The organism is Microvirga sesbaniae, assembly GCF_025460805.1.
Classification (GTDB): domain Bacteria; phylum Pseudomonadota; class Alphaproteobacteria; order Rhizobiales; family Beijerinckiaceae; genus Microvirga; species Microvirga sesbaniae.
In genome coordinates this window covers 166,958-223,677 of sequence record NZ_JAMXFJ010000007.1, presented here as the reverse complement: position 1 = coordinate 223,677, position 56,720 = coordinate 166,958, and the positions used below count along the sequence as shown (strand labels likewise).

Sequence of the window (56,720 nt, the reverse complement as noted above, 5' to 3'; positions counted from 1 at the left end):
CATGAAATGACCGCGGGCGCGCTCGACCTCCTCCAGGAGATCGGCATCACGGATCGTGGCGAGATGGTCTTCAGCGGTCATATTGCCTCTTGGACTCGTCGGGCGTGGAGATGGCTCGCGGACTCGCAACGCGCCGAAACCGGCCTCGGGTTCCTCGCGGTGACCGGAGATCGGGAGTTATCCAGAGCTTTCATCGCCCCAGGCGCGGGCAGGGTCGGCCGATACCAAGGGAGACAGACCGGCTCTCGCCGATGTCCGGCGCGGTCGCGCATCCCGGTCAGTCACACGCAGAGTTCAATACGCCCCGCAGGGCAGCGGAAGAATGTGGGATTCCGGCCGTTCGTCCGGAGCTGCGCAGAATTCGATACGCTTCGATCAAAACGCCGTCCGAGACGGGATGAGAACGCCCTCCGGGCGGAGAGGCTTCGAGCCTGCGCAGAGTTCGATGCAGGCGCCATGAAATTTTCGGCTTGAGCGACAAGCCTTTAGCCCAATGGCTTCGCCGAGTCCGATGCGCGGCTGCGCAGACTCCTATGTTGAGGCCCGCTTTTTCAACGCCGAGTCCAATGCGATCGAGCGCAGAGTTCGATACGGGACCACGCAGACTTCTATGCGGATTCCGCGACTAAGGGACTGACGCGATTGAGCTTTCGCCGCCTGCATATACCTGACTCATAATCTTCCTGAACCTGAATCGATTCAAATACTTACCTATGGTGCCGAAAGTCCCGCTTTTCGTGGGATTCTTCATCCGATCGAATTCGGTCCGCAAGGTGGCTCCACGGGCCCGGCTCCGCCCGATGGAGGGCGAATCGAACTCTTCGTAGACCCGAAAAGCAGGGCGACCCAGCGCCTCGCGCGGCCCTGTCCCGAACGATGCGCCGCTTCAAGATGGGAGCATCGGACAATCGGGATGGCCGGGACAGGCCCGGCCATGACGGGGGAGTGATCGTGGGAGGGTGCTCGCACCGGCCCATCCCACCCACCACGTCATCACCGGGTTCAAGCATCGGACCCAAAAGTGGACTTGCACTTTTGGGATCCATCCGATGCTTTCTTCTTGAATGAGGGCATCGGTCAGAACGGAAAACCGGATCCACTTTTCCGTCCGATGCTCTCGTCCCGGTGATCCCGCTTGTCTGTGGCGCGGCGTTTCACCGGATCGGGATGGCCGGCACAAGGCCGGCCATGACGTGGGTGGGGCGTGGGAAGGGGGGCGCCAAGGCGATGGTCACCCTCGCACGTCATGGCCGGGCTTGTCCCGGTGAGCGCGATCGGCAGACCGCCGAGCGCCTCGCGCGGTCCTGCGGGTCCGCCCCGAACGATGCGCCGCTTCAGGATGTGAGCATCGGATCCCGAAGGCGAGTCCACCTTTCACGTGCGATGCTCAAGGCCTCCGATCGCTCAGTCCCGGTATTCGTGCACCAGCCGCGCAAGCCTTTCGAGGTGGTGGTCGTGGATTTGAAACCCCTCGAGGCCACGGATCGTGTCGAAGAGGTAATCCCGGCATGAGCCGAGGGCCCCGTGAGCGGTGGCGATCACCCGGGCCGTGTCGGCCTCCGAGACCGGACGCACATAGTTCGGCGCTGCCCGGTTGATGGTGAAGGCGATGCCGGCAGCGCCGTGGGGCAGATCCGGGCTGGTCAGCGTGACCCAGCGCGGCACATACGCTCCTGTCACCATCTCGCGCCGCCAGACCAGTTCGAGTTCCGTCTCCGCCTCGGAGCGCGGGATGCGAAAAGCCACACCTCTGCAGGAGCCTCCTCGATCCAGTCCCAGAACCAGGCCGGGGCGCTCCGGCGTCCCGCGCCCGATGGGCGTGGCCAGGCAGAACTGGCGGTGCCACCCCCGGATCAGCACGGGTTGACGCTCGGCATAATGGAAGGCCGGGTTCCAGATCAGGGAACCATAGCCGAACAGCCAGACATCCTCGCCAGGATTGGGTTGGGCAGCGAGCGTCTCCTCCAGGGATCGGCGCCGCTCCTCGTCGCCGAGCACCCGAAGGTTGGTTCCCGAACGTGCGATCATCTCGCCGACGAAGCCGTTCCGCAGAGCCTCCCGGGTCAGGGGATGCTTGTTCTTCCCGATCGATCCTTCCATCCCGGTCTCCGCCTCCGCGGCCGGACGGGCCGCGAGCCATTCGCACCCGGACGAGGATCCACTTGCCCTCGATCCGAGACAATCGGTTTTATGGAGGTTTGAGGCTACCGTATGTTCATGCCCCAACCAGGGCCCCAAAACTTTAAAACAATTTTTGGCCCCTATGCTCCACTCCGGGCTGGCGCATCGTTCGACGCGAAAAACCGGGTCCACTTTTTCGCACGATGCTTCACTCGTGGCTGGCGCATCGTCGACGCGGCCCTCTGGGTCCGCAGGATGCGCTCGATGCATGGCGGCGCCGTACTGAGGGCCGGACATTTTCATCAGACCGGCGCCAATCGGGCTCTCATCGGCCATCTGACGGAGTGCTCTCCGAGGGCTGCGATCGGAAGCTCTGCGCTAGGTCGTCGGCGCCCTTGACCAGAAGCCCCAGATCGGACCCGACGGCAACGAACCGATAGCCCCATTCAATGTAGCGCCGGGCATCCGCCTCGCGCGGGGCAAGAATGCCGGCCGGCTTCCCGACGACCCGAAGCCGCCGAACGGCATCGCGAATGGCGGCCTGTACCTCGGGGTGCTGAGGGTTTCCGATATGGCCCAGGGATGCGGACAGATCCGCCGGTCCGATGAATACGCCGTCCACACCCTCGACTCCGGCGATGGCCTCCAGCTCTCCAAGAGCCTGCGAGGTCTCGATCTGCACCAGGACGCACGTCTCCTGGTCGGCCTGCTTGAGGTAGGCCGGCAGGCGTCCGTAGCCGCTCGGACGGCTCACCGACGTGATGCCGCGGATGCCCGCCGGAGGATAGCGACAGGCCGCGACGGCCTGCTCCGCCTCCTGGGCGTTCTGAACAAACGGGATCAGAACCGCCGGTGCCCCGATATCGAGGAGACGTTTGATGAGGACGGGATCGTTCCAGGCCGGACGCACGATGGGTGTCGCGGTTCCGCCGGCGAGGGCCTGAAGCTGGCTCAGGATCCCCGGAACTTCGTTCGGGGAATGCTCCATGTCGAGAAGAATCCAGTCGAAGCCGCTCTGGGCGATGATCTCCGCCACGATGTTGCTGCAGAGGCTGCTCCAGAGGCCGATCTGCAGCTTCTCCGCCTTGAGGGCGGCTTTGAAGGCGTTGCGCTGAAGGTCCATCGTTGATCACCCTTGTGTTGGATCATTGTTTCGGTCATTTTCGTCGCGAGACGGGACATGGGCCCAGGACGGGACATGGGCCCAGGACGGGACATGGGCCCAGGACGGCCGCTTCTCGGGGCAAAGCCGGGATTCCTGACCGAATGCGGCGCATCGCCCGGCGTGCAGAAGCGACTGCACCTGACGCCTGATGCGCTCGCGCTCTGACGAGCCTCATCATCACGGTGTGGTCTCATCGATCGTGAGCATCATCCAGTCCTGCCGAAGCGTTGCTCGAGGGCGGCAAGGTACGCTTCCCGGGACGGCCTGAGGTGGTCCTGGCAAAGCTCGACCAGCCTTTCCCGATCGGACGCTTCGAGAGCCTCGATCATCGCTCGATGGTCGTCCCTGGCCCTGGCGAGGAGCATGGGATTCGCCGCCGTGTAGGAGCGCACTCCGTGAGCCTTCTGCGCGAGGGTCCGGATCGCTTCGATCAGGTGCGGATTGCCACAGGCTCCGAAGAGCGCAGTGTGGAAGGCCATGTTCGCCCTGAAGGCAGCCCGGGCATCGCCGCGCTCGACAGCGGCCGAATGCTGCTGGTGGATTTCGACCAGGGTCGCGATCGTCTCCGGCCGGGGTGGCAGCGGGATCTCCCGTGCCGCCAGGGTCTCCAAGGCCTCCCGGACGAAATAGATCTGGCGGACATCGGTCGGGCTCAGCATGCGCACTGTCGCGCCCTTGTTCTGAACGCGCTCGACCAACCCCATGCGTTCGAGTTCGGCGATCGCCTCGCGCACCACATGCCGCTTGACGTCGAAACGAGTCGCGATGTCCTCCTCGATCAGTCTCTCCCGCGGTTGCAGCCACCCGAGGACGATTTCCTCCTCGAGGGCATTGGCGACCAGTCTCACGCGATCGGTCGATGCCCGACGTTCCCCACCATCCATACGGCCCTCGCTTTCGCCTCAACATTATTGTTGACAATCTTGTTAGCACGTCAATGATCTCTCGTCATGAGCAATGATCCCAAGCCTTCCGCCTTCGGCCTGCGGCGCAGTCTCACCAGCTATGGCGATCCCGGCTTCTCCTTGTTCCTGCGCAAGGCCTTCATCAAAGCGGCTGGCTTCTCCGACGATGCGCTGGAACGTCCCATCGTCGGAATCACGAATACCTTCAGTGACTTCAATCCCTGCCACGGGAACGTGCCTCGCCTGATCGAGGCGGTGAAACGGGGCGTCATGCTGGCCGGCGGACTGCCGATGGAGTTCCCGACGATCTCCATCCACGAATCCTTCGCCAGCCCGACCAGCATGTTCCTGCGCAACCTCATGGCCATGGACACGGAGGAGATGATCCGAGCCCAGCCGATGGATGCGGTCGTGCTGATCGGAGGCTGCGACAAGACCGTGCCGGCGCAGCTCATGGCGGCCGCGAGCGCCGACGTCCCGGCGATCCAACTGATCACGGGTCCGATGCTGGTCGGCTATCACAAGGGCGAGATGCTGGGGGCCTGCACCGATTGCCGCCGCCTCTGGGGGCAGCACCGGGCCGGACTCATGGACCAGGACGAGGTGGAGGTCGTCAGCGGCCGTCTGGCCCCGACCCAGGGGACGTGCATGGTCATGGGCACCGCAAGCACCATGGGCTGCCTCGTCGAGGCGCTCGGCATCGCCCTGCCGGGGACCGGCTCGATTCCGGCCACCCATGCCGACCGGATCCGTGCCGCCGAGGCGAGCGGCCGCCAGGCGGTCGCGTTGGCGCAGGGCGGGATACGACCCAGCGAGCTCCTGACCGAGGCGGCGTTCCGCAACGCCATGGTGGTGCTGCAGGCCATCGGCGGTTCGACCAACGGGTTGGTGCATCTGGCGGCGATCGCCCGCCGGCGCGGCATCAAGATCGACCTGGACGAGTTCGATCAGATCGGGCGCGAGGTTCCCGTGCTCGTCGACCTGAAACCCTCGGGTGCCAAGTACATGGAGCATTTCCACTGGGCCGGCGGTGTTCCCCGCCTGTTGCAGGAACTGCGCGATCACCTCGATCTGGAGGCCGTCACGGTCACCGGCGCGACCATCGGGGCCATCGCCGACCGCGCCGAGGACGTGCCCGGTCAGACGATCATCCGGAGCCTGGACAATCCTCTCAAACGGGCCGGTGCCATGGCTGTCCTACGCGGAAATCTCGCGCCTCTCGGGGCGGTGATCAAGCACTCGGCGGCATCGCCCGAGCTTCTGCGGCATACCGGCCGCGCGGTCGTGTTCGAGTCGGTGGAGGATCTCGTCGCCCGTATCGACGATCCGGAGCTCGACGTGTCGGCGGACGACGTTCTCGTCCTGCGCAATGCAGGCCCGAAAGGAGCCCCCGGGATGCCCGAGGCCGGCTATCTGCCGATCCCGAAGAAGCTCGCCCAGGCGGGCGTGACGGACATGGTCCGGATCTCAGACGCGCGCATGAGCGGCACCGCCTTCGGGACGATCGTGCTCCACGTCGCGCCCGAATCCGCGACCGGCGGCCCGCTAGGCCTCGTGCGCAGCGGAGACCTGATCCGACTGGATGTGCCCGAGCGGCGCCTCGAGCTTCTCGTGGATGAAGACGAGCTCGCGCGCCGCGCTCAGGAATGGCAGCCGCCGCGTCACCTGTCCGAAGAGAAGCGAGGATATTGGGGCCTCTATCTCAGGACCGTGTTGCAGGCGGACGAGGGCTGCGACTTCGACTTCTGCTGACACCATTCTCGAACGCGTACGAGCTCACTCCCGTGCCGGCCTTGCGACCGGGATCACCGGGACAGACCCGGTGATGACGTGAGAGGGTGGTGTGAGCGGGTGATGATACCCTCCCCACGTCATGGCCGGCCTTGTGCCGGCCATCCCGATGCGGAAAAGCGCCGCGCCTCAAACAATCGAGATCACCGGGACAAGCCCGGTGATGACGTGGTGGTGGATTGGACGGCCCGGTGATGACGAAGAGGTGGCCATCCGTCCGAGCGATCAAGACAGGGGCCCGGACGATGAGCCTCACTGCTCCTAGAGCCTCGGACGGACGAAAGCGGGCCACGCTGGTGACCCGCACGATGCGCTGCTCAAGAAAATCGGCATCGGCCCGGAAAGTGGGTTCACTTTCGAGGCCGATGCTGTAGGCCTTCTCGTTTCCATCAGCCAGGATATCACCCTCATGAAGAAGCGCTCATTTGGCAGGACGGGTCAGCGGGTTGGAGAGATCGGCTTCGGCGCCTGGGCCATTGGCGGCAGCTGGGGCAACGTCTCCGAGCAGGATGCCGAAGCGGCCCTCCAGGCGGCCCTCGATGCCGGCGTCACCTTCATCGATACGGCCGACGTCTATGGCGGCGGCCGGTCCGAACGGTTGATCGCGCGCGTTCTGAAGCAAAGACGCCAGGATGACGTGATCGTCGCGACGAAGGCCGGTCGTCAGCTGAACCCTCATGTCGCGGATGCCTATACGGCCGACGCGCTCACGCGCTTTGTCGAAGGTTCGTTGGAACGGCTGGAGACCGAGGCGCTCGACCTGGTGCAGCTGCATTGCCCGCCCACGGAAGTCTACTACCGGCCGGAGGTGTTCGAGGCCCTCGACCGGTTGGTCCAGGCAGGCAAGATCAGGCATTACGGCGTGAGCGTCGAAAAGGTCGAGGAGGCCATCAAGGCGCTCGAATATCCGATCGCAAGCGTGCAGATCATCTACAACCTGTTCCGCCAGCGCCCGGCCGAGCTGTTCTTCCGGCTGGCTCGGGAGCGCCAAGTGGCGGTGATCGCCCGGGTGCCGCTCGCCAGCGGCCTGCTGACGGGAAAGTTGAGCGCCAGCAGTCAGTTCGCGGCGGATGATCATCGAGCCTTCAACCGGCACGGAGAGGCGTTCGATGTCGGCGAGACGTTCTCGGGCGTCCCCTTCGAGGTCGGCCTGAAGGCCGTCGAGGAGTTGCGGACAGTGGCCGGTACCGTGCCGATGGCGCAGTTCGCGCTACGGTGGATCCTGATGAACGAAGCGGTGTCGGTGGTGATTCCAGGGGCGCGCAATCCCGATCAGGCGGTCTCGAATGCGCGAGCGGCTGAATGGCCTGAATTGACGGCGGGCCAGATGGAGGCCGCCAGGAGCATCTACGACCGTCTGATCCGTCCTCATGTGCATCAGCGCTGGTGAGCGCCTTCATCGGAATGGGCGTCGGGACTGAGCCTGTCCACAGGGCCCGCGGAGGCTCAAAGCCGCGGCGACATCCGCAACCCGCGCGTGGTCACGCGCCGGTCGAGGCTCGCTCAAGCTCGGCGGCGATGCCGCGCAGGGCCTGCTCGAAGGCACCGGCCGGCTGGCCGCCGGAGATCAGCCAAGTTCCGTTGATCACGATGGCCGGCACCGAGCGGATGCCGCGGGAGATCCACTCCCGCTCGGCGCCGCGGACCTGCTCCCCATAGCGTCCCGACGCCAGAATCTCGCGCGCCTCGTCGCCGTCGAGGCCGGCCGTGACGGCGGCATCCACGAGAACTCCATGGTCCGACACGTTCGCGCCATCGGTGAAGTTCGCCTTGAACAGGGTGTGCTTCAGCGCCCGCTGGCGTCCGACGATCCCCGCCCAGTGGAGCAGGCGGTGGGCATCGAACGTGTTGTAGATCCGGCTCTCCTCCGTCATGTTGAACGGGAAGCCGACCTCGGCGCCCCGCGCTCGGATCATCGCGCGACTGGCGGCCGACTGCTCGGCCGTGGAGCCGTACTTCTCCATGATATGCTCGACCAGGTTCTGCCCTGGAGGCAGCATTCCCGGATTGAGTTCGAATGGCTGGAAGGTGATGTCGGCCGCCACCGCGTCCGCGGCATTGGCGAGCGCCTGCTCGAGCCCCCGCAGGCCGATCACGCACCACGGGCAGGCCACGTCGGAGACGAAGTCGATCTTCAGGTGCTGGGTCATGGCGCTGCTCGCGATCGTTCGTGGACAGGGTGAGGTCACGGGATTGCCGGGATATCACAGTGTCGGGACCTCCAGGGGGAGAACCCTCGAGATCTCCGTTCACGTTCAGGCGATCCGAGCCGCGACTGTCGCCTATTGGCAGATGCGGTAACGGTCGCTCGATCCGTGCTGCTCGATGTCCACGTGCAGGTGGTCATGGTGCGCCTCGTCCGAGCCGGGGCCGAGGATCGTCGTGAACCAGCCGCAGGCTGCTGTCCGTAGGGCTGCGAGCGCCGGATCAGGCGCGGCGTCGGGTTCGGGCCTGATCCGCAGGGTCATCCCGTTGGCGAGCTCGAAGCCGGCGATGTCGATCGCGAGCCCCTGCGCATGGGCCGAGAGCTTGCCCGTGGTGGCCCGGTTCCGGTTGCGACACTCGAAGCCGGGGCCGGTCTGGACGGCCTTCAGGTCGCTCCCCTTGATGCCGGCGACGAGCGGGGCGACGAGATCGCCGATCCAATGCCCGAACGGTCCGGCGAATCGGCAGGCCAGGACCGGCTGATTGGCGAGCCGGACGGTTGTCTCCGCCTTCGTCGGAACCGGCACGGCCTTGAGCCGCACCGGGGTGTCGATCCGGCAGAGCTCGTTCGAGACCTGGGGCGGCTCCGCAGGCTCGATCTCGAACCCGGCCGCCTGGAGGCCGGCCAGGCAATCGTCAGGTGCCGGCACGGCTGGCGGCCCGCCCGCAGTCGGCGCCGGAGGTGCCTCTGGCCGTGGTGCAGGAGGGGGCGCCGGAGCGGGCGCGGGAGAAGGCGTCTCGATCGGCCTCGGGGGCGGCAGAGGCGGCACGGGCTGCGCCGCGGCGACTTGCGCCATCAGCACGGAAACGACGGCCGCGGCAGATCTGATCGACATCGGCTCCTCCAGCCCCGCAGATCAACGCCAAGCTGAGTCGAAGGGTTGCGGGCTGTTCGAAGCGGCCGGGAATCCCCAATTAGAGGGCATGAGCCAGGACCTTCGACCCCAGACACCGCCGCCCTCGACCGCATACCACGCCGCGCCGCCGGAGATCGCCCTCTCGGACGAGGACCGCGAGGCGCTGCGGCAGGCCGTGCTCGCCCTCGAGGGGCCGAGCTACGTGGCTCGGCTTTCGGCCCTGGCCGGTCGGCCGGTCGAACTGCTCGGGCAGGCGCTTCCGGTGCCGGTCTCGGACGTGATCTCGAAGGCCACCCAGACGGCGCTCACCCGTGCCCTGCGTTATGCGCTCAGGACGATTCCCAAAGAGGGCAGGGATCCCGAGACCCGCGTCCACAAGGCGCTGGCGGTCCTGTCCGGGGCCATGGGCGGGGCGCTCGGCATCTCGGCGGTGCTGGTGGAGCTTCCGGTGTCGACCACGATCATGCTGCGGTCGATCGCCCGCATCGCCCAGAGCGAGGGCGAGGACCTCGCGGATCCCGAGACGGCTTTGGCCTGCGTCCAGGTCTTCGCCCTGGGCGGACATTCCGGCTCGGACAACCTGCACGAAGCCGGCTACTTCGCCGTACGGGCCGCCATGGCGAAGTCCGTCACCCGCGCCCTGCAGCAGATGGCCGGGCGCGGCGTCGTCGACGAGAGCACCTCGGCCATCCTGCGCCTGCTGACCCAGATCGGAGCCCGGTTCGGAGTGGCCGTGTCGCAGAAGGTCGCCGCCCAGGCGGTGCCGGTCATCGGGGCGATCGGCGGCGCGGCCGTCAACGCCGCCTTCATCGATCATTTCCAGACCCTGGCCCGCGGGCATTTCACCGTGCGCCGGCTGGAGCGGAGCTACGGCCGGGGGACGGTCCGGGCGGCCTATGACCGGATCCGGGCTCAGGAAGGCCTGTGAACCGGTGCCCGTCCCGAAGACACTGCGGAAGGACGCGATCCTGTCGCCCGCGTTCTTCGCCCGCGATGCCGTCGCGGTCGCCCAGGATCTCGTCGGGGCGACTCTGCTCGTCGACGGAATCGGCGGGGTGATCGTCGAAACCGAGGCCTATACGGGCGACGATCCGGCCTCGCACAGCTTCTGCGGCCCGACCGTGCGCAACGCAGCCATGTTCGGGCCGGCCGGGCATGCCTACGTGTACCGGTCTTACGGGATCCACTGGTGCCTGAACGTCGTCTGCCTGCCGGGGAGCGCCGTCCTGATCCGGGCCTTGGAGCCCGCCGACGGCCTCGAGACGATGATGGCGCGGCGAGGGCTCGACGATCCTCGCCTTCTCTGCTCGGGTCCTGGCCGTCTCTGTCAGGCCCTGGGCGTGACGATCGCCCATAACGGGCTGCCGTTGGACCGGGCGCCCTTCCGGGTCTTCGGCCGGAAGGTCCCGGCTCTGGTGACCGCGGGGTCGAGGATCGGGATCACGCGCGCCACCGACAGGCCGTGGCGCTTTGCGCTTGCGGGGTCGCGCTTCCTCAGTCGGAAGATCTGATCGGGATTCTGTTCCGGCCCGGTCACCACCGGGGCCGTGGTTCGTCCCGGCGCGGGTCGTCGGCGAAGCCGGACCGGGGCCCATAGGGCTCGCCCCGCCGGGTGTGTTCCGGCTCGTCCGGCCAGCGCGGCTCCTGCCCCCGCTCGGATTCGGAGATGCCATTCAGCAGGGCGAGGCTGCCCCGGAGCACGGAGCGGACCGCGTCGACCGCCATGTCGGCGATGTCGCGCAGGCGCAGGTCTCCGATGTCGGCGGCAGAGCGATGCTGGGCCTCTCCGTAGGGCGCATAGGGGTCAGCGGCGGAGTGCCCCGGCATCAGGCTCGAGAACACGCCGGCTCCCCCCAGAAGCACGATCAGGACCAGGGGAACCACGAGGCGGAACGCCAGGCCGACGATCCTCGACACGATGACGTAGCCGATGATCAGGACGATTGCAGTCGCGACGATGCCGGTGCTCAAGGACCTCGTACCCCCATGATGGTCGATGCGGAGCGGGGTCCTTCCGAAACATCGACGGCTTTTTTGTGAGCCTGGCGAATGCAGGAGCGCGAACCCCGACCGCGCCGCTCTTCCTAAGCGGTCGCTAGGCATCGTGCGAACGAAAGCGGGCCCCCCTCGTGAGCCTCTAGGTCCTCCACGAACGATGCGCCGCTCCAAGTTGGGAGCATCGCCCAATCGGGATGGCCGGCGAGACGCGGGTGATGAACGGCCGGCCATGACGAGGAGGGTGGTGCGAGCCGGGTATCTCATCCTCCACGTCATCACCGGGCTCGTCCCGGTGATCCCGGTACGAGAGGCGCCGCGCCCTTCCGATCGGGATGGCCGGGACAAGCCCGGCCATGACGTGGAAAGGTCGCGCTACTCCGATGGTCACCCTCCCACGTCATCACCGGGCTTGTCCCGATGACCTCGGTCGGAAGACTGCCGAGCGCATCGTGCGGTCGAAAGCGGGTCGCTGACGCGGCCCTTCGGGGCCGCACTCAACGATGCGCCTGCCAAGAGTGGAGCATCGGACCCGAAAGTGGGCCCCCTTTTCATGTCCGATGCGCTAGACGACCCGGGCCGCGCGAGCCAGGGCGGTCTCGAGGAGGGTCTGCACCCGGCGCCGCCGGGCCGCCTGGCGGAATGTCGCCGCCACGCAGGGGCACCCGTGTCCCTCCAGCGCCGAGGCCAGGAGGGCGAGTTCCTCCGCCAGGCCGTCCCGCGCGAAGGCCGCGTCGTCCAGAGCGTCGTCGTCGCGAGGAGTCGCATGCGATCCGCACGGGTCGTTCATCGGCAGCCTCTCGTCGTGATGGGTGGGGTTCTGTCGCAGATGTGATCGGCACCCCCGGAGCGCAAGGCCGGGGCTTGCGGTCGGCGCCCCGATCCGCTAGCCGATGGGAGCGCGGCCGTGGCGGAATTGGTAGACGCACTACCTTGAGGTGGTAGCGGGGAGACCCGTGGAGGTTCGAGTCCTCTCGGCCGCACCATGGCTCCTCTTGGTGAAGAGGGCCTCGTTGGAGCGGCCCTCTGGCGCCGCACGATGCGCTAGGGCTGTCGTCCGACCGCGCTTCGCCGGATTGGACCGCCGCCTGACATGATCCCGTCCGTGAGAGGATCGAAGCTGGTGAGCCGGCTGGAGTCGAGCCGGGTCCCGTTCCTGCCGCCGACGATCGTCCCGATCGGGTCGAATCCGGTGATCTCGATCCTCGTGTTGGCCGGGCCTTCGGCCTCGACGAGGGCGAAAAGGAGACGGGCATTGGTCGGCGACAGCCGGATGCAGCCATGCGATGCGGGGGAGCCCAGAAGGCCGGTGGCGCGGCTGCCATGAATGGCGTGACCGGAATCCGTGAAGAAGATCGAGTGCGGCATCGGCGCGTCGTCCCATTCCCGCGAATAGTGCTCCCTCGCCAGGCGCGAGGGCGTGAAGGCGCCGGTGGGAGTCGAGTAGTCGATCGTTCCCGTCGAGACGGGCCACGCGTAGCGTTCGACGCCGTCCACCGACACGGTCATGCGCTGGGTCGTCTTGTTCACCGCGATGGAGACCTCCGCGCCCGCGGCGGGAGCGGCGATGCCGGTCGCTCCCAGGAGCAGGCAGGCGAATGTGATCCATTCTCGCATCGGTCGGTCTCCCCGGGTCGGCCGTGTCGTCGATGAAGGCCTCCCAGGAATGACGGCCACAAAAGGCTAAGGTTCCCGCTCCGGCGAATTTTGTCCCCGTGCGGCGGGTCGACGGCGGCCCAGGACCTCCGTCCTGATATCGCCAGGCTCGTGCGGGAAAACCCCTTGTTCGAGGTGGGATGCCTTTCCGATCGGGATGGCCGGGACAGGCCCGGCCAGGACGCGGCGGGCCCGGTGACGGAAGCGGGGTGGCCGGGATAGGTCCGGTCATGACCGGGAGAGGTGCCCATGATCCCCATCCTGCCGACCCGACGATTGAACTCCGCGCCTCGACCGGCCATCATCGGGCGGATGACCATTCCGAACATCATCACCATCGGCCGGCTGATCATCGTGCCCATCGTGATCGTCATGATCATGCAGCACCGGTGGAGCACGGCTTTCGTGCTCTTCGTCGTGGCCGGGGTCTCGGACGGGATCGACGGGTTCATCGCCCGCCATTTCAACCAGAAGAGCGAGTTCGGCGCCTATATCGATCCGATCGCCGACAAGGCGCTGCTGGTCTCGATCTACGTGACGCTGGCCATCGTGGGGGCGATCCCGAGCTGGCTCGCCATCGTGGTCGTGTCGCGGGACGTGATGATCGTGGCGGCGATCCTCCTGTCCTGGATCATGAGCCGTCCGGTGGAGATCAAGCCGCTCCTCGTGAGCAAGCTGAACACCGGGGCGCAGATCGCCTTTGCCGCCTATGCCCTTGCGGCGAATGCCTTCGGGGTGGATCTCGCGGGGTTCGACGAGGTCGCCATGGTGTTGGTCGCCACCTTGACCATAGCGTCCGCCGGTGCCTATCTCGGGGGCTGGCTGCGGCACATGACCACCTGAAGGCCAGAATTGGCAGCTATGGAGTACCGATGACGGTCCAACGGCAGATCGGGTTCTGGATTGCGGCGCTGGTCGTGGCGGTTCTGCTGCTGTTCGTCCTGAGGGGCATCCTGCTGCCCTTCGTGGCGGGCTTCGCGCTGGCCTATCTGCTCGATCCCCTGGCCGACCGGCTGCAGAAGGTCGGCATCGGGCGCCTGGGCGCGAGCCTGCTGATCCTGGTCCTGTTCGTCCTGGTCTTCATCGTGGCCCTCATGATCCTGGTGCCCTTCGCGGCCCAGCAGGTGGGGGCCTTCGTGGAGCGGCTGCCGGGCTATGTGGCGCGGCTTCAGGAGCTCGGGGCCGAGCAGCTCGGTCCGCTGATCCGCAAGCTCGGGATCGAGGATGCCCTGCCGGCGACCCCGCCCTCCGTGGGCAACCTCATCAGCCAGGGCATCGCCTGGGTGACGGCCTTCCTGCAGGGATTGTGGTCCGGCGGGCAGGCCCTGATCGGCATCTTCTCCCTGCTGGTGGTGACCCCGGTCGTCGCCTTCTACATGCTCGTCGACTGGGACCGCATGGTCCGGACGGTCGATTCGTGGATGCCGATGAAGCACCGGGAGACGATCCGGGCCATCGCCCGCGACATCGACCGGGCGATCGCGGGCTTCGTCCGCGGCCAGGCCCTGGTCTGCCTCATCCTGGGAACCTTCTATGCGGTGAGCCTGGCGCTGATCGGGCTCAATTTCGGCGCCTTGATCGGCATGACGGCGGGCATCCTGAGCTTCATCCCCTATGTGGGCTCGCTCACCGGCCTCATCCTGTCGGTCGGCGTCGCCATCGTGCAGTTCTGGCCGGACTGGACCATGATCGCCGCGACGCTCGGCATCTTCATCTTCGGCCAGTTCGTGGAGGGCAACATTCTGTCCCCGAAGCTGGTGGGCGATTCCGTCGGTCTGCATCCGGTTTGGCTCATGTTCGCCCTCGTGGCCTTCGGCGCGCTCTTCGGCTTCGTCGGCCTGCTGCTCGCGGTCCCGCTCGCGGCCGCCGTGGGAGTCGTGGCGCGCTTTGCCCTGCGGCAGTACCTGGCGAGCCCCCTCTATCGCGGGACCGAGCCGGTGATCCTGAAACCGAAGGTCGAGCCCGAGAAGGTCGACCTCGATGCGTGAGACGCCCAAGCAGCTCGCCTTCGATCTTCCGCTCGATCCCCGGTTCGGCGCCGAGGACTTCCTCGTCAGCCCGTCGAACGAGCAGGCCTACGGCCTCATCGAGAGCTGGCCCGACTGGCCGGACACGATCCTGCTCCTCGTCGGACCCCGCGGCAGCGGCAAGAGCCATCTCGCGTCGATCTGGGCGACGAACGCCCGCGCCTGGACCATCGACGCTTCCGGCATCACCCAGGACAAGGTCCCGCATCTGGTCTCGAACGGCGCGCTCGCCATCGAGGACATGGACCGGGGCGAACGGGACGAGGCGGCCCTGTTCCATCTCCTGAACCTGGCGCGCGAGAAGAAGGCTTCCCTGCTGATCACCTGCGAGACACCGCCCGACCGCTGGTCCCTGCGGACGCCGGATCTCCTGTCGCGCCTGCGCCTCGCGCCGAGCGTCTCGCTGGAGGCGCCGGACGATGCGCTGCTCAAAGCCGTCCTGGTGAAGCTCTTCGTCGACAGGCAACTCGTGGTCGACACCTCCGTTGTCGATTATATTGCCCTGCGGATCGAACGGTCTTTGGCAAAGGCATCCGAGCTCGTGGCGCTCCTCGACCGGGAGGCCCTGAGCCGGGGCCGGCGCGTGTCACGAACGATCGCCGCGGAGATCCTTGGCGCCGCACAGGAAATGGATGAGAGCGAGTGAAGCCTGACATCAACGCCGCGTTGTCGAACCGTCGTGAAACCGTCACGAAGCCCAGAGCAAAACGGTCGCCGAAGAAGGAAGCGGCGGAGGTCGAAGTGCGCAGCGCGATTGCCCTGAAGGAGGTGGAGACCGTCAGCGAGGCCCCGTTGCCCAAGGCGCCGCCGGACATCGAGCTCGACGGGGCGGTGCTCCGGAAGTTTCCGCAGCGCTTCATCAACCGCGAGCTGTCCTGGCTGCAGTTCAACCGGCGGGTGTTCGAGGAGGCCTCGAACCGCAACCATCCGCTCCTGGAGCAACTGCGCTTCCTGTCGATCTCAGCCGACAACCTCGACGAGTTCTTCATGGTCCGCGTCGCCGGCCTGATCGGGCAGGTGCGCTCGGGCGTCGCCACGACATCGCAGGACGGGCTCACTCCGCAGGAGCAGCTCGCCAAGATCGCGGTCGCCGTGTCGAACCTCGCATCCGACCAGCAGCGGCGCTGGCGCGAGTTGCGCGACGCCCTGCTGGAGGAGGGCATCGTTCTGACGGAAGGCTCCGGCCTGACCAAGGCGGAGGCCTCCTGGCTCGAGGATTACTTCCTCAACCACGTCTTCCCGGTCCTGACGCCGCTCGCCATCGATCCGGCGCATCCTTTTCCGTTCATCCCGAATCTGGGTTCCTCCATCGCCCTGAAGCTGGTGCGCCAGAGCGACGGCAAGGTGCTGAACGCCCTGATCCGCCTGCCGTCGCGCGCCGAGCGCTTCATCCGCCTGCCGGATTTCGCCGAGACCGGCGCCACCCGGTTCATCGCCCTCGAGCAGATGATCGTGCTCTACACGAGCCGCCTGTTCCCAGGATACGAGGTCCAGGGGCAGGGCGCCTTCCGGGTGATCCGTGACTCCGACATCGAGGTGGAGGAGGAGGCCGAGGATCTGGTGCGCCTGTTCGAGACGGCCCTCAAGCAGCGCCGCCGGGGCAGCGTGATCCGCCTGGAGGTCGAGGCGGCCATGCCCGAGGATCTGCGCCTCTTCGTGGCCGAGGAGCTGGAAGTGTCGAGCGACGAGGTCTTCGTGGTCGAGGGCATGATGGGCCTGCGCGACCTGTCGCAGCTCGTCGCGCTCGAACGCCCCGACCTGAAGTTCAAGCCCTACAATCCGCGCTTCCCCGAACGCATCCGCGAGCACAGCGGCGACTGCTTCGCGGCGATCCGCGAGAAGGACATCATCGTTCACCACCCCTACGAATCCTTCGACGCGGTGGTGCAGTTCCTGCGCCAGGCCGCGCGGGACCCAAACGTGGTGGCGATCAAGCAGACCCTCTACCGGACCTCGTCGGATTCCCCGATCGTGGCGGCGCTGGCGGAAGCCGCGGAAGCCGGCAAGTCCGTGACCGCCCTCGTGGAGCTCAAGGCCCGGTTCGACGAGGAGGCCAATATCCGCTGGGCCCGCGACCTGGAGCGCGCCGGTGCCCAGGTGGTGTTCGGCTTCATCGAGCTGAAGACCCACGCGAAGCTGTCGATGGTCGTGCGTCGCGAGGGCAGCCAGCTCATCACCTACTGCCATGTGGGGACGGGCAACTACCACCCGATCACCGCGCGCATCTACACCGACCTGTCCTATTTCACCGCCGACCCGGTGATCGGCCGGGACGTGTCGCGCATCTTCAACTTCGTGACCGGATATGCGGAGCCGGCCGAGCTTGAGCGCATGGCGGTCTCGCCGCTGAACCTCAAGAAGCGCCTGCTCGAGCACATCGCCGAGGAGGTGGAGCACGCCAGGGCGGGGCGGCCCGGCGCGATCTGGGGCAAGTGCAATTCCATGACCGATCCCGAGATCATCGACGCCCTCTACGACGCCAGCGCGGCGGGCGTTCAGGTCGATCTCATCGTGCGCGGCATCTGCTGCCTCCGGCCCGGCATCAGGGGCCTGTCGGAGAACATCCGGGTCAAGTCCATCGTCGGGCGCTTCCTGGAGCACACCCGCATCTATGCCTTCGGCAACGGGCAGGCGCTGCCGAACACCAAGGCGCACGTCTACATCTCGTCCGCCGATCTCATGTCGCGCAACCTCGACCGCCGCGTCGAGGCCTTGATGCCGATCCTCAACCCGACCGTGCACCAGCAGGTACTCGACCAGATCATGCTCGCCAACCTCCTCGACAACGAGCAGAGCTGGACGGTGCTTCCCGACGGCTCGAGCCAGCGGGTGGTGCCCGCCAAGGGCGAGGAACCATTCAACGCTCACAAGTATTTCATGACAAATCCGAGTTTGTCGGGCCGTGGCAAATCCCTCAAGACCTCCAGCCCCAAAGCGCTCGCCAAGCGCGGGCAGCGCTGACATGCAGGCCGTAAGCCAGGAGGCTCAGGGACGGCTCAAGATCGGCCGTCCCGTGGCCATCATCGACATCGGGTCGAACTCGGTGCGCCTCGTGGCCTACGAGGGCCTCTCCCGCGCCGTCACGCCGATCTACAACGAAAAGGTCCTCTGCGGCCTCGGACGCCATGTGGCGACCACCGGCCGTCTGGACGACGAGGCGGTCGACCGGGCCCTGCGGGCGCTCGACCGGTTCCGGGTCCTCTGCGACACGATGCAGGTGTCCGAGGTCTTCGTCCTGGCGACCGCCGCCGCGCGCGACGCCTCCAACGGTCCGGCCTTCCTGGAGGCGGCCGCCCGGGCCTGCGGCCGGCCGATCAGCCTGCTCTCCGGCGCGGAGGAGGCGAGGGCCTCGGCCCTCGGCGTCGTCGCGGGCTTCCATGAGCCGGACGGCATCGTCGGCGACATGGGCGGCGGCAGCCTGGAACTCGTGGAGGTCCAGGGCTCGCAGGTCGGGCAGGGGGTCACCATGCCCCTGGGCGGTCTCGCCCTGCAGGATCTCAGCGGCGGCTCGCTGAAGCGGGCCCAGAGGATCGTGCGCGAGACCCTGGAACGCGCTCCCGAATACCTCGAGAACCTCCATGGCCGCACGTTCTACGCGGTCGGCGGCACTTGGCGCGCCCTGGCGCGGCTGCACCAGGCGGCGCGGGACTACCCGCTGCACGTGATGCACGGCTATCTCATCGACCCCGACGACGGGCTCGACTTCCTGCGTCTCGTCGAGGAGGCCGATGCCAAGACCCTCAAGGACATCGAGAGCGTCTCGGAGGCCCGCCGACCGCTGCTCGCCTACGGGGCCATCCTGCTGGAGGAGATCATCCGGCTCGGCCAGCCGGTCGAGGTGGCCATCTCGGCCTTCGGCGTGCGCGAGGGCGTGCTGTTCGACCGGCTCGATCCCGAAACGCGCGAGCGCGATCCTCTGCTCGCCGCCGCCAGCGACCTCAATCTCCTGCGCTCCCGCTCGCCCCGCCACGGGGTGGAGCTGTGCCAATGGACCGAGGCCTTCATTCGGAGCCTGGGCCTGCCGGAAACGGAATACGACACCCGGCTCCGGCGCGCCGCCTGCCTCCTGGCCGACATCGGCTGGCGTGCCCACCCGGACTACCGGGGCGAGCAGAGCCTCAACCTGATCGCCTACGGGGCCTTCGCCGGGCTCGACCATCCGGGCCGCGCCTATCTCGCCCTGTCGATCTTCTTCCGGCACGAGGGCCTGTCTCCCGACAAGGTCAGCTCGCGCATCAAGACGCTCGCCGGTCCGCGCCTCCTGGAACGCGCCCGGCTGCTCGCCGCCCTGATGCGGGTCGCCTATCCGGTCTCGGTCGCCATGGAGGGCGTGCTGCCCGAGGCGCCCCTCACGGCCCGGGGCAGCCAGATCGTGCTGCGTCTGCCGGCCCATCTGGAGCCGCTCGCCAACGAGCGCCTGTCGGGCCGCCTGCGGGGGCTGGGCAAGCTTCTCAACATGGATCCGGTCATCGAAATCATGTGAAACGGGCGGGCGGGCGCGTGCGTCGCTGTATCCCATCGCCAAGATGGGTTTACAGTGCCATTCGCTGCGCTACTGTCCAACCCGCAAGAGAACACGCACCAAGGGGAAATGACCATGGAACTGGTCGACCTGACAGCTGTCCGCAACGCCGACCGCTCGAACGAGCCTTACGATTATCTTCTCGCATCCGGCGTCCTGAAGCAGGACAAGATCGACGAGCTGCGGCGGGACTTTCCCGCCATCGACAAGCCCGGCTACCTCACCGTGGACGAGGTCAAGCTCCAGGGGCGCTTCAAGCAGCTCATCGACGAGCTCGAGGGTCCGGAGCTGACCGAGGAGCTGTCGAAGAAGTTCGGCATCGATCTGCACCCCTATCCGCGCCTGACCACCATCATGAAGAAGTCGCAGCCGAAATACGGCGCCATCCACACGGACGGCCCGTCCAAGGTCATGACCATGCTGATCTACATGAACGACGAGTGGCAGCAGGACGAGGGCGGGCGCCTGCGCGTGCTCTACGACGAGAAAAACTACGACCGCTACAAGCTGGAAGTGCCGCCCGTCATGGGCACCATGTTCGCCTTCCTGCGCGCCGACAATTCCTGGCACGGCCATCTGCCCTTCGCCGGCGAGCGCCGCGTGGTCCAGATCGCCTGGGTGAAGAGCCAGGCCGACGTCGACCGCAAGAAGAAGCACAACAAGCTGGCCCAGGTCTTCAAGGGCATTTTCGGGCGCTGAGTGCCGCCATGACGTCATCACCGGCCTCGTGCCGGTGATCCCACGCTGAAAGGCGCCGGGCCTCACCTTGTCGGGACGGCCGGGCAAGCCCGGCCATGACGAGGGGCAATGGACTTCGAGGCCTCAGGCCTCGGCAATCGTCCTCAGCTTCACCCGCCCGCGCTCCAGCACCAGCCCGAGCTCTCCGTTCTTCAGGGCGATGGCCTTGTCGCCGAACAGCCTGCGACGCCAGCCGTGCAGGCTGGGGACGTCGGCGGTGTCGCTGTCGGCGATGGCTTCCAGCTCCTCGACCGTGGCGATGATCTTGGGCGCGACGCCCTCCTGCTCGGCCACGGCCTTGAGCAGGACCTTCAGCAGGTCGACCACCGACCCGGTATTGGAACGGCCCCGGCTGCGCTCGGGCATGGGGATCGTCGCGGGATCCCGGGCCAGCGCCCGCTCGACCGCTTCGAGGATCTCGCCGCCGGTCCGGGAGCGCTCGAAGCCGTTGGGGATGGTGCGCAGACGCCCCAGGGCTTCCACGCTGCGGGGGGCCGAGGTGGCGATGTCGATCACCGCGTCGTCCTTGAGGATGCGCCCGCGGGGCACGTCCCGCGCCTGGGCCTCGCGCTCGCGCCAGGCCGAGACTTCCATGAGCACGGCGATCTCGCGCGGCTTGCGGAGCCGCCCGGCGAGGCGCCGCCAGGCATTGGCCGGATCGGCCTGATAGGTCTCCGGCGAGGTGAGGATCGCCATCTCCTCGGCCAGCCATTCGAGGCGGCCGTTCTTCTTCAGCTGGTCCAGCAGCGCCTCGTAGACCTTCACCAGATGGGTGACGTCGGACAGAGCGTAGGTGAGCTGCGCGTCCGTGAGGGGACGGCGCGACCAGTCGGTGAAGCGGGAGGACTTGTCGATCTTGGCCTTGGCGAGATCGTTGGTGAGCTGTTCGTAGGAGACCGAGTCCCCGTAGCCGCACACCATGGCGGCGACCTGGGTGTCGAAGAGGGGTTCGGGCACGATGCCGCCGAGGTTCCAGACGATCTCGAGATCCTGACGGGCCGAGTGGAACACCTTCACCACGTTGCGGTCGGCCATCAGGGCCATGAAGGGCTCCAGGCTGATGCCCTCGGCCAGCGGGTCGATGAGATACGCTTCCGCAGGCTCGGGGCTCGCCATCTGGATCAGGCAGAGCTTGGGATAATAGGTGGTCTCGCGCAGGAACTCCGTATCGACGGTCACGAACGGATGCTGGCTGAGGCGGTTGCAGACGGCCGCCAGGGCGTCGGTGGAGGTGATCAGATCCATGAAGCGTACATAACCCATCGGGCCAGAGCCCGCGAGTCCGCCGTGGACCGATCGTCCTATTGTCCGAGGATAAGGTAAAACCGCCCCCGGGCGAAGGCCTTGGCGGCATGTTACTCCGTTTGTTGAACGTTACTGCGTTTGGATGCCGCCGCGCTCCGTCAGGCCCGGCCGAATCCGGCCACGCCGCCCACGGACTGCCGGGCCGCTTCGGCAAAGGCGAGGGCATCGCCGTCCATCGGCGGCGAGACCCGGCCCTCCCGCAGAACTACGATCCGGTCCGCCGCGCGGATCGTCTCGGGCCGATGCGCGATGACGATGCGGGTGATCGCGAGACCGGCCAGTGCCCGGTTGACCTCCCGCTCCTTGTCGAGGTCGAGATGCGAGGTGCCTTCATCCATGAAGAGAATGCGGGGGCCGCGATACAGCGCCCGGGCCAGCAGGACGCGCTGGCGCTGGCCGCCCGACAGGACGGTGCCCATGTCGCCGACGAGCGTGTCGTAGTTCATGGGCATCGCCATGATGTCCTGGTCGATCCCTGCGAGCGTCGCGCATTCACGCATCCGCTCGAGATCGATCCGCGCGTCGAAGAACGCAATGTTCTCGGCAATGCTGCCTGACAGGAGCTGGTCGTCCTGCATCACCACGCCGACCTGCGACCGGAAGCACCGGACGCCGAAATCCTCGAGGGGCGTGCCGTCGATCAGCACGCGGCCCTGCGTCGGCCTGAACAGCCCCAGCATGATCTTGAGCAGTGTCGTCTTGCCGCCGCCCGACGGCCCCGTGATGGCGACGAACTCGCCGGGCTCCACCGTCAGGGTTGCGCCCGACAGGACCTCCGGCTCGGTGTCGGCGTAACGGAAGCCGACGCCCTCGATCGCGACGGCGCCGGCGACCTGTCGCGTCACGAGGCTGCCCCTGTCGCGGTCGTGCTCCCGTTCGGCGAGGGCGATGTCGGACAGCCGGTCGAGATGGAGATCGAGCATGCGGTACTGCATGCCGATCTCGATGAGGTTGGTGGCCTTGCCGAGGAACTGCTCCTTGTAGGCCATGAAGGCATAGAGCATGCCGATGGTCATGTCGTTCGCCAGGACGGCCCTTGCGCCGAGATAGACCACGAGGACGTTCTCGATGCCGGCAATGAGGTCGTTCGCCGTCTTGAAGCCGATGGTGAAGCGGCCGTGACGAATCCCGCGGCCGAGGGCCTCCGCATGGCGGTTCTGCCACAGGGCTTCCCGATCGGCCTCGCGTCCGAAGATCTTGATGCTCTGGATCGCCCGCGCCGTCTCGATGAACGTGGACTGCTCCCGGGCCGAGGCCTCGATCGCGTCCTCCTGCCGCTGACGCAGGCTCCGGTAGAGGGCGAGGCGGACAAGGCCGTAGAGGGCGAGCCCCGCCAGCACGATGCATGACAACATCGGGCTGTAGATCAGGATCATCACCAGGGTGAGCGTCGCCATCACGCCGTCGACGAAGGCGGCGATCAGCCCTTCCGAGATCAGCCGCTGGATCGGCTCCGCCGACCGGAACCGCGACACGAGATCGCCGATATGCCGTTTCTCGAACCAGCCGAGGGGCAGGCGTACGAGATGATGGAACAGGGTGGCGCCCATCTGGAAGTTGAGTGCGCCGCTCAGGAAGAGAAGCACGTGCGCACGGAGCCAATCCGTCCCGACATGGATCAGCGTGAGAAGCCCGAAGCCGAGCGCCAGGGCGGTGAGGAGGCCATGGTCGCCCTTCACCACCGCCTCGTCGACGGCGATTTGCATGTAGAAGGGCGCGGCGAGCACCGTCGCCTGCAGCAGCCCCGACAGAACGAGCGCCTGGACGAGCGCGCGCTTGATCCCGTGCATCCGTCCCCACAGGGAGGAGAGGTTCAGGCGCGAGGTCTCCTTGCGGCGCTCGAAGGAAGCGGTCGGGGTCAGTTCCAGGGCAATGCCGGTGAAGTGACGGCCGAGTTCGTCGTGGCTCAGGGTCCGAATGCCACTGGCGGGGTCGTGCACCGTCACCGTCCGGGCGCCCACCCGTTTGAGCACCACGAAGTGGTTCATGTCCCAATGCAGGATGCAGGGCAGCCTGATGCGGCCCAGCTGATCGGGCTCGAGGCGAAGGCCCCGGCCCGTCATGCCCAGGCGCTCGCCCATGACGAGCACGTCCTTGAGGGTCACGCCCTTGAGCGAGATCGAGAACAGGCGGCGCAGCGCTGCGAGGTCGATCTCGCGGCCGTGATAGGTCGCGATCATGGCCAGGCACGCGAGACCGCATTCGGACGCTTCGGACTGGATGATCGCCGGCAGGCGCGGCGCCCCGAAATAGTCGAGCTGGGCGAAAACCCTCACATCCGCCCCTGGGCGCTGATGAGCGGCTCGAACAGCCATGCGGCAAGGGAGCGGCCTTCCAGAACGATATCGGCCTTGAGGGTCATGTCCGGCTGAAGGGCGACCTGCCGCCCGAAGGCGTCGATGGCCTGCCGGTCGAGGCGCGCGGTGACGCGATAGGCGGGCTCGGAGAGCGTGGTCTTTCCGATCACCTCATGGGGTGAGAGCACGGCCTGCGACACGGTCGCGACGCTGCCGCCGATCGTTCCGAAGCGCTGATAGGGAAAGGCATCGACCATCAGCCGCACCCGCTGGCCCACCGTCACGAAGCCGATGGAGCGGCTCGGAACGAAGAGTTCGGCGTGCCGGTCCGCGTTGTCCGGCACGAGGGTGAGGAGGGGCTTGCCGGAATCGACGGTCTGTCCGGGCGCAGCCTGGAGGGCGGTGACGCGCCCGGTGATCGGGGCCGTGAACACCTGCGCCCGCTGGGCCAGCGCCTCCGCCCTCTGCCGTTCCCGATCGGCGAGGTTGAGGCGCAACTGCGCCAGCCGCTCGACCTGGCGAACCGGCAACTGCTCGCGCTCGAGCTCGGTCCGGCCGAGGTCCTTGTCGGCTTCGGCCAGCTCCCGGTCGATCTCGGCCAGGGACTGGCGGCGGGAGAGCAGGGCGTCGTCCTGCTCCTGCAGGGCCGCCCGGGTGGCGTGTCCCTGTTCCGACAGGCGGGCGACGGCATCGCGCCGGTCCTCGGTGACCTGGATGCGCTCGGCCATGAGACGCCGCTGGACCACGAGGGCCTCCCGCTCGGCCGCCACGGCCCCGATGGCCGCATCAAGGCGCCGGATCTCGTTGTCCGTGCGGGCGGGGTCGGCTCGGATCTGCTCCTTCAGCACCTCGACCTGCGTTTCGAGCGAGGCGAGGATGGCATCGTCGAGGGTCCCGCCGGCCTCGAGCCCCTGACGGGACGCGATCGTGAAAAGCGGCTGGCCCGCCGTGACCCGGTCACCGTCCTGCACCGTCACGGTGGTGAGGATCCCGTTGCGCCATGGGACCATGCGCACCGTGCCGCCCGCCACCACGATTGCCCCGGGGGCCGTTTCCTTGCGGGCATACTCGGCCGTGGCAAGGAACAGAACGACGATGGCCGCGCAGGCGATGAGAAAGCCGCCGAGGAGATGCCACGAGAGGGGCGCGGCTGGAAGCGACACGGACGAGTGCTCGCCCATGGCTGCAGTCACGGCCTGTGGCCGGAACAGGGGCCGATGTGCCACCACGATTCCCCGCGCAACATGATAACAAGACTATGTTGCAGAAATGGCCGGGCGGCACAAGGTCGTGCGCGAAACCGGATCGCCCTCCGCAATCCGTGAGGAGCAGGATCGCGCGGCGCCAGTTACGCGCCGGGCTGGACGCGAGCGAGGTGCTTCCTGCGCGCCTTGGCTTGGCGCTCGGCGCGCTTCATGAGCCAGTCGAGGATGTTGTGCTCGACCACGAGGCCGGTTTCCGCATCCTCCAGACGCTGGATCCGGTCGACCCTGAAGCCGCGATAGCCGTCCTCGGACAGGATGTCGATGCCGCCGAGCAGCATCTTGCCTGGACCCACCTTCAGCTCGCGCGCCAGCACCCAGCGCCGGCTCGCGTTGCCGGCCTGATCGACATAGTCGAGCTCCAGCGCGCCTTCGAACGGATAGACGTGCCAATTGCCCTCGATCCGCTCCTCGACGGGAGCGTTCCGGGCCGGTCTCAGCAGGGATGTGGCAAGGGTGTTAACCATAGGGAGAATATGGGAATTCACCCTTTGTTCTTCAAGGATTCCGGGCGTCCGGAGAGGGAAAATCCCGCGGAAATCCACGTCCATGTCCGCAGGGAGCCGTGGGTGTCCGAGGGGTACTCTAAAGCATCGAACCCAAAAGTGGACTTGCACTTTTGGGATCCATCCGATGCTCTAGGGCTGCTGCGACAAGGCCATGGCGCCAGCGTCCATCAGGCGTGCGAGGGCTGCAAGCAGGAGAATGGCGGAAAGGACGGCGCTCGCGACTAGGACGAACTGAAAAAAATACTCGACGAGATCCTCAGGCGACCGCTTCATTGCACCCTCGCTTAGAACCCTTCTAGAGAGGTGCTCGGGTGGATGCCTTAACCTGTGTTAGGGCCAAGCCTCGCGGCGCTGCGAAGGTTGATGGCCCGGCTCATGGGCGCGAGGCCTGAACCGGACAATCGTAAAAGGCCGCCGTTGCCTTGTCGCAGACGAGAAGTCCTCCCGGGGCACGATGTGTTCCGGCGCACACGAGAAGGGGGTACTCCCGGGGGGACCATTGTGAGGAATCGCCTAGCAGGACAGAATTCCCGTCATCTCCTCGACAGGTGACGCCATGCAGGCCCTTTTCATCGCCTCCCTCTATCTCAGTGTGACCCTCACGACCTTCATGCTGATCGTCAGCCTGACGAATCTCGCGAGTCCGGTTATCGGCCTGACGATCCACTGATCGACGGCAGGGATCGGGAAGCAGGGCGTGAGCGTGTTCATCCCGACACCGGCGCAGGTCTGAGGCCGTCCCGCCCTGAAACCCTGCTCGTCATGGCCGGCCAGTCATCACCCGCCTCTCGCCGGCCATCCCGATGCGGCGGAGAGAGGCGCGCTTCGCAAGCGGGATCACCGGGACAAGCCCGGTGATGACGTGACAGGGTGTCGGGACCCGCCACCTCGATCGGGACGGCGCAGCGCCCCGCAGCGGTGGGATGACCGGCACAGGCCCGTGACGACCAGGGACGGTGGGGGCGCAGGGGTGTCGCGGATCGTCGGGCGGCCCGGCTCCTCACCCCCCGTGAGGGCGCCCGCCGGTCACATTTCATCCTTCCGCCTTGACTTCCCCGGGCTCCCATGGATGTTGCGCTTCAAACCGAACCAGCAGGCTTTTCCATGTCCGCCTCCATGCACCGTTACCGTTCCCACACCTGTGGCGCGCTCCGCGAATCCGATGTCGGCCAGGTCGCCCGGCTCTCCGGCTGGTGTCACCGCATCCGTGACCATGGCGGCGTGCTTTTCATCGACCTGCGCGACCATTACGGCATGACGCAATGCGTGATCGATCCGGATTCTCCGGCGTTCAAGCAGGCGGAAGCCGCGCGGTCGGAGTGGGTGATCCGGGTCGACGGCAAGGTGCGCAAGCGGCCGGCCGGCACCGAGAACGCGGAGCTGCCCACGGGCACAGTCGAGGTATACATCACCGACATGGAGGTGCTGGGGCCTGCGGCCGAGCTGCCGATGCCGGTTTTCGGCGATCAGGATTATCCGGAGGAGACCCGTCTCACCTACCGGTATCTGGATCTGCGTCGCGAGAAGCTGCACGCCAACATCATGAAGCGCGGCGCGATCATCAACAGCCTGCGCTCGCGCATGCAGCAGAGCGGCTTCTTCGAGTTCACCACGCCGATCCTGACGGCCTCCTCGCCGGAGGGCGCGCGTGACTTCCTGGTGCCGTCGCGCATCCATCCCGGCAAGTTCTACGCCCTGCCGCAGGCGCCGCAGCAGTTCAAGCAGCTGATCATGATCTCCGGCTTCGACCGGTACTTCCAGATCGCGCCCTGCTTCCGCGACGAGGACCCGCGCGCCGACCGCCTGCCGGGCGAGTTCTACCAGCTCGACGTGGAGATGAGCTTCGTCACGCAAGAAGACATCTTCCAGACCATGGAGCCGGTGATCCGCGACACCTTCAAGGAATTCGCGGAGGGCAAGCCGGTCACCGACGTCTTCCCGCGCATCCCGTATTTCGAATCCATGCTGAAATACGGCAACGACAAGCCCGACCTGCGCAACCCGCTGATCATCGCGGACGTGTCGGAGGTGTTCACCCGCGAGGACGTGACCTTCAACGCGTTCAAGAACGTGATCAAATCCGGCGGCGTCGTGCGCGCCATCCCGGCGCCGGGCGCAGCCGCGCAGCCGCGCTCCTTCTTCGACAAGCTCAACGATTGGGCCCGCACGGAAGGCGCGCCCGGCCTCGGCTATATCGTGTTCGAGGAGGAGGCCGGCCAGATCCAGGCCAAGGGCCCCATCGCCAAGTTCATCCCGGAGGCCGCTCAGGCGGTCATTCGCGAGAAGGCCGGCATCGGGGCGGGCGACGCGGTGTTCTTCTCGGCCGGGGCCGAGGACAAGGCGGCTTCGCTCGCCGGCAAGGCGCGCACCCGCATCGGCGACGAGCTCGGCCTCATCGACAAGGACCGGTTCGAGTTCTGCTGGATCGTCGATTTCCCGCAATACGAGTGGAACGAGGACGAGAAGAAGATCGACTTCTCGCACAACCCGTTCTCCATGGCCAATGTCGATCATGACGCCTTCATGGCCCTCGACCCGGCGGACAAGGACACGATCCTCAAGATCACGGCCTTCCAGTACGATATGGTCTGCAACGGCTACGAGATGGCCTCGGGGTCGATCCGCAACCACCGTCCCGACCGGATGGTGAAGGCCTTCGAAATCGCCGGCTACGGCGAGAAGGAGGTCATGGAGCGGTTCGGCGGCATGTACCGGGCGTTCCAGTACGGCGCCCCGCCCCACGGCGGCATGGCGGCCGGAGTCGACCGCATCGTGATGCTGCTCTGCGGCGCGCACAACCTGCGAGAGATCACGCTGTTCCCGATGAACCAGAAGGCGGAAGACCTCCTGCTCGGGGCGCCCTCCGAGGCGACGCCGAAGCAGCTGCGGGAGCTGCACATCCGGCTGAACCTGCAGGAGAAATGAGCGCTCGTGACGTCACCGCCGTCGTCGTGACCTTCGACAGCGCCCATGCGCTGCCGGAGTGTCTCGGTGCGCTGGCGGCGGACGGCGTCCCGGCGCTCGTGGTCGACAACGCCTCGACGGACGACACGGTGACCATCGCCGAAGGGCAGGGCGCGCGCGTCGTCCGCAACGCCCGCAACCTGGGCTACGGCCGCGCCAACAACATCGGCGTGCGGGCGGTCGGGACGGAATTCGCGCTCATCGTCAATCCGGACTGCGTCGTCGACCGGGGCGCGGTCGCGGCCCTCGTCGACGCGGCCCGGCGCTATCCGGACGCGGCGTTCTTCGCCCCGCGGATCGTGGAGCCCAGCGGGCGGGTGTTCTACCAGCCGCGCTCGCTGCTCGCGACCTCGCTGACCAATCCCGGCGGCCGGCTCGTCCTGCCCGAAGGCGAGGCCTGTGCGCCGTTCTTCTCGGGCGCCTGCTTCCTCATCCGCCGCGACGTCTTCCTCAAGCTCGGCGGCTTCGACGAGAACATCTTTCTGTTCTACGAGGACGACGACCTCTGCCGCCGGGTGGCGGATTCCGGCTCGGCGCTGATCTACGTCCCGCAGGCCGTCGTGCGGCATGGACGCGGCCGGTCGAGCGGCGACAAGCCGGGCCGCATCTTCACCTCCCGCTGGCACCAGGCCTGGTCGCGGGCCTATGTGAGCCGGAAATACGGCCTGCCGAACCCGGCACCCGGCATGGCGGCGGTCAACGGGCTGAAAGCCGTCGCCGCCAGCCTGACCTTCCGGCGCAAGCTGATCGAGCGCTATGCCGGCTCCGCCGCAGGCGCCTGGGCGGCGATGCGGGGCAGAAAGGCGTTCTGATCCGCGATCCGGTCGCTCCTCGCGTTACGGCTGGCCCTGTGCTGGCCATCCCGATCCGGTCAGACGCGGCGCCTCGAACAATCGGGATCACCGGGACGAGCCCGGTGATGAGGAGCCTACGCGCATTGCGTCCGCAGCACCTTCACGGCCGCGATCAGCTCGCGGATGCGGTCGCTCTGCAGGAGCGGGATGAGGGTCGCGATCTTGTCCCGGGGCAGGTCCCACCAGCGCGCGTCGAGAAGCGCCGCGATGGCCTCCTCGTCGAAGCGGTAACGGATCACCTTGGCCGGATTGCCGCCGACGATCGCGTAGGGCGGCACGTCCCTGGTCACGACGGCATGGGCCGCCACCACGGCGCCATGCCCCACGGTCACCCCTGACATGATGATGGCGCCGGAGCCGAGCCATACGTCGTGCCCGATGGTCACGTCGCCGCGTGAGGTGTGATAATCCTCGCTCCTCAGCGCGGCCGGCCAGAGGTCCCGGAAGGCCGAGAAGGGATAGGTCGTCCCCCAATCCGTGCGGTGGTTGCCACCGAGCAGGATCTCCACCTTGTCGGCGATGGAGCCGTAGCGCCCGATGGTCAGCTTGCGGCCCGATTCCGGAAACCGCACCTTGGGCTTACCGTAGGTGAATTCGCCAATCTCGTAGCCATGGCGTTCCGCCATGCGGGCCAGGTGGACGCGGGTCTGATTGTGCGGGTTGCGCCAGTTCTTCAGGCGGTGCCGGAGCTTCATCGTGCGACCACGCAGGCTGAGACAAGAACATTGACGGCAGGGTGAAGGGCGCGCACAAGGGCCTCCAGGTTCGTTCGGGCAGTGCAAGGAGCGTCGGGGATGGGAGACAACATCTCGCAGGATCTGAAATCGGGAGCGATGTTCTACCATCAGCATCCGCGTCCCGGAAAGCTCGAGATTCAGCCGACCAAGCCCCTCGGCAACCAGCGCGACCTGGCGTTGGCCTATTCTCCCGGCGTGGCCGCCCCCTGCGAGGCGATCGCCGCCGATCCGGCCGAGGCTGCCAATCTCACCTCGCGCCAGAACCTGGTCGCGGTGATCTCGAACGGCACGGCCGTCCTGGGCCTCGGCGACATCGGCCCGCTCGCGTCGAAGCCCGTCATGGAAGGCAAGGCGGTCCTGTTCAAGAAGTTCTCCGGCATCGACGTGTTCGACATCGAGCTCGCCGAGAAGAACGTGGACAAGCTCGTCGAGGTGATCGCAGCCCTCGAGCCGACCTTCGGGGGCATCAACCTCGAGGACATCAAGGCGCCGGAATGCTTCGAGCTCGAGGAGCGGCTCAAGGCCCGCATGGGCATCCCGGTCTTTCACGACGACCAGCACGGCACCGCGATCATCGTGGGCGCGGCGGTGACGAACGCCCTGGAACTCGCCGGCAAGCGCATCGAGGACGTGAAGATCGTCACGTCCGGCGCCGGCGCGGCGGCGCTCGCCTGCCTCAACCTCCTGGTCTCGCTCGGCGCCAAGCGCGAGAACATCTGGGTCACCGACATCAAGGGCGTCGTCCATGAGGGTCGCAACGAACTCATGGACCGCTGGAAGTCCGCTTACGCTCAAGTCACGGATGCGCGCACGCTCGCCGACGTGATCCCCAACGCGGACGTGTTCCTGGGCCTTTCGGCCGGCGGCGTCCTCAAGCCCGAACTGCTTGCCCAGATGGCCCCGCGCCCGCTGATCATGGCGCTCGCCAACCCCTATCCGGAGATCATGCCGGAGGAGGCCGAGGCCGCGCGGCCCGACGCGATGATCTGCACCGGGCGCTCGGACTATCCGAACCAGGTCAACAACGTCCTGTGCTTCCCCTACATCTTCCGCGGCGCGCTCGACGTGGGCGCGACGACCATCAACGAGGAGATGAAGGCCGCGGCCGTGAAGGCCATTGCAGGCCTCGCCCGCGAAGCCCCGTCCGAGGTGGTGGCCCGCGCCTATGGCGGCGAGGCGCATCCTTTCGGGCGCAAGTCCCTGATCCCGAGCCCGTTCGATCCGCGCCTCATCCTGCGCATCGCGCCGGCCGTCGCGAAGGCCGCGATGGAGTCCGGGGTCGCGACCCGTCCGCTCGCGGATCTCGACGCCTATGCGGAATCCCTCGGCCGCTTCGTGTTCCGTTCCGGCTTCATCATGAAGCCGCTGTTCTCGCAGGCGAAGGCCGGTCCGAAGCGTGTCATCTATGCCGAGGGCGAGGACGAGCGCGTTCTGCGCGCCGTGCAGGTCATCGTCGAGGAGGGGATCGCCAAGCCGATCCTGATCGGGCGCCCCAACGTCGTCGAAGCCCGCATGAAGCGCTTCGGCCTCTCCATGGAGATCGGACGTCACTTCGAGCTGGTCAATCCGGAGGATGATCCGCGCTACCGCGATTACGTGGCCACCTACGTGGAAGCGGCCGGCCGCAAGGGCATCACGCCCGACGCGGCCCGGACCCTGGTGCGCACCAACAACACCGTCATCGGGGCCCTCGCCGTGAGACGCGGGGACGCGGACGCGCTGATCTGCGGGCTCGAAGGCCGGTTCCAGTCCCGCGTCAAGCACATCAAGGACATCATCGGGCTCGCTCCCGGGGTCCACGAGATGGCGGCCCTGTCGCTCGTCATCACGTCGAAGGGTGCCTATTTCCTGGCCGACACCCACGTGCAGATCGATCCGACCGCGGAGCAGATCGCCGACATGACGATCGCCTGCGCGAGCCATGTGCGCCGCTTCGGCATAGAGCCCAAGATCGCGCTCCTGTCGCACTCGGATTTCGGCGCAGCCGACAGCCGCTCGGCGCTCAAGATGCGGGAAGCCCTGGCGTGCATCACCGAGCGCGCACCCGACCTCGAGGTCGACGGCGAGATGCAGGCCGACTCGGCCCTGTCCCAGATGATCCGTGAGCGCGTGAATCCCAACTCGCGCCTGAAAGGCGAGGCGAACGTGCTCATCATGCCGAACCTGGACGCGGCCAACATCGCGTTCCAGTTCACCAAGGTCCTGGCCGACTCGCTCCCGGTCGGCCCGATCCTCATCGGCCCGGCCAAGCCCGCTCACATCCTGACTCCGTCCGTGACCGCCCGCGGCATCGTCAACATCACGGCCATCGCGGTCGTTGAGGCGCAGGCCGCCGAAGAGGATCAGCCGTCGCTGATCTGATGCCGTGAACGTCCGGATGAGCCCTCGTCCGGACGGGCCCGAGGGCATCCCACCCCGGTCATCACCGGCCCCGTGGCGGTGACCCCGGTCCTCTCAGGCGCAGAGCCTGACGGGCCGGGATGGCCGGCACAAGGCCGGCCATGACGTGGGAGGATGTTCGCACCGGCCCATCCCACCCTCCACGTCATCAGCGGGGCTCGTCCCGGTGATCCCGATCGGAAGAGCGCGGCGCCTCACCGGATCGGGGTGGCCGGCACGAGGCCGGCCAGACTTCGGAGGGGATCACTTCGGAGGAGATCACTTCGGCGGGGATCACTTCGGACGGGATCGCGAGGTGGGAGGCGATAGGGGCCGCGAGGAAATGGGGCGAAGCGGCCCGGGCTCGTCGCGATGCTGACGCGGAAGGGCTGCCGTCACTCCGCCTTCGCGCTGACGTTGAGCTTTTCGAGAATGGCCTTGGGGTCCTGCACCACCATGGCTTCCGCGACGCCGAGGCCCGATGGGTCCTTGGGCGTCGCACTGACCGAAAGTTTGCCGGGCTTGGCAATGAAGCGGGCGATCGCCTGGCTCAGGGTCTGGGCCTGTTCGGAACTGCCGATCATCGCGGGCACCACGAAGGCCGCCGCCGCCGCATAGGTGCGGCGCAGGGATTCGGGCGTCGTCTTCTGCTCCTTGGCGATCTTGGCCATGTAGCGCTCGAACAGGCCCTTGTTCTCGACCGAGAGGTCGAGGGCTTTCGCCCTGGCGCCGACGAGCGCCACCGTGGCGAGCGCCGTGTCGGGGTTGAAGAGATCCCGGCCGACATTCCCGATGCGGCCCGTCAGGCCGAGATTGCCCATGTCCTGACCCTGGAACGAGACCTCGCTGAGCGCGATCTCGCTCGCAGCCTCGTTCCAGGTGGCGGCCGCGAGGAAGGAGACGTCGATGGTCTTGTAGCCGAGCGCCACGAGTTCCTTCACGCCCTCATCCTGGCTGTTCGACGGCAGCGCCATCGTCAGGTTCTGCAGGCCGAACCTGAAGTTGGTCGGGATCGCGTTCATGGGCTTGTCGGCGGTCAGCTCGAACCCCTTCAGACCGGCCTGAACCTTGACCTTCCTGCCGTCGTCGTCGGTGCTCCCGTCGATGGAGACGCCCTGCAGGCGCAGGGTGCCGAGGGTGGGGACGAGACTGCGCATCGTGGCGGGATCGAGATCGTCCAGGGACTTGCCCTGTAGCGATCGCAGGCCCTCGAGGGTCTGGCGGAACGAGAAGCCCGTCAGGCTCAGGCCGTCGAGCTTGACGTGGTTGTCCTTGCCGGAGAACTCGAAGCCTTCCCATCGCATGTCGGCAGGCTGTGATTCCGTGCTGCCCGTATAGGCGATCCGAGCGATGCGGCCTTGGCCCGGCTCGCCCTTGGTCTTCGTGTTCACCTCGACCCCGGAGGCCTCGATGGAGCCGATCTGGAAAGCGTCGAGCAGGTCCGCGAGAGCCGGGAAGAAGCGGGCCTGATCCGCGGGCGAAAGCTCCTGCCGTTCGGCCATCTCGGTGAAGAGGCCGAAGGTCCCGTTCCAGGAATCCCGTGTCTGCCGCCCCATGAAGTCCCGGCCGCTCATACGCGCGACCCTGAAGCTCACATTCGCCTCGCCATCGGTCACGTCGATATTCTCGATTGCGAAGGCGCCGTAGATCTTCGCGAAGGGAGCCGACGTGCTCTCGGCTTTCGCCTCGTACAGTCCCGCGAGTGCCGGCAGATCGAGATCGCTCATGGTCGCGCGGCCGTTGCTGACCACGAGGCTTCCCTTGGCGCGCTTCGTCTCGGCGCCCGTCGCCTCGATGAGAGCGGAGCCGATCCGGCCCTGGACCACATCGGTCAGCGTGGTGTTCCGGTAGGTCGTTGTCTGGACGTCCTGGCCGAAGGTCTGCTTCACCCGCGCTTCCGGAATCAGGATCTGCTTCACGCTGATGCGCTTCAGGCGGCTTTCCATCGGCTCGGTCGAGGTCGAGGAGAACAGCGCCTCGAGATCGGCCCGCGAGGAGGAAATCCCGGAAAACTCGATGCGCTTGGCCTCGTAGGTCGCGGACCCGAAGGTGAAGCTCACATTGTCCAGAATGAGGCTGTCGGCGGATTGCGCGAAGGCCGCGCTCCACAGAGGAACCTTGACGGCGCCCACGGCGATGCGGGGGCCAGCCGTATCCACGACAAGGTCACGAAGCAGGGCCGGCTCGAACTGCAAAGCCGCCGAGCCGGCCATCAAGGCGAGTGCGCAGGTCCCTGCGCGATAAGAAAGTCTCATCCTGTCCCCCAAACCGGCGAATCCACCGCCGGCCAATCTGGAATGAATTCGCCGGGACAATAGGACGTTACGTAACGATTTTACAACGAGAACGAGGTGCCGCAGCCGCATGATGCGGTCGCGTGGGGGTTTTCGATCTTGAAGGACTGGCCGATCAGGTCGTCGACGAAGTCGATCACCGAGCCGTCCATGTACTGGATCGAGACCTCGTCAACCACAACGGTCGCGCCGTCCTTCTCGATCACGAGATCGTCGTCCTGCCGGGTCCGGTCCACGTCGAAGGCGTACTGAAATCCCGAACAGCCGCCGCCGTTGACGCTGATTCTCAGATGGGAGCCTGCCGGCTCCGCAGCCATGATCTCGTTGATGCGGCGGGCGGCGCGGTCGGTCAGAATGATACCGGTCATGGGCACTTCCAGTCCTGGGCGGGACATATTCTTTGGACAAGGTGTTATGACCAAGGTAAGTGCGCCCTGACAAGGCTTCAACCCGGGGATGACCGTGCGGCCCTTTGGAGAGAGATGGCGAGCCTCTTACGCCTGTGATCCCTGGGGCAGCCGCGGACGGCTCTACCCCGAGGCGGTTTCGCCCACGCGCAGCGACTTCCAGCGCGACCGGGACCGGATCATCCACTCCTCGGCCTTCCGCCGGCTCAAGCACAAGACCCAGGTCTTCGTCTATCACGAGGGCGACCATTTCCGGACCCGCCTGACCCATACCATCGAAGTGAGCCAGATCGCCCGGGCGCTCGCCCGCTCCCTGGGGCTCGACGAGGATCTCGCCGAGGCCCTGGCGCTCTCCCATGACCTGGGCCACACCCCGTTCGGCCATACGGGCGAGGACACGCTCGACGAATGCATGGCCGGCTTCGGCGGCTTCGACCACAATGCCCAGGCCCTGCGCGTGGTGACCCGTCTGGAGCGTCGATACGCGGAATATGACGGGCTCAACCTGACATGGGAGACCCTCGAGGGGCTGGTCAAGCACAACGGCCCTCTCCTGGACGCCGAGGGGCGCCCGACCCTGCGCTATGCCGCCCGCGGGGTCCCGCTGGCGATCCTGGAGTACAATGCGCAGCAGGATCTGGAACTGGCCACCCATGCCGGGGGCGAGGCTCAGGCGGCCGCGATCGCCGACGACATCGCCTACGACGCCCACGACATCGACGACGGGTTGCGGGCCGGCCTGTTCCGGATCGAGGAGCTGCGCGAGGTGCCGTTCCTCAACGGACTCCTGACGGAGATCGACGCGCGCTACCCGGGCCTCGATCCCTCCCGGCGCATCCACGAGCTGACCCGCCGGGTCATCACCCGCTTCGTCGAGGACGTGGTGGCCGAGGGCGACCGCCGGATCGCCGCCCTGGCTCCGCGGAATGCCCAGGATATCCGCCGCGCCGGCGACACCATGGTGTGCTTCTCGAACGCCATGAAGGAGGCCGACGCCTCGATCAAGCGGTTCCTTTACGCCCGCATGTACCGCCACCCGGACGTCATGCGGGTCCGCGCCCAGGCCGACGACGTGCTGCGGGACCTGTTCAGGCGCTTCAAGGCCGATCCGGATCTGATGCCCGAGGAGTGGCAGGCGGATCTGCCGCGGGACGACGAAGCCCGCCTGTCCCGCCGCGTGGCGGACTACATTGCCGGCATGACGGACCGCTATGCCATCCTCGAACACCGGCGCCTGTTTGACGTAACGCCGGACTTGCGTTAGGCGCGGCTGCATCCTTCGCAACGGCCTCCCGGCCGCTCCGGGTCGAGGGCTCGAGCATCGGACGTGAAAAGTGGATCCACTTTTGGGATCGGATCCGATGCTCACTTCCTGAAGCGGCGCATCGTTCGGCGCGGACCCGGCGGGCCGCGCAAGCGACCCGAAGGGCCACGCTAGTGAAAACCGGGTCCACTTTTCCGCACGATGCGCTAATGAAGCGTTTGGTCGGCAGCGATCAGGGCCTGTCGCCCATTGAGATGAAGTACCATGAACATTTTCGGACTGTTTGAGAAGCGGGTTGCGGATGCGCTCGGCCGGTTGGCCGGCGAGGCGAAGATTCCATCGGGGCTGGACGTCAGCCGCGTCGTGGTCGAGCCGCCGCGCGATCCCTCCCATGGCGATCTCGCCACCAACGCCGCCATGGTGCTGGCCAAGGAAGCACGCATGAACCCGCGTGCTCTGGCCGAGCTTCTCGTCGCCGATCTCCAGGACGACCCACGGGTCACCCAGGTGGCGATCGCCGGGCCGGGCTTCATCAACATCCGGCTCGCGCCGGCCGTCCTGCACGAGGTTCTGCGGGCCGCACTCGTGGACACGGCCGGCTTCGGCCGGAGCGGGCAGGGGGCAGGCTCGCCGGTCAACGTCGAGTACGTCTCGGCCAATCCCACCGGCCCGATGCATGTGGGCCATTGCCGGGGCGCGGTCTTCGGCGATGCCCTGGCGGGTCTCCTGGACTTCGCCGGCTACAGGGTCACCCGCGAGTACTACATCAACGACGCGGGCGCGCAGGTCGATGTTCTCGCCCGCTCGGCCTATCTCCGCTACAAGGAGGCCCTGGGCCACCCGATCGGCGTCATCCCGGAGGGGCTGTATCCGGGCGACTACCTGAAGCCGGTGGGCGAGCGGCTGGCCAAGGAGCACGGCACAGCGCTGCTCGACCAACCGGAATCCGAGTGGCTGCCGCTCGTGCGCCGGACCGCCATCGACGCCATGATGGACATGATCCGGGACGACTTGGCCGCGCTCAACATCCATCACGACGTGTTCTTCTCGGAGCGGTCCCTCCAGCGGAAGCCTTCCGACCAGGTCCAGGAGCTCATCACGGAGCTTCGCGGCCGCGATCTCGTCTACATGGGCCGTCTGCCACCGCCCAAGGGCCAGAAGGACGAGGATTGGGAGGACCGGGAGCAACTTCTCTTCCGCGCCACCGCCTTCGGCGACGAGGTCGACCGCCCGCTTCTCAAGTCCGATGGTTCCTATACCTATTTCGCCTCCGACATCGCCTATCACCGCTCGAAGTTCGAGCGCGGCTTCGCCTCGATGATCGACGTGTGGGGCGCCGACCACGGGGGATACGTCAAGCGCATGCAGGCGGCCGTGAAGGCCGTGTCAGACGGCCGGGCCGCGCTCGACGTGAAGCTCTGCCAGCTCGTGAAGCTGCTGCGCGGGGGCGAGCCGGTGAAGATGTCCAAGCGCTCCGGCGACTTCGTGACCCTGCGCGAGGTCGTCGACGAAGTCGGCCGGGACGCCACGCGCTTCATGATGATCTTCCGCAAGAACGACGCCACGCTGGACTTCGACCTCGCCAAGGTGGTCGAGCAGTCGAAGGACAACCCCGTCTTCTACGTCCAGTACGCCCATGCCCGCTGCGCCTCCGTGTTCCGGCAGGCGGCCGAAGCCTTTCCGGGAGCCGATTTCTCGGCGGCCTACCTCGAGCAGGCCGATCTGTCGGTCCTGAGGGACGAGGCGGAGATGGATATCATCCACCGCATCGCCCAGTTCCCGCGGACGATCGAGGCTGCGGCCGAAGCCCATGAGCCCCACCGGGTCGCGTTCTACCTCTACGACCTGGCGAGCGCCTTCCATAGTTTATGGAATAAGGGCAAAGACTTGCCGCAATTACGCTTTGTTAATCTAACTGATAAAGATTCAACACAGGCGAGGCTCGCTCTCGTGCATGCCCTGAAGGGTGTGCTCGCATCTGGTCTCGCAATCCTGGGCGTCACGGCACCCGATGAAATGCGATAGTGTTTCTTGAGGCGAATCAATCGCTTACGAAGCATACGCGTCGGGTTCCGTTACGTCGTGCCGGCGGAGCAGCAGGTGCTCCTGTCGCGTAACTGGAGATCCGGCGCATGAGCGAATCACTGAAGCCCCGTTTTGCCGTCGACCTCACCGAGATCGAACGGCAACTCGCCCAGGCGGGCACCCCGCATTCCCAGCCGGTTCCCGCCGGGCGGACCGATCCGCTCGCGGAATTGGCCCGAATCGTAGGGCAGGACGACCCTTTTCAAGCCATTTTGGCCAATGACGGGTCCGCCCGCCAGCGGCCGCAGAGTTCTTCCGCCGACGATCTTTTCGCAGTCCGCGACATCATGCCGCAAGCCGGGCGGCCGGTGACGTCGCGGGCTCCTCAGACAGTGCTCGCAGGCCCTTCCTTCGAGCAGGGCTCGTATTCCCAAAGCACCGAGCCCGGCTACGCCCATCGGCCCGCCCACCAGGATCAGGACGGATACGGCAACGAGGCCTATGCCCAGGACTACTACGCCGATCAGGCCGGGCAGTATGCCGACCAGGACTATGACCGCGCTCCGGATTACGCGCCGGTCCAAAAAGGGCGCTCCCGCAAGGGCGTGGTCGCGATGGCGGCCGTGGTCGGCGCCCTGGTGCTCGGTGGCGGCGGCGCCTATCTGGCGTCCGGCTCGCCCTCGATCACAGGTGGCGAACCTCCCCTGGTGAAGGCGAGCAGCGAGCCGACGAAGGTGCAGCCGCAGAATCCCGGCGGCGTCGAGATTCCGAACCAGAACAAGCAGATCTACGAGCGTGCCAATCAAAGCGGGGCGACCAAGGTCGTCAACCGCGAGGAGCAGCCGGTCGACGTGCAGCAGGCCGTGCGCATGAACGGAAGCGCGGTCGCGGATGCGACCGGGGGCACCGTCCCGGGCGGCGTGGTCAAGCCTCATCAGACGGCCAGCCTGAACCTCGGTGAGCCGAAGAAGGTCCGGACCGTCACGATTCGTCCCGACGGGACGGTGGCGGGGTCCGAGCCGTCAGCGCAACCCACCTCGTCCGCCGCCATGACCCTGCCGCCGCAGGCCCAGGCGACTCCGACAGCCCGTGCGCCATCGGCTCCCGTTCAGGTCGCTTCGGCCCAGCCCAGGCCGGCAGCCAGCACGCCCGCGGCGCCCGCAGCCTCGACGCCGACGCCGCGTCCGGTCGCTGCGGCTGCCACCCCTGCGGCCACGCCGGCACCCCAGCAGGTCGCCTCGGTTCAGCCCATTGCTCCGGCCGCGGCGGAGACGACGCCGACGGGCGGCTTCTCCGTCCAACTCGGCTTGGCGAACTCGGAAGCCGCCGCGCAGACGGCCTTCGCGTCCTACCAGCGCAAGTATTCCGACCTGGAGGGCAAGCCCGCTCTCATCCGCAAGGCCGAGGTGAACGGAAGCACGATCTACCGGGTCCGCGTCGGGCCCCTGTCGAAGGAGGACGCCTCCTCCCTCTGCTCCAAGCTCCAGGGCCAGGGTGGACAATGCTTCGTGGCGAAGAACTGATCGAGCGTGGCCGCTGAGAAATGTTGACCCTGCCGAGCAGGGGCCGTAAGGCGCGGGTATGACAACCCGCGCCTTTATTGCTGGATGCTCCGGCCATGACCTCACCCCCGACGAGATCGCGTTCTTCAAGGAGGCGGAGCCTTGGGGCTTCATTCTCTTCCGCCGCAATGTGGAGAGCCCGGAGCAGGTGAGGGCGCTTTGCGCTTCCCTGAGGGACGCGGTCGGACGCGCGGATGCTCCGATCCTGATCGACCAGGAGGGCGGCCGGGTCCAGCGCATGGGGCCGCCGCACTGGCCGAAATACCCGTCCGGCAGCACCTACGGGCGCCTTCATGCCAACGACCCGCTGGTCCAGCGTGAGATCGCCCGGCTCGGGGCGCGCCTGATCGCCCACGACCTCCGGTCCGTGGGGGTTACGGTGGATTGCCTGCCGGTTCTGGACGTGCCGTCGCCTGGTGCGCACGACGTCATCGGCGACCGGGCCTACGGCAGGACGCCCGATCAGGTCGCCATTCTGGGCCGCGCGGCCGCCGAGGGGCTCATGGCCGGAGGGGTCCTGCCGGTGGTCAAGCACATGCCCGGCCACGGCCGGGCCGGCGCCGACAGCCACCTTGCCCTGCCGGTGGTCGAAGCCTCCCGCGAGGAGCTGGAGAGGCACGATTTCGCTCCCTTCCGGATGCTCACCGACATGCCGCTCGCGATGACCGCGCACGTGGTGTACACGGCGCTCGATCCGGACCACCCGGCCACGACATCCCGCATCGTCATGGAGGAGATCATCCGGGGCCATATCGGCTATGACGGGCTGGTGATGACCGATGACCTGTCCATGCGCGCTCTCTCGGGCTCGTTCCGGGACCGGACGGAGGCGGCCTTTGCCGCGGGCTGCGACATGGCCCTCCATTGCAACGGCAGCATGGACGAGATGAGCGGGGTGGCCGAGGCCGCCCCCGCGCTCGAAGGAGATTCCCTCCGTCGGGCTAACGCTGCGTTAGCTCGCATCACCCATGATCCGGAGCCGCTGGATCCTGTGGATGCCAGGTCCAGGCTCGATTCCGCGCTTGCGATGATCGCCTAAAGCTTATGAAGCTTCGAACCTCATGAGTTGAGCAAGGTCCATGGCAAACCCTTTACCCTTCGAGGATGTCGAACGCACGGAGCGGGCCGAGAGCGAGCCCACCCTGCTGGTCGACGTGGACGGGTTCGAAGGACCGCTCGACCTGCTGCTGGAACTGGCCCGGCGCCAGAAGGTGGATCTTCACCGCATCTCGATCCTGGCGCTGGCCGAGCAGTACATCGCCTTCATCGAGGAGGCGCGCCGCATGCGCCTCGAGCTGGCGGCGGACTATCTGGTGATGGCCGCGTGGCTCGCCTACCTCAAGTCACGCCTCCTGCTGCCCGAACCGCCGAAGGGCGAGGAGCCCAGCGCCGAGGATCTCGCCACGGCGCTCGCCCTGCGCCTGCGCCGTCTGGAGGCGATCCGCGAGGCCGCCAAGAAGATGGGGGAACGTGCCTGGCTCGGCCGCGACGTCTTCGCCCGCGGGGCGCCGGAGCCCGTGATCGTCAACCGGAATTCCCGCTACGAGGCGAGCCTCTACGATCTTCTCAAGGCCTATGCCCGGCAGCGGCAGATCCAGCTCAACGCCAGGGTGTCCCTGCACAGGCGGACCGTCTGGTCCCTGGTCGATGCGCGCGAGGCCCTGGAGCGCCTGGTGGGTCACCTGAGCGACTGGGTGACCCTCGATACCTATCTCGTGGAATTCATGGTCGAGCCTGCCATGCGTCCGACCGTCCTGGCCTCGGCCCTGTCCGCCACCCTGGAGATGGTGCGCGAGGGCAAGCTCACGGTCCGGCAGGATGAGGCCTTCGCTCCGGTCTGGGTCAAGCCGGTGGCGGATGCGGCCCCGGCAGGAATTTAGGATGCTGCCCGACATGCAGGACGATACCGGCCCCACCCCCGAGACCGAGGCTCCCGAGGTCAGCCACGTCCCCGATCACGGCGAGGCCATGCGGATCGCCGAGGCGCTTCTGTTCGCCGCTCCCGCGCCCCTGAGCGCAGAGGAACTGAGAGGCCGGCTGCCGGAGGGCGCCGACGTGGAGAGGATCCTCCAGGACCTGACCGAGTTCTACGCGCTGCGGGGCGTCAACCTCGTCCGGGTGGCCGGCAAATGGACCTTCCGGACCGCGAGCGACCTGTCCTTCGTGCTCGCCCGCGACGTGGTCGATCAGCGCCGGCTCTCGCGCGCCGCCATGGAAACCCTCGCGATCATCGCCTATCACCAGCCGGTGACCCGCGCGGAGATCGAGGAGATCCGCGGCGTCGCCACGTCCAAAGGGACGGTCGATACCTTGTTGGAGACGGGTTGGATCCGGCTGAGGGGGCGCAGGAAGGCGCCCGGCCGCCCCGTGACCTATGGCACGACGCCCGGCTTCCTGGAGCATTTCGGGCTCGACGCCATCGAGGATCTGCCGGGTCTCGAGGAGCTCAAGGGTGCGGGCTTCATCGAAGGACGCGTTCCCTCCGACCTCTCGGTGCCGACGCCTTCCGACGCGGAGGCCCTGCGCGAGGACGAGGATCCGCTCGAGGACGATCCCCTCCAACCCCTGGACATGCACCAGACCGAGGCGGATCAGGAATGACCGAAAGGCCCGCTGCGTCGGCCCGCGACCGATTCCGCCTGCCCCGATGGGGGCAGCGGGGCACGGCGGGTGCGTCGATCCCGGCCCAGCTTACCTTCGAGACCATCGTCCAGGCCTACGATACGCAGCGCGCCCTCGACGGGGTCTCGCTCACCATCGAGCCGGGGGAGATCATCTGCCTGCTGGGTCATTCCGGCTGCGGGAAGACTACCCTGCTGCGGATCGCCGCGGGGGTCGAGGCGCCGACCTCCGGCCGCGTGCTCATGGACGGGCTCGAGGTCACCGGCCCGCGGGCTTTCGTGGAGCCGGAGCGAAGGGGCATCGGGCTGATGTTCCAGGATTACGCCCTGTTCCCGCACATGACGATCCTGCAGAACATCATGTTCGGTCTCAAGGACCTCTCGGCCGCCGAGGCCGGGATCGCCGCCCGGCGTGCCCTGTCGCGCGTCGGACTCGAGCATTATGCCGGGGAGTACCCCCATACCCTGTCCGGCGGCGAGCAGCAGCGGGTGGCGCTGGCGCGCTCGATCGCCCCGCGGCCCGGCGTCCTGCTCATGGATGAGCCGTTCTCGAATCTCGACCGGCGCATGCGGGATGCCATCCGGGACGAGACCGTCGCGATCCTGAGGGAAACCGGGGCGACGACCATCGTCGTGACGCACGATCCGGAGGAGGCGATGCGGATCGCCGACCGGATCGTCCTCATGCGGGCCGGCACGATCATCCAGCAAGGCGACGCCGAGGAGATCTATCGGCGTCCGGCCAATCTGTTCGCGGCCCGCTTCTTCTGCGATTTCAACGAACTCGAGGGTGTAGTGCGGAACGGCCGGGTTTCGTCTCCCGTCGGGCTCTTTCCGGCGCCGCATCTGGCGGACGGTCCCGCGATCGTCTGCGTGCGGCCCCAGGGGGTGAGGCTCAAGCCGGCGGGCTTCTGCCTCCCGGGACGTGTGGTGTCCCGTCGCTTCCTCGGCGAAGTCGATCTCCTGCACATTGACGTGCCGGGGCTCGATCGTCCGCTCCAGGCGCGCATTCACGATCCCGCCGGTGCGACGGAGGGACAGGATGTGGGCATCGAGATCGATACGAAGGATGTCCTTGTTTTCGCCGCCTCCGACGCATAGGTTGGCGACGAGTTCATATTGAAAGACCGCGCCTTTTCGGGCGCAGGAGGAATTGCCATGGGTGGCACGAGTATTTGGCACTGGATCGTCGTGGGTCTGATCGTCGTCCTGCTGTTCGGACGCGGGAAGATCTCCGACATGATGGGAGACGTCGCGAAGGGCATCAAAGCCTTCAAGAAGGGCATGTCCGAGGACGATACCCCGGCAAAGCCGGTGCAGCCGTCGGAGCCCGTCCGGACCATCGACCATCAGGCCGGCGCTCCCACGAGCGCCGCGACGACGGACCACAAGGTCGGCTAAGCTTCGTGCGCCGCCGCCATTCGCGGCGTGTCAGTACGCGTGAGTACGTAAAGGGCAGGTTCGAGGCCACGTCATGTTGGACATGAGCTGGGGTGAGATCATGGTGATCGGCGCCGTTGCGCTGATCGTGATCGGCCCGAAGGATCTGCCCAAGGCCCTGAGGACCGTCGGGCAGGTGACCGGAAAGCTTCGCCGCATGGCGGCGGAGTTCCAGGGCCAGTTCAACGAGGCCATGCGCGAGGCCGAGCTCGACGAGGTCAAGAAGCAGCTCCAGGGCGTGAACGAGTCCGTCACTTCCATCGGCAGCACGAACTTCAACCCGATCCAGACGATCCGGGACGAGCTGAAGACGTCGATCGAGGCGCCTGAGAAGGCCCCCGAGCCGGCGACAGGGCCGGATGCCGCGCCCGTGCCGTCCGATCAGCCGGTGTCCCCCGAACAGCCGGTGCTGGTGGCCGACGTGCCACCGCCTGCTCCGGCGGCTTCCGACGCAACGGTCCAGGCCGTCGTGGAGGGTCGGGCGCCGGATCCCGAGGATTCGCGTCCTGCGGATCCGCTCGTCGACCTGCCGACGCCCCCGACGGTCGATCCTGCCGCCGAGATCGCCGAGTCCCTGCGCCGCGAGGCGGAGTACGAGGCCCAGCAGGCGGCCCTCGCCGAACAACTTTCAGAACAGCCCCGAAAAGCGGACGCAAAAGCCGGATGACCACCGCCGTTGAAGAGGATGAGGTCGAGGCATCGCGCGCGCCTCTGATCGAGCATCTGACCGAGTTGCGCTCGCGCCTGATCAAGGCGCTTGTCGCGTTCGTCGCGATGTTCTTCGTCTGCTTTGCCGCCGCCAAGTACATCTACAACGCGCTGGTCTGGCCCTACGTCCTGGCGGTCGGCTCGCCCGAGAGGGCGCATCTCGTCTATACCCACGGGCTCGAATATCTGTTCACGCAGATCCAGGTCGCGGCCTTCGGTGCCGGTTTCCTGGCTTTTCCGATCATCGCCATCCAGGTCTACAAGTTCGTGGCGCCAGGCCTCTACAAGAACGAGCGCCGGGCCTTCGTGCCGTATCTGATCGCGACCCCGGTCCTCTTCGTCATCGGGGCGGCCTGCGTCTATTTCATCGCCATGCCGCTCCTCATGCGCTTCTCCGTGGGGATGCAGCAGCTGGCCACGGATACCAGTCCCAGCATCGAGTTCCTGCCCAAGGTCAGCGAGTACCTGTCGCTGATCATGACGCTCATCTTCGCGTTCGGCATCTGCTTCCAGCTTCCGGTGGTCCTGACCCTTCTGGCCCGGGCCGGGATCATCGATTCGCAATTCCTCAAGGATAAGCGCCGCTATGCCGTGGTCATCGTGTTCGTGATCGCGGCGGTTCTCACGCCGCCGGACGTGATCAGCCAGTTCGCCCTTGCGGTCCCCACCTTGCTTCTTTACGAGGCATCCATCTTCTCCGTCACCATGGTCGAGAAGAAGCGTGCGGAAGCCGAGGCCGCGCGCGCGGCAGAGGAGTAGGGGCCTCGACGAGGTCCCTCGCACCGGCCGCCATCCTCGGCAAGAGTTGAAGGGGCGGTCTTGTTCTGACGGGCGGGACTGCCTGACGAAGCAGGTCCTGATCCCATGCACGACATCCGTTCCATCCGCGAGAACCCCGCGGCTTTCGACCAGGGCCTCCGGAACCGGGGCATGGAGCCCCAGTCCGCGCAGCTGATCGCCCTCGACGACCGGCGCAAGAGCGCCGTTTCCGCCCTCCAGACCGCTACCGAGCGCCGCAATGCCCTGTCCAAGGAAATCGGCCAGGCCAAGGCGAAAAAGGACGAGGCGCGGGCCCAGGAGCTGATGGCCGAGGTCGCCAGGATCAAGGAAACCACGCCGGATCTGGAGGAGGCGGAGCGCGCCGCCGAAAAGGCCCTGTTCGAGGCCCTGGCGGCGATCCCCAACATTCCCAAAGAGGATGTCCCGGTCGGAGCCGACGAGCACGGCAACGTGGAGCGCCACCGCTTCGGCACGCCGCCGACGCTCAACAGCGCCAAGCAGCACTTCGAGCTCGGCGAGGCCCTCGGCCTGATGGATTTCGAGACGGCCGCGAAGCTCTCCGGCTCGCGCTTCGTGGTGCTGAAGGGCGCGCTGGCCCGGCTCGAGCGGGCGCTCGGACAGTTCATGATCGACCTGCACACGACCGAGCATGGCTACACGGAAGTCAATCCGCCGCTGCTGGTTCGCGACGACGCGATGTTCGGCACGGCGCAGCTGCCGAAATTCGAGGACGACCAGTTCTGGGCCTTTCCCGGCAACACGTTGGAACAGGTCGTGCAGGCGGCGCTCGAGGGTCGGCCGCCGGAGGCCATCGGCCGGATGATCAAGGACACGCGCTATGGCATGATCCCGACCGCCGAGGTCACGCTCACCAATCTCGTCAGGGAGCAGATCCTTTCGGAAGAGCAGCTTCCGCTGCGCTTCACGGCGCTGACGCCGAGCTTCCGCGCCGAGGCCGGCTCCGCCGGGCGTGACACCCGCGGCATGATCCGCCAGCACCAGTTCGTGAAGTGCGAGCTCGTCTCGATCACCACGCCGGAGACGTCCGCCGACGAGCACGAGCGCATGCTCACGAGCGCCGAGAACGTGCTGAAGAAGCTGGAGCTCCCGTTCCGCACCATGACGCTGTGCACCGGCGACATGGGCTTCTCCTCGACCAAGACCTACGACATCGAGGTGTGGCTGCCGGGGCAGGGCATGTACCGCGAGATTTCGAGCTGCTCGGTCTGCTCGGATTTCCAGGCCCGCCGCATGAACGCGCGCTACCGCGCCGCCGGCGAGAAGCAGCCGCGTTTCGTGCACACGCTCAACGGCTCCGGTCTCGCGGTCGGCCGCACGCTCGTGGCCGTTCTGGAGAACTATCAGAACGAGGACGGCAGCGTGGCGATCCCGTCGGCGCTGCAGCCCTACATGGGCGGGATGAAACGAATCGAGCGTCAGGCCTGACATGCGCATTCTCTGCACCAACGACGACGGCATTCATGCTCCCGGCCTGAAGACCCTGGAGGCGATCGCCCGCAACCTGTCGGACGACGTGTGGGTCGTCGCCCCCGAGACCGATCAGAGCGGCGTCGCCCACTCCCTGTCCCTCAACGATCCCCTGCGCCTGCGCGAAATCTCGGAGCGGCACTTCGCCGTGAAGGGCACACCGACGGACTGCGTGATCATGGGCGTGCGCCACCTCATGCAGGACGCGAGGCCCGATCTCGTTCTTTCCGGGGTCAACCGGGGCCAGAACGTGGCGGAGGACGTGACCTATTCCGGCACCGTGGCGGGGGCCATCGAAGGTACGATCTTAGGGCTTCCGTCCATCGCCCTGTCCCAGGCCTACGGACCCGGCACGCGCAATGCGCCGCGCTGGCACTGCGCCGAGCACCACGGCCCCAAGGTCGTGCGCCGCATCCTCGAGGCCGGCATCGACAAGGGTATCCTGGTCAACGTCAATTTCCCGGATTGCGAGCCCGACGAGGTGGAGGGAACGTCGCTCGTCAACCAGGGGCAGCGCACGCAGGAGCTCCTGCGCCTCGACGAGCGCCGGGACGGACGCGGCAACCCTTATTTCTGGATCGCGTTCGAGCGCCGGCCGTTCACGCCCGGCAACGGTACCGATCTGTGGGCCATCGCTCATCGGCGCATCGCCGTGACGCCGCTGCGGATCGACATGACCGACGAGCCGACGCTGACGCGCTACGCGCAGGCTTTCGGCCGATGAGGGTGCCGGCGCGATGAACCAGGACATGCCGTTCCTGCCTGATGCGGAGGCCCGCGACGAGCAGGAGGCGATCGGTGCTGCGTCGTTCATCCTGTCCTTGCGCGCCAAAGGCATCCGAGACACGGCGCTGCTGCGCGCCATGGAACTCGTGCCCCGCGAGGTGTTCGCCCCGCGCCGCTTCACCGATCTCGCCCGGACCGACGTCGCCCTGCCGCTGCCCTGCGGTCAGACCATGACGGGGCCGGCGACGGTGGCGGCCATGCTGCTCGCGCTCGGCGTCCAGCCGGGGCAGCGCGTGCTGGAGATCGGGACCGGAAGCGGCTACGTGACGGCGCTGCTGGCGAGGCTCGGAGCCGAGGTTACGAGCGTCGAGCGGTTCAACACCCTGGCGGAGAGCGCCGCGCAGCATCTCAAGATCGTGGAAGCGGGCAAGGTCCGGCTGGAGGTGGGCGACGGATTGGCGGCGCGCGTCCGGGATCGCTTCGACCGCATCCTGCTCAACGGCGCACGGCCCGAGATCCCGCAGGCCGTCACGTCTCTCCTCGGTCCGGGCGGCCGTCTGATCGGCGCCCTCACGAAAGAAGGCGTCCCCCATCTCGTGCGGATCGAACGCGACGCGGACGGCGCCCTGATGCAGACGATCGGGGCGGCCTTGCGCATTTCGCCTCTCGTCACCGGCATCGCGGCGACTCTCTAGCGCACCGTGCGAAAAAGTGGACCCGGTTTTTCGCGTCGAACGGTGCGCCACTTGAAGGGTTGAGCATCGGATCCGATCCCAAAAGTGGATTCCACTTTTGGGTCCGATGCTCTCGCGCACCGTGCGAAAAAGTGGACCCGGTTTTTCGCGTCGAACGGTGCGCCGGCCAAGAGTGGAGCATCGGACAATCGGGATCACCGGGACGAGCCCGGTGATGACGTGAGAGGGTGGTGCGGGCCGGTGATCACACCCACCCACGTCATGGCCGGCCTTGTGCCGGCCATCCCGATGGAGACAAGCGCCGAGCCTCACCGCATCGAGATCACCGGGACAAGCCCGGTGATGACGTCGAGGGGAGAGACGGCTATGCCGATTGTCCGATGCTCGAGGCATCGCGCCGAAAACATGTCCACTTTTCGGTGGGTTCCAACCCAACCGAATTTTTTTCGGACAAGGTTACGGGAATCCGCGCAACGTCAACCGATGCTTAACCTGAACAGGCTTTTAATGGCTTCATCGAGTTGCGTTCGGTTGGGGTTGAGTGATGCGGTTGCGTGTGTGTTCTGGGCATTGGGTTGCGGTGTCGCGGATCGCCTTGGTGGGGTTGATCGGCAGTGCGGCGGCGGCCTGCAGTACCGATAGTGCACGGTTCGCCGAGAACCCGTTCTCCAACCCGTTCGCGGCCAGCGAGCGCATGGACGCCACCGCGTCGTCCTCGCCGCAGCCGGCGCCGTCCTACGCTCCGGCCCCGATGCCGACGCCGTCGGTTCAGGCCCAGGCCCTGCCGCCCGTGCAGTCCCAGCCCCTGCCGCAGCCCACCCGCATCGCCGCCGCTCCCGCACCGATCCAGCCGCGTCCCGTGCCGGTCGCTCACTCGGTCCCGGCGCAGCCGGCCAGCCAGCCGAAATTCCGCCTCGTCGACACGTCCAGGACTCCGGCCGCCGCCACGCCGGTTGCCGCCGCCGAGCCGGTGAAGCGCGTTCGTCCGGGCATGACGACGACCGCTCAGGCTCCGGCTCCGGCCGCGCCGGCTTCCGCCAAATCCGCCCCGATGCAGGTCGCGTCCGCCACGAACGAGCCGCTGGTGTCCGCCCCGAAGCCTCTGGCGCCCGCCCCGAAGCCTCTGGCGCCCGCGCCGAAGCCGGTCGTCGAGCAGCCCAAGGTGGCCGCCCTGACCCAGCCCGAGCCGGTGAAGCCGGCCGTCATTCAGCCGGCCGCGCCGGCGCCGCAGCCGGAGGCCGCGAAGGCTCCGGTCGCCGAGCCCGAGCAGACCGCGAGCGTGTCCGGCGATTTTCGCTGGCCGGCCCGCGGCCGGGTCATCGCCGGTTTCGGCGCCAATGGCGGCAACGAGGGCATCAACATCGCGGTTCCCGAAGGCACGCCGGTCAAGGCGGCCGAAGCCGGCACGGTGACCTACGCGGGCAGCGAGGTGAAGGGCTACGGCAACCTCGTCCTGATCAAGCACGAGAACGGCTTCGTCTCGGCCTACGCCCACAACGGCTCGCTCAACGTCAAGCGCGGTGAGCAGGTGAAGCGTGGCCAGGTGATCGCCACCTCCGGCCAGACCGGCAACGTGACCTCGCCGCAGCTCCACTTCGAGATCCGCAAGGGCGCCCAGCCGGTCGACCCCATGAAGCACCTCGGCGGCTGATCGGATCAACGGTTCAGGTCAGCTTTCGCCTATCGAAGCTGGTCGAATGAGGGGACGGTGGAGCTCAGCCACCGTCCCCTTGTCGATTCAGAGCGCCTTGTCAGAGCGCCTTGTCAGAGCGCCTTGCCGAGACGGCCGGCCAGATCCTGGATGAACTGCCAGGCGGTGCGTCCCGAGCGTGCGCCGCGGGTGGTGGCCCATTCCAGAGCCTCCGCGCGGACGGAGTCGCGGTCCGTCTGGAGGCCCAGATGGTCGACATAGGCGAAGACCATGTCGAGATACTCGTCCTGGCTGCACTTGTGGAAGCCGAGCCAGAGGCCGAACCGGTCGGACAGGGAGACCTTCTCCTCGACAGCCTCGCCCGGGTTGATGGCGGTCGAGCGCTCGTTCTCCATCATGTCGCGCGGCAGCAGGTGGCGCCGGTTCGAGGTGGCGTAGAAGATCACGTTGTCGGGCCGGCCCTCGATGCCGCCTTCCAGCACGGCCTTGAGCGACTTGTAGGAGGTGTCGTCCGCGTCGAACGAGAGATCGTCGCAGAACACGATGAAGCGGTGCGGATCGGCCCGCAGCAGACCCATGAGGTCGGGCAGGGTCTCGATGTCCTCCCGGTGGATCTCGATCAGCTTGAGGGGGCGGGCATCGCCCCCCTTGCCATGGTTGATCTCCGCATGGACCGCCTTGACCAGGGACGATTTGCCCATGCCGCGGGCGCCCCAGAGCAGGGCGTTGTTCGCCGGCAGGCCCCGCGCGAAGCGCTGCGTATTCTCCGCCAGTTGGTCCCTGACCCGGTCGATGCCGCGCAGGAGGCTCATCTCGACCCGGTTCACCTTCGGCACGGGGGAGAGCCTGCGGCCGGCCGCCTGCCAGACGAAGGCATCGGCTCCGGTGACGTCGGCGTGAGCCGCGGTGGCCGGGGTGAGGCGCTCCAGGGCCTCGGCGATCCGCGTCAAAAGCGCCAGGGATTCGGGGGAGGTGATGTCGGCGGGCATGGGATCTGACTTCAAGAATAAGTGAGGCAAGGAAGGCGTGCTTAGCGCATTTTTCGGCGAAGGGGGATCCGGCTCGGGAGCAAAAAGGCGCCTCCTGAAGGGAGAGGCCGGATCGGGGTCGCGGACCCGCCGCGCTGCGAAACCGGCCATGCGCCCGACGGGGGGAGGGCGGCAACCCCGCAGGAGCCTTGGGAAAGGCCTTCAACTTCATTGATTTCGGCGAGTCGATGGGTATAGTCCGCCACGCTTTGTCATCCCGTCCGGCGCGGGTGGGCCCCAATCGGGCCTGCCACGCGCCTTTATCCATGGAGAGCCGCTTGTTCATTTCACCTGCCTTCGCACAAGGGGCCCCGGCCGGGGGCGGAACGGAGATGATCCTTCAATTCGTCCCGTTCATCCTCATATTCGTCATCATGTGGTTCCTGATCATCCGTCCGCAGCAGCGCCGGGTGAAGGCCCACCAGGAGATGATCAAGAACGTCCGCCGCGGCGATACGGTCGTCACGTCCGGCGGCATCATCGGCAAGGTGACCAAGGTTCTCGAGGATTCGGCCGATGTCGAGGTCGAGATCGCCGACGGCGTGAAGGTGAAGGTGGCCCGGGCCATGATCTCCGAGGTCCGCTCCAAGAGCGAGCCGGTCAAGGCCTGATGTGACAAAAGGCCGGCCCTTCCCTTTGGGACGAGGGCCGGTTCGCCGCTCCAGAATGCGGCCAAGTGAGTGAGAAAGGTTGAGCTGACGATGCTGCGCTTCTCGAGGTCGAAGATCATCGCCACCGTGGCGATCATTGTGATCGGCCTGCTTCTTGCGGTTCCGAGCACGATGAATCGCGAGCAGCGTCAGGCTTTCCTGAACGCCGTCCCGAGCTGGGTCCCGTCCTGGCTCGTTCCGTCCCGCGCCATCGTCCTGGGCCTGGACCTGCAGGGCGGTTCGCACGTCCTGCTCGAGGTCGACGCCCAGGATCTGCTGCGCGGCCAGGTCACGATCCTCCGCGACGACGTCCGCCGGATCCTGCGCGACACCCGCGTGTCGTCCCAGAACGGCATTCAGACGGTCCAGCGCGGCGTGCAGATCCGCGTGCCCGATGCCGCGGACCGCGACCGGCTGCTGCCGCGCCTGCGGGAGCTGGCCCAGCCCATCGGCAACGCCGTGATCGGCCAGAGCGGCAACAACACCATCGCGATCAACACCACCCCCGACGGGGTGATCACGCTGACCTACACGGATGCGGGCATCAACGAGCGCGTGCGCCGCGCCGTCGACCAGTCCATCGAGGTCGTCCGTCGGCGTATCGACTTCGGCGGCACGACCGAACCGAGCATCCAGCGCCAGGGCGCCGACCGCATCCTCGTCCAGGTTCCCGGCCTTCAGGATCCGCAGCAGCTGAAGGCCCTGCTCGGCGAGACCGGCAACCTCGAGTTCCGCCTGTTGGCCCAGCCGGGCGCGACCGACGTCGACCTGCTCCCCATGGAGGATGCCGGCGGACAGCGCGTTCCCGTCGAGCGCCGGGTGATCGCCGAAGGCGGCGACCTGACCGATGCCCAGCCGGCCTTCGACAGCCAGACCCGCCAGCCCATCGTCAATTTCCGCTTCAACATCCGCGGAGCCCAACGGTTCGGCCAGGCGACCACCGAGAACCTGGGCCGTCAGCTCGCGATCGTCCTCGACAACCGGGTCATCTCGGCCCCGACGATCCAGTCGCCCATCACGGGCGGCTCCGGCCAGATCTCGGGAAGCTTCACGGTCGAGCAGGTCAACAATCTCGCCGTCCTGCTCCGCTCCGGCGCCCTGCCGGCCAAGCTGACCATCGTGGAGGAGCGCACCGTCGGCCCCGGCCTCGGACGCGACTCCATCGAAGCCGGCAAGATGGCCACCTATGTGGCGGCCATCTTCGTGGTGATCTTCATGTTCGCCACCTACGGTATCTTCGGCCTCATCGCGAACATCGCGCTCCTCGTCCATGTGGGCCTGATCTTCGGTCTCATGTCCGTGCTGGAAGCGACCCTGACCCTGCCGGGCATCGCCGGCATCGTGCTCACCATCGGCACGGCGGTGGACTCCAACGTGCTCATCTACGAGCGCATCCGCGAAGAGGTGCATGCCGGACGGTCGATCGTGTCGGGCATCCAGGCCGGCTTCGACCGGGCCTTCGCGACCATCGTGGATTCGAACAGCACCATGGCCATCGCGGCCGTGATCCTGTTCTTCCTCGGTTCCGGCCCCGTGCGCGGCTTCGCCGTCGTGTTCATTCTCGGCATCCTGACGACGGTGATCACCGCCGTCACCCTGACGCGCATGATGATCGCGCTCTGGTATCAGTGGATGCGTCCCAAAGCCCTTCCGTTCTAAGGAGTGCGTATCGTGCGCCTCATCCGCCTCTGGCCCGAAAACTCCCATTTCGACTTCATGCGCCTGCGGCGCTTCTCGTTCCCGCTGTCGGCCCTGATCTCGGTGGCGACCGCCATCGTGCTGATGACGGTCGGGCTCAACTTCGGCATCGACTTCAAGGGCGGCACGCTCATGGAGATCCAGGCCAAGTCCGGCCAGGCCAACGTCGCCCAGATCCGCCAGACCGCCGAGAGCTTCGGCTTCGGCGACGTGGAGGTGCAGGAATTCGGCGGCTCCGGCGAGGTCTCGCTGCGCTTCCCGATCCAGTCCGGCGGCGAGGCCGCGCAGACGGCGGTGGTGCAGAAGGCCCGCGACACCTTCGGCAACGAGTACGATTTCCGCCGGGTCGAGACGGTCGGCCCACGCGTGTCGGGCGAGCTCGTTCAATCCGGCACCATTGGCATCGTGCTGTCGGTCATCGCAGTCCTGTTCTATCTCTGGTTCCGCTTCGAGCGGGAGCTGGCGGTGGCGTCGATCATCGGCACGCTCCATGACATCGTGCTCACCATCGGGTTCTTCGTGATCACCCGGCACGAGTTCAACATGACGTCAATCGCCGCCATTCTCACCATCGTGGGCTACTCGCTCAACGAGACGGTGGTGGTGTTCGACCGGACCCGCGAGCTGATGCGGCGCTACAAGGCGATGCCGGCGGAAGAGCTGTTGAATCTCTCGATCAACACCACCATGTCCCGAACGATCATGACGGCGACCACGACGGCGCTCTCGCTCCTGGCGCTGGTCCTCTTCGGCGGGCAGGCGATCCAGGGCTTCGCGCAGGTCATGCTCTACGGCGTCGTCATCTGTACGTATTCGGCGATCTGCATCTCGTCGCCCATGCTGATCTATATCGGTCTGCGCGGGTCGGAGACCGTCAAGGTGCCGGAGGGCAGGGCCGCCGCAGCGGAGTAGGACCATGAGCGATGGTCGCCTCTACGACGGCTTCCTGCCGGGACGCTATCCGTTCGACGCCTACGGCAACGGCGGCTTCCGCTTTGCCGACATGTCCCATCGCGGATCCCTGCTCGCCCTGCCGTCGGGCATCAGGGCGTGGCCGGTCGGCTCCGTGGCCGAGCTGACCGACGAGGCGCTCGATCCGGTCTTCGCGGAGGCCGATGCCATCGATCTCCTGCTCCTCGGCACGGGCACCGACATCGCGGCCATTCCGGCGTCCTTCCGCACGCGCTTCCGCGAGGCGGGGATCGGTCTCGACGTGATGCAGACGGGCGCCGCCGCGCGCACCTACAACATCCTGCTCGGCGAGAACCGCAAGGTCGGCGCCGCCCTGATCGCCGTTCCCTGACATGGCGGACGCAATTGCCAACTTCGCCCATTGCGAAGCGCTCGTGCGCGAGGCCGATCCGGACCGCTACTGGGCGAGCCTCTTCGCGCCTGCCGAAAAGCGTCCGCACCTCTACGCGCTCCATGCCTTCAACTTCGAGGTCGCCCGGGTCCGCGAGGCCGTGCGCGAGGCCCTCGTCGGCGAGATCCGCCTGCAATGGTGGCGCGACGCCCTCCAGGGCGAGGCGCGGGGCGACGTGCGGGCCAACCCCGTGGCGGCTGCGCTCGACGACACCATCGTCCAGTTCCGCCTGCCCCGTCAGTCCTTCGTCGACCTGATCGATGCCCGGATCTTCGATCTCTACGACGATCCCATGCCGAGCTTGAACGATCTCGAGGGCTATTGCGGCGAGACCTCGTCGAGCCTGATCCAGCTTGCGAGCCTCGTCCTGGCCGACGGATCCAATCCGGGCACCGCGGATGCGGCCGGCCATGCGGGCGTGGCTTATGCCGTCACCGGGCTTCTCCGGGCCTTCCCGCATCATGCGCGACAGGGGCAGGTCTACATCCCGGCCGATCTCCTGGCCCGCCACGGGGTCGTGCGCGAGGATATCGTGACCGGACGCGGTGGGCCCGGTCTCGAAGGCGCCCTGGCCGATCTCCGCGCGGTCGCCCGCAGGCACCTGGAACAGGCGCGCAAGCTGCGCGCAACGGTTCCCGACCCGGCCAAGCCGGCCTTTCAGCCGATCGCCCTGGTCGAACCGTATCTCAGGGCCATGGAACGGAAGGATTACGATCCGTTCCACACGCCCGTGGACCTGCCGCAATGGCGGCGGATCTGGGCGCTCTGGCGCGGGCCGTTCTAAAGCATCGGACGTGAAAAGTGGACTTGCACTTTTGGGATCCATCCGATGCTTTCTTCTTGGATGAGAGCATCGGGCGTGAAAAGTGGACCCAGGTTTGGGATCGGATCCGATGCTCCCCTCTTGGCTGTGGCATCGTCGAGTGCGGCCCGCTTTCGTCCGCACGATGCGCTCGGCGGTCTTCCGATCGAGATCACCGGGACAAGCCCGGTGATGACGTGGGAGGATGAGGCACCCGGCTGGCGCCACCCTCCAGGGGCCCGGCTTACTCCGCGGCGGCGGGCAGAACCCCGCCCGACAGCCAGGCCGCCAGATCGGCCCTGGCCCTGTCCGTCAGCGCCTTCTTGCGGGCGACGGCCTTGGCGGGGCCGCGCAGGCGCTTGCCGTCCTCGGCCTTCGGTGCTTGGGCCAGCGGCGGAAAAAGCCCGAAATTCACGTTCATGGGCTGGAAGGAGCGCGGCCCCTCGTCGATGGTCTCGATATGCCCGCCGGTGATGTGGTTGATCAGCGCCCCGAGCGCCGTGGTGTGCGGCAGGGGCTCCATCGGCCGGCCGAGCCGCTCGGCGGCGGCGAAGCGTCCGGTCATGAGACCGACGGCGGCGCTCTCCACGTATCCCTCGCAGCCGGTGATCTGGCCCGCGAAGCGCAGGCGCGGCATCGCCTTCAGGCGCAGGGTCGGATCGAGGAGCTTGGGCGAGTTGAGATAGGTGTTGCGGTGGATGCCGCCGAGCCGCGCGAACTCGGCGTTCTCCAGGCCCGGGATCATGCGCAGGATCGCGGTCTGCGCGCCGTATTTCAGCTTGGTCTGGAAGCCCACCATGTTGAACAGGGTCCCGAGCGCGTTGTCCTGGCGCAGCTGCACGATGGCGTAGGGCTTCCTGTCGGGATTGCGCGGGTCGGTGAGGCCGACCGGCTTCATGGGGCCGTGGCGCAAGGTCTCGCGGCCTCGCTCGGCCATGACCTCGATCGGCAGGCAGCCGTCGAAATACGGCGTGTCGGCCTCCCATTCCTTGAACTCGGTCTTGTCGCCGGCGATCAGCGCGTCGACGAAGGCCTCGTACTGCTCCCGGGTCATGGGGCAGTTGATGTAGTCCTTGCCGGTGCCGCCCGGTCCGACCTTGTCGTAGCGCGACTGGAACCAGGCGACGTCCATGTCAACGGACTCGCGATAGACGATCGGCGCGATGGCGTCGAAGAAGGCGAGCGACGTCTCGCCGGTCAGGCTGAGAATCGCCTCGGCGAGAGCCGGC

At 67.0% G+C, this 56,720-nt stretch carries 51 protein-coding genes and 1 tRNA gene (2 of these 52 running past the window's edge); 33 read left to right on the top strand and 19 right to left on the bottom strand.

Translation table 11 applies throughout. The annotated features are described in order from the left end of the window. The 4 genes from OCW50_RS13100 to OCW50_RS13085 all read right to left on the bottom strand — a co-directional run. Window positions 1-81: the beginning of a replication protein RepA gene (locus OCW50_RS13100; protein ID WP_262297820.1), read on the bottom strand. It extends 1,014 nt beyond the left edge of the window; 81 of the gene's 1,095 nt are visible here — the first part of the coding sequence; the start codon lies at window positions 79-81; its stop codon lies off the left edge, out of view. 1,323 nt (window positions 82-1,404) lie between these two features. Then, a complete protein-coding gene (locus tag OCW50_RS13095; protein WP_262267580.1) occupies window positions 1,405-2,100 on the bottom strand; it encodes a gamma-glutamylcyclotransferase in 696 nt (231 codons plus the stop codon). A 346-nt stretch (window positions 2,101-2,446) separates the two neighbouring features. Beyond that, on the bottom strand, window positions 2,447-3,244 hold the full coding sequence (locus OCW50_RS13090) for an HpcH/HpaI aldolase family protein (protein WP_262297819.1): 798 nt from the start codon (window positions 3,242-3,244) through the stop codon (window positions 2,447-2,449). Window positions 3,245-3,492: 248 nt separating this feature from the next. Further along, on the bottom strand, window positions 3,493-4,134 hold the full coding sequence (locus tag OCW50_RS13085; RefSeq protein WP_262297818.1) for a GntR family transcriptional regulator: 642 nt from the start codon (window positions 4,132-4,134) through the stop codon (window positions 3,493-3,495). 102 nt (window positions 4,135-4,236) lie between these two features. Between OCW50_RS13085 and OCW50_RS13080 the strand changes: the two genes are divergently transcribed. Next, the gene (locus OCW50_RS13080; protein ID WP_262297817.1) at window positions 4,237-5,943 is read left to right on the top strand and encodes an IlvD/Edd family dehydratase; all 1,707 of its coding nucleotides are present in this window, start codon (window positions 4,237-4,239) and stop codon (window positions 5,941-5,943) included. A gap of 448 nt (window positions 5,944-6,391) precedes the next feature. Continuing rightward, a complete protein-coding gene (locus OCW50_RS13075; protein WP_262297816.1) occupies window positions 6,392-7,372 on the top strand; it encodes an aldo/keto reductase in 981 nt (326 codons plus the stop codon). 91 nt (window positions 7,373-7,463) lie between these two features. On the opposite strand, the gene OCW50_RS13070 is transcribed toward OCW50_RS13075, so the two are convergent. Together OCW50_RS13070 and OCW50_RS13065 are read right to left on the bottom strand one after the other, a co-directional pair. Beyond that, complete coding sequence (locus OCW50_RS13070) at window positions 7,464-8,132, bottom strand: DsbA family oxidoreductase (protein WP_262297815.1); 669 nt, start codon at window positions 8,130-8,132, stop codon at window positions 7,464-7,466. 132 nt (window positions 8,133-8,264) lie between these two features. Continuing rightward, the gene (locus tag OCW50_RS13065) at window positions 8,265-9,023 is read right to left on the bottom strand and encodes an extensin-like domain-containing protein (RefSeq protein WP_262297814.1); all 759 of its coding nucleotides are present in this window, start codon (window positions 9,021-9,023) and stop codon (window positions 8,265-8,267) included. A gap of 88 nt (window positions 9,024-9,111) precedes the next feature. On the opposite strand from OCW50_RS13065, the gene OCW50_RS13060 reads away from it, so the two are divergent. Together OCW50_RS13060 and OCW50_RS13055 are read left to right on the top strand one after the other, a co-directional pair. Beyond that, on the top strand, window positions 9,112-9,972 hold the full coding sequence (locus OCW50_RS13060) for an EcsC family protein (RefSeq protein WP_262297813.1): 861 nt from the start codon (window positions 9,112-9,114) through the stop codon (window positions 9,970-9,972). Between the two features lie 40 nt (window positions 9,973-10,012). After that, window positions 10,013-10,555 (top strand): DNA-3-methyladenine glycosylase, encoded by a 543-nt coding sequence (locus OCW50_RS13055; protein WP_262297846.1) that lies wholly within the window; start codon window positions 10,013-10,015, stop codon window positions 10,553-10,555. Window positions 10,556-10,577: 22 nt separating this feature from the next. Here the strand turns inward: OCW50_RS13055 and OCW50_RS13050 are convergent, their stop codons facing one another. After that, window positions 10,578-11,015: a hypothetical protein gene (locus OCW50_RS13050; RefSeq protein ID WP_262267589.1), complete on the bottom strand. Its 438-nt coding sequence runs from the start codon at window positions 11,013-11,015 to the stop codon at window positions 10,578-10,580. A 589-nt stretch (window positions 11,016-11,604) separates the two neighbouring features. Continuing rightward, entirely contained in the window at window positions 11,605-11,829 is a 225-nt protein-coding gene (locus OCW50_RS13045; RefSeq protein WP_262267590.1) for a hypothetical protein, read from the bottom strand. 111 nt (window positions 11,830-11,940) lie between these two features. Here OCW50_RS13045 and OCW50_RS13040 point away from each other — a divergent pair. Next, window positions 11,941-12,025 (top strand) — tRNA-Leu (locus OCW50_RS13040). 58 nt (window positions 12,026-12,083) lie between these two features. Here the strand turns inward: OCW50_RS13040 and OCW50_RS13035 are convergent. Further along, window positions 12,084-12,656: a L,D-transpeptidase gene (locus OCW50_RS13035; protein ID WP_262267591.1), complete on the bottom strand. Its 573-nt coding sequence runs from the start codon at window positions 12,654-12,656 to the stop codon at window positions 12,084-12,086. Window positions 12,657-13,007: 351 nt separating this feature from the next. Here OCW50_RS13035 and OCW50_RS13030 point away from each other — a divergent pair, with 351 nt between their 5' ends. From OCW50_RS13030 to OCW50_RS13005, 6 genes are all read left to right on the top strand, one after another. Then, window positions 13,008-13,538 carry a CDP-alcohol phosphatidyltransferase family protein gene (locus OCW50_RS13030; RefSeq protein ID WP_262297845.1) on the top strand — a complete coding sequence of 177 codons (531 nt, stop codon included), beginning with the start codon at window positions 13,008-13,010 and terminating at the stop codon, window positions 13,536-13,538. 29 nt (window positions 13,539-13,567) lie between these two features. Next, window positions 13,568-14,683, top strand: a complete 1,116-nt coding sequence (locus tag OCW50_RS13025; protein ID WP_262297812.1) for an AI-2E family transporter — start codon at window positions 13,568-13,570, stop codon at window positions 14,681-14,683. Next, on the top strand, window positions 14,676-15,368 hold the full coding sequence (locus OCW50_RS13020) for a P-loop NTPase family protein (RefSeq protein WP_262297811.1): 693 nt from the start codon (window positions 14,676-14,678) through the stop codon (window positions 15,366-15,368). The genes OCW50_RS13025 and OCW50_RS13020 overlap by 8 nt, the downstream gene beginning before the upstream one ends. Before the next feature lie 122 nt (window positions 15,369-15,490). Beyond that, window positions 15,491-17,683, top strand: a complete 2,193-nt coding sequence (locus tag OCW50_RS13015) for an RNA degradosome polyphosphate kinase (protein ID WP_444547393.1) — start codon at window positions 15,491-15,493, stop codon at window positions 17,681-17,683. A gap of 1 nt (window position 17,684) precedes the next feature. Then, window positions 17,685-19,205: an exopolyphosphatase gene (gene ppx / locus OCW50_RS13010; RefSeq protein ID WP_262267594.1), complete on the top strand. Its 1,521-nt coding sequence runs from the start codon at window positions 17,685-17,687 to the stop codon at window positions 19,203-19,205. A 114-nt stretch (window positions 19,206-19,319) separates the two neighbouring features. Beyond that, window positions 19,320-19,943 carry a 2OG-Fe(II) oxygenase gene (locus tag OCW50_RS13005; protein WP_173948213.1) on the top strand — a complete coding sequence of 208 codons (624 nt, stop codon included), beginning with the start codon at window positions 19,320-19,322 and terminating at the stop codon, window positions 19,941-19,943. 123 nt (window positions 19,944-20,066) lie between these two features. Here the strand turns inward: OCW50_RS13005 and rnd are convergent, their stop codons facing one another. From rnd to OCW50_RS12980, 5 genes are all read right to left on the bottom strand, one after another. After that, a complete protein-coding gene (gene rnd / locus OCW50_RS13000; protein WP_262297810.1) occupies window positions 20,067-21,227 on the bottom strand; it encodes a ribonuclease D in 1,161 nt (386 codons plus the stop codon). Window positions 21,228-21,385: 158 nt separating this feature from the next. Continuing rightward, on the bottom strand, window positions 21,386-23,563 hold the full coding sequence (locus OCW50_RS12995) for a peptidase domain-containing ABC transporter (protein ID WP_262297809.1): 2,178 nt from the start codon (window positions 23,561-23,563) through the stop codon (window positions 21,386-21,388). Next, window positions 23,560-24,810 carry an HlyD family secretion protein gene (locus OCW50_RS12990; RefSeq protein WP_262297808.1) on the bottom strand — a complete coding sequence of 417 codons (1,251 nt, stop codon included), beginning with the start codon at window positions 24,808-24,810 and terminating at the stop codon, window positions 23,560-23,562. The genes OCW50_RS12995 and OCW50_RS12990 overlap by 4 nt, the downstream gene beginning before the upstream one ends. 122 nt (window positions 24,811-24,932) lie before the next feature. Continuing rightward, window positions 24,933-25,313 carry a hypothetical protein gene (locus OCW50_RS12985; protein WP_262267600.1) on the bottom strand — a complete coding sequence of 127 codons (381 nt, stop codon included), beginning with the start codon at window positions 25,311-25,313 and terminating at the stop codon, window positions 24,933-24,935. 171 nt (window positions 25,314-25,484) lie between these two features. Continuing rightward, complete coding sequence (locus OCW50_RS12980) at window positions 25,485-25,628, bottom strand: hypothetical protein (protein WP_262297807.1); 144 nt, start codon at window positions 25,626-25,628, stop codon at window positions 25,485-25,487. A gap of 843 nt (window positions 25,629-26,471) precedes the next feature. Between OCW50_RS12980 and aspS the strand changes: the two genes are divergently transcribed. Both aspS and OCW50_RS12970 read left to right on the top strand, forming a co-directional pair. Next, complete coding sequence (aspS, locus tag OCW50_RS12975; RefSeq protein ID WP_262297843.1) at window positions 26,472-28,280, top strand: aspartate--tRNA ligase; 1,809 nt, start codon at window positions 26,472-26,474, stop codon at window positions 28,278-28,280. Beyond that, on the top strand, window positions 28,277-29,131 hold the full coding sequence (locus OCW50_RS12970) for a glycosyltransferase family 2 protein (RefSeq protein WP_262297806.1): 855 nt from the start codon (window positions 28,277-28,279) through the stop codon (window positions 29,129-29,131). The genes aspS and OCW50_RS12970 overlap by 4 nt, the downstream gene beginning before the upstream one ends. Window positions 29,132-29,247: 116 nt before the next feature. Here OCW50_RS12970 and OCW50_RS12965 read toward each other — a convergent pair whose 3' ends face one another. Then, the gene (locus OCW50_RS12965) at window positions 29,248-29,868 is read right to left on the bottom strand and encodes a CatB-related O-acetyltransferase (protein ID WP_262297805.1); all 621 of its coding nucleotides are present in this window, start codon (window positions 29,866-29,868) and stop codon (window positions 29,248-29,250) included. Window positions 29,869-29,967: 99 nt separating this feature from the next. Between OCW50_RS12965 and OCW50_RS12960 the strand changes: the two genes are divergently transcribed. After that, a complete protein-coding gene (locus tag OCW50_RS12960; RefSeq protein WP_262297804.1) occupies window positions 29,968-32,271 on the top strand; it encodes an NADP-dependent malic enzyme in 2,304 nt (767 codons plus the stop codon). 413 nt (window positions 32,272-32,684) lie between these two features. Here the strand turns inward: OCW50_RS12960 and OCW50_RS12955 are convergent, their stop codons facing one another. Together OCW50_RS12955 and erpA are read right to left on the bottom strand one after the other, a co-directional pair. Then, on the bottom strand, window positions 32,685-34,544 hold the full coding sequence (locus OCW50_RS12955; RefSeq protein ID WP_262297803.1) for an aq_1923 C-terminal domain: 1,860 nt from the start codon (window positions 34,542-34,544) through the stop codon (window positions 32,685-32,687). Window positions 34,545-34,624: 80 nt separating this feature from the next. Next, window positions 34,625-34,951 (bottom strand): iron-sulfur cluster insertion protein ErpA, encoded by a 327-nt coding sequence (gene erpA, locus OCW50_RS12950; protein WP_262267606.1) that lies wholly within the window; start codon window positions 34,949-34,951, stop codon window positions 34,625-34,627. 88 nt (window positions 34,952-35,039) lie between these two features. On the opposite strand from erpA, the gene OCW50_RS12945 reads away from it, so the two are divergent. From OCW50_RS12945 to OCW50_RS12880, 14 genes are all read left to right on the top strand, one after another. Beyond that, window positions 35,040-36,254: a deoxyguanosinetriphosphate triphosphohydrolase gene (locus OCW50_RS12945; RefSeq protein WP_262297802.1), complete on the top strand. Its 1,215-nt coding sequence runs from the start codon at window positions 35,040-35,042 to the stop codon at window positions 36,252-36,254. 264 nt (window positions 36,255-36,518) lie between these two features. Then, window positions 36,519-38,279 (top strand): arginine--tRNA ligase, encoded by a 1,761-nt coding sequence (gene argS, locus OCW50_RS12940; protein WP_262297801.1) that lies wholly within the window; start codon window positions 36,519-36,521, stop codon window positions 38,277-38,279. 107 nt (window positions 38,280-38,386) lie between these two features. Beyond that, window positions 38,387-39,802: an SPOR domain-containing protein gene (locus OCW50_RS12935; RefSeq protein WP_262297800.1), complete on the top strand. Its 1,416-nt coding sequence runs from the start codon at window positions 38,387-38,389 to the stop codon at window positions 39,800-39,802. Between the two features lie 58 nt (window positions 39,803-39,860). Further along, window positions 39,861-40,880 (top strand): beta-N-acetylhexosaminidase, encoded by a 1,020-nt coding sequence (gene nagZ, locus OCW50_RS12930; protein WP_262267610.1) that lies wholly within the window; start codon window positions 39,861-39,863, stop codon window positions 40,878-40,880. A 40-nt stretch (window positions 40,881-40,920) separates the two neighbouring features. Next, complete coding sequence (locus tag OCW50_RS12925; RefSeq protein ID WP_262267611.1) at window positions 40,921-41,721, top strand: segregation and condensation protein A; 801 nt, start codon at window positions 40,921-40,923, stop codon at window positions 41,719-41,721. Window position 41,722: 1 nt separating this feature from the next. After that, a complete protein-coding gene (scpB, locus tag OCW50_RS12920) occupies window positions 41,723-42,442 on the top strand; it encodes an SMC-Scp complex subunit ScpB (RefSeq protein WP_262267612.1) in 720 nt (239 codons plus the stop codon). Then, window positions 42,439-43,563 carry an ABC transporter ATP-binding protein gene (locus OCW50_RS12915; protein ID WP_262267613.1) on the top strand — a complete coding sequence of 375 codons (1,125 nt, stop codon included), beginning with the start codon at window positions 42,439-42,441 and terminating at the stop codon, window positions 43,561-43,563. The genes scpB and OCW50_RS12915 overlap by 4 nt, the downstream gene beginning before the upstream one ends. Window positions 43,564-43,620: 57 nt before the next feature. Beyond that, window positions 43,621-43,863: a twin-arginine translocase TatA/TatE family subunit gene (locus tag OCW50_RS12910; protein ID WP_262267614.1), complete on the top strand. Its 243-nt coding sequence runs from the start codon at window positions 43,621-43,623 to the stop codon at window positions 43,861-43,863. Between the two features lie 73 nt (window positions 43,864-43,936). After that, entirely contained in the window at window positions 43,937-44,569 is a 633-nt protein-coding gene (gene tatB, locus OCW50_RS12905; protein ID WP_262267615.1) for a Sec-independent protein translocase protein TatB, read from the top strand. Continuing rightward, a complete protein-coding gene (gene tatC, locus OCW50_RS12900) occupies window positions 44,566-45,369 on the top strand; it encodes a twin-arginine translocase subunit TatC (protein ID WP_262267616.1) in 804 nt (267 codons plus the stop codon). The genes tatB and tatC overlap by 4 nt, the downstream gene beginning before the upstream one ends. Window positions 45,370-45,474: 105 nt before the next feature. After that, window positions 45,475-46,836: a serine--tRNA ligase gene (serS, locus tag OCW50_RS12895; protein WP_262297799.1), complete on the top strand. Its 1,362-nt coding sequence runs from the start codon at window positions 45,475-45,477 to the stop codon at window positions 46,834-46,836. Between the two features lies 1 nt (window position 46,837). Next, window positions 46,838-47,602 (top strand): 5'/3'-nucleotidase SurE, encoded by a 765-nt coding sequence (gene surE / locus OCW50_RS12890; protein WP_262267618.1) that lies wholly within the window; start codon window positions 46,838-46,840, stop codon window positions 47,600-47,602. Between the two features lie 13 nt (window positions 47,603-47,615). Then, window positions 47,616-48,299 carry a protein-L-isoaspartate O-methyltransferase family protein gene (locus OCW50_RS12885; RefSeq protein WP_262297798.1) on the top strand — a complete coding sequence of 228 codons (684 nt, stop codon included), beginning with the start codon at window positions 47,616-47,618 and terminating at the stop codon, window positions 48,297-48,299. 598 nt (window positions 48,300-48,897) lie between these two features. After that, window positions 48,898-49,950 carry a M23 family metallopeptidase gene (locus OCW50_RS12880; protein WP_262297797.1) on the top strand — a complete coding sequence of 351 codons (1,053 nt, stop codon included), beginning with the start codon at window positions 48,898-48,900 and terminating at the stop codon, window positions 49,948-49,950. Between the two features lie 113 nt (window positions 49,951-50,063). On the opposite strand, the gene OCW50_RS12875 is transcribed toward OCW50_RS12880, so the two are convergent. Beyond that, window positions 50,064-50,939: an ATP-binding protein gene (locus OCW50_RS12875; RefSeq protein ID WP_262297796.1), complete on the bottom strand. Its 876-nt coding sequence runs from the start codon at window positions 50,937-50,939 to the stop codon at window positions 50,064-50,066. Between the two features lie 317 nt (window positions 50,940-51,256). Here OCW50_RS12875 and yajC point away from each other — a divergent pair, with 317 nt between their 5' ends. From yajC to OCW50_RS12850, 5 genes are all read left to right on the top strand, one after another. Further along, window positions 51,257-51,589 carry a preprotein translocase subunit YajC gene (yajC, locus tag OCW50_RS12870; RefSeq protein ID WP_247654589.1) on the top strand — a complete coding sequence of 111 codons (333 nt, stop codon included), beginning with the start codon at window positions 51,257-51,259 and terminating at the stop codon, window positions 51,587-51,589. A gap of 90 nt (window positions 51,590-51,679) precedes the next feature. Further along, entirely contained in the window at window positions 51,680-53,287 is a 1,608-nt protein-coding gene (secD, locus tag OCW50_RS12865; RefSeq protein ID WP_262267622.1) for a protein translocase subunit SecD, read from the top strand. Between the two features lie 12 nt (window positions 53,288-53,299). Continuing rightward, window positions 53,300-54,238, top strand: a complete 939-nt coding sequence (gene secF, locus OCW50_RS12860) for a protein translocase subunit SecF (RefSeq protein ID WP_262297795.1) — start codon at window positions 53,300-53,302, stop codon at window positions 54,236-54,238. A gap of 4 nt (window positions 54,239-54,242) precedes the next feature. After that, window positions 54,243-54,629 (top strand): Mth938-like domain-containing protein, encoded by a 387-nt coding sequence (locus tag OCW50_RS12855; protein WP_262267624.1) that lies wholly within the window; start codon window positions 54,243-54,245, stop codon window positions 54,627-54,629. Window position 54,630: 1 nt separating this feature from the next. Continuing rightward, window positions 54,631-55,473 (top strand): phytoene/squalene synthase family protein, encoded by an 843-nt coding sequence (locus tag OCW50_RS12850; RefSeq protein ID WP_262267625.1) that lies wholly within the window; start codon window positions 54,631-54,633, stop codon window positions 55,471-55,473. Window positions 55,474-55,735: 262 nt separating this feature from the next. On the opposite strand, the gene trmFO is transcribed toward OCW50_RS12850, so the two are convergent. Continuing rightward, a protein-coding gene (gene trmFO / locus OCW50_RS12845) for a methylenetetrahydrofolate--tRNA-(uracil(54)-C(5))-methyltransferase (FADH(2)-oxidizing) TrmFO (RefSeq protein ID WP_262297794.1) crosses the window boundary here: on the bottom strand, window positions 55,736-56,720 show its 3' portion. Its footprint extends 434 nt past the window's final position; only the last 985 of its 1,419 coding nucleotides appear in the window; the start codon falls outside the window, past its right edge — the gene reads right to left on this strand; the stop codon is at window positions 55,736-55,738.

What these genes read in the sequence shown, in the direction of transcription:
- OCW50_RS12925 (WP_262267611.1), top strand. Translation starts at nt 40,921, where the DNA reads ATGGCAAACCCTTTACCCTTCGAGGATGTCGAACGCACGGAGCGGGCC.
- OCW50_RS12965 (WP_262297805.1), bottom strand. Translation starts at nt 29,868, where the DNA reads ATGAAGCTCCGGCACCGCCTGAAGAACTGGCGCAACCCGCACAATCAG.
- surE (WP_262267618.1), top strand. Translation starts at nt 46,838, where the DNA reads ATGCGCATTCTCTGCACCAACGACGACGGCATTCATGCTCCCGGCCTG.
- OCW50_RS12955 (WP_262297803.1), bottom strand. Translation starts at nt 34,544, where the DNA reads ATGAGACTTTCTTATCGCGCAGGGACCTGCGCACTCGCCTTGATGGCC.
- OCW50_RS13095 (WP_262267580.1), bottom strand. Translation starts at nt 2,100, where the DNA reads ATGGAAGGATCGATCGGGAAGAACAAGCATCCCCTGACCCGGGAGGCT.
- OCW50_RS13070 (WP_262297815.1), bottom strand. Translation starts at nt 8,132, where the DNA reads ATGACCCAGCACCTGAAGATCGACTTCGTCTCCGACGTGGCCTGCCCG.
- OCW50_RS12970 (WP_262297806.1), top strand. Translation starts at nt 28,277, where the DNA reads ATGAGCGCTCGTGACGTCACCGCCGTCGTCGTGACCTTCGACAGCGCC.
- OCW50_RS13020 (WP_262297811.1), top strand. Translation starts at nt 14,676, where the DNA reads ATGCGTGAGACGCCCAAGCAGCTCGCCTTCGATCTTCCGCTCGATCCC.
- OCW50_RS12960 (WP_262297804.1), top strand. Translation starts at nt 29,968, where the DNA reads ATGGGAGACAACATCTCGCAGGATCTGAAATCGGGAGCGATGTTCTAC.
- OCW50_RS13080 (WP_262297817.1), top strand. Translation starts at nt 4,237, where the DNA reads ATGAGCAATGATCCCAAGCCTTCCGCCTTCGGCCTGCGGCGCAGTCTC.
- serS (WP_262297799.1), top strand. Translation starts at nt 45,475, where the DNA reads ATGCACGACATCCGTTCCATCCGCGAGAACCCCGCGGCTTTCGACCAG.
- OCW50_RS13035 (WP_262267591.1), bottom strand. Translation starts at nt 12,656, where the DNA reads ATGCGAGAATGGATCACATTCGCCTGCCTGCTCCTGGGAGCGACCGGC.
- OCW50_RS12875 (WP_262297796.1), bottom strand. Translation starts at nt 50,939, where the DNA reads ATGCCCGCCGACATCACCTCCCCCGAATCCCTGGCGCTTTTGACGCGG.
- OCW50_RS12935 (WP_262297800.1), top strand. Translation starts at nt 38,387, where the DNA reads ATGAGCGAATCACTGAAGCCCCGTTTTGCCGTCGACCTCACCGAGATC.
- OCW50_RS13060 (WP_262297813.1), top strand. Translation starts at nt 9,112, where the DNA reads ATGAGCCAGGACCTTCGACCCCAGACACCGCCGCCCTCGACCGCATAC.
- aspS (WP_262297843.1), top strand. Translation starts at nt 26,472, where the DNA reads ATGCACCGTTACCGTTCCCACACCTGTGGCGCGCTCCGCGAATCCGAT.
- erpA (WP_262267606.1), bottom strand. Translation starts at nt 34,951, where the DNA reads ATGACCGGTATCATTCTGACCGACCGCGCCGCCCGCCGCATCAACGAG.
- OCW50_RS13065 (WP_262297814.1), bottom strand. Translation starts at nt 9,023, where the DNA reads ATGTCGATCAGATCTGCCGCGGCCGTCGTTTCCGTGCTGATGGCGCAA.
- secD (WP_262267622.1), top strand. Translation starts at nt 51,680, where the DNA reads ATGCTGCGCTTCTCGAGGTCGAAGATCATCGCCACCGTGGCGATCATT.
- argS (WP_262297801.1), top strand. Translation starts at nt 36,519, where the DNA reads ATGAACATTTTCGGACTGTTTGAGAAGCGGGTTGCGGATGCGCTCGGC.
- OCW50_RS13090 (WP_262297819.1), bottom strand. Translation starts at nt 3,244, where the DNA reads ATGGACCTTCAGCGCAACGCCTTCAAAGCCGCCCTCAAGGCGGAGAAG.
- ppx (WP_262267594.1), top strand. Translation starts at nt 17,685, where the DNA reads ATGCAGGCCGTAAGCCAGGAGGCTCAGGGACGGCTCAAGATCGGCCGT.
- OCW50_RS12945 (WP_262297802.1), top strand. Translation starts at nt 35,040, where the DNA reads ATGACCGTGCGGCCCTTTGGAGAGAGATGGCGAGCCTCTTACGCCTGT.
- OCW50_RS13030 (WP_262297845.1), top strand. Translation starts at nt 13,008, where the DNA reads ATGACCATTCCGAACATCATCACCATCGGCCGGCTGATCATCGTGCCC.
- OCW50_RS12850 (WP_262267625.1), top strand. Translation starts at nt 54,631, where the DNA reads ATGGCGGACGCAATTGCCAACTTCGCCCATTGCGAAGCGCTCGTGCGC.
- tatB (WP_262267615.1), top strand. Translation starts at nt 43,937, where the DNA reads ATGTTGGACATGAGCTGGGGTGAGATCATGGTGATCGGCGCCGTTGCG.
- tatC (WP_262267616.1), top strand. Translation starts at nt 44,566, where the DNA reads ATGACCACCGCCGTTGAAGAGGATGAGGTCGAGGCATCGCGCGCGCCT.
- OCW50_RS13025 (WP_262297812.1), top strand. Translation starts at nt 13,568, where the DNA reads ATGACGGTCCAACGGCAGATCGGGTTCTGGATTGCGGCGCTGGTCGTG.
- scpB (WP_262267612.1), top strand. Translation starts at nt 41,723, where the DNA reads ATGCTGCCCGACATGCAGGACGATACCGGCCCCACCCCCGAGACCGAG.
- OCW50_RS12910 (WP_262267614.1), top strand. Translation starts at nt 43,621, where the DNA reads ATGGGTGGCACGAGTATTTGGCACTGGATCGTCGTGGGTCTGATCGTC.
- OCW50_RS13075 (WP_262297816.1), top strand. Translation starts at nt 6,392, where the DNA reads ATGAAGAAGCGCTCATTTGGCAGGACGGGTCAGCGGGTTGGAGAGATC.
- OCW50_RS12855 (WP_262267624.1), top strand. Translation starts at nt 54,243, where the DNA reads ATGAGCGATGGTCGCCTCTACGACGGCTTCCTGCCGGGACGCTATCCG.
- rnd (WP_262297810.1), bottom strand. Translation starts at nt 21,227, where the DNA reads ATGGATCTGATCACCTCCACCGACGCCCTGGCGGCCGTCTGCAACCGC.
- OCW50_RS12980 (WP_262297807.1), bottom strand. Translation starts at nt 25,628, where the DNA reads ATGAAGCGGTCGCCTGAGGATCTCGTCGAGTATTTTTTTCAGTTCGTC.
- nagZ (WP_262267610.1), top strand. Translation starts at nt 39,861, where the DNA reads ATGACAACCCGCGCCTTTATTGCTGGATGCTCCGGCCATGACCTCACC.
- OCW50_RS13045 (WP_262267590.1), bottom strand. Translation starts at nt 11,829, where the DNA reads ATGAACGACCCGTGCGGATCGCATGCGACTCCTCGCGACGACGACGCT.
- OCW50_RS12915 (WP_262267613.1), top strand. Translation starts at nt 42,439, where the DNA reads ATGACCGAAAGGCCCGCTGCGTCGGCCCGCGACCGATTCCGCCTGCCC.
- OCW50_RS12885 (WP_262297798.1), top strand. Translation starts at nt 47,616, where the DNA reads ATGAACCAGGACATGCCGTTCCTGCCTGATGCGGAGGCCCGCGACGAG.
- OCW50_RS12985 (WP_262267600.1), bottom strand. Translation starts at nt 25,313, where the DNA reads ATGGTTAACACCCTTGCCACATCCCTGCTGAGACCGGCCCGGAACGCT.
- OCW50_RS13005 (WP_173948213.1), top strand. Translation starts at nt 19,320, where the DNA reads ATGGAACTGGTCGACCTGACAGCTGTCCGCAACGCCGACCGCTCGAAC.